This window comes from Jiella avicenniae (genome assembly GCF_021390325.1).
Classification (GTDB): domain Bacteria; phylum Pseudomonadota; class Alphaproteobacteria; order Rhizobiales; family Rhizobiaceae; genus Jiella; species Jiella avicenniae.
Genome location: NZ_JAJUWU010000006.1, coordinates 1 through 56,859, shown reverse-complemented (window position 1 = coordinate 56,859; position 56,859 = coordinate 1). Strand labels below are relative to the sequence as shown.

The 56,859-nt window shown below is 67.1% G+C and carries 48 protein-coding genes and 1 tRNA gene; 23 read left to right on the top strand and 26 right to left on the bottom strand.

What is annotated here, in order from left to right:
* The first annotated feature begins 114 nt into the window (after window positions 1-114).
* Entirely contained in the window at window positions 115-648 is a 534-nt protein-coding gene (locus LZD57_RS07140) for an outer membrane protein assembly factor BamE (protein ID WP_420844769.1), read from the top strand.
* A gap of 101 nt (window positions 649-749) precedes the next feature.
* On the opposite strand, the gene LZD57_RS07135 is transcribed toward LZD57_RS07140, so the two are convergent.
* The 3 genes from LZD57_RS07135 to LZD57_RS07125 all read right to left on the bottom strand — a co-directional run bounded on the left by LZD57_RS07135 (window position 750) and on the right by LZD57_RS07125 (window position 4,876).
* Window positions 750-1,871: an anhydro-N-acetylmuramic acid kinase gene (locus LZD57_RS07135; protein WP_233718872.1), complete on the bottom strand. Its 1,122-nt coding sequence runs from the start codon at window positions 1,869-1,871 to the stop codon at window positions 750-752.
* An 88-nt stretch (window positions 1,872-1,959) separates the two neighbouring features.
* A complete protein-coding gene (locus LZD57_RS07130; protein WP_233718870.1) occupies window positions 1,960-3,756 on the bottom strand; it encodes a TRAP transporter permease in 1,797 nt (598 codons plus the stop codon).
* Window positions 3,757-3,913: 157 nt separating this feature from the next.
* Window positions 3,914-4,876, bottom strand: coding sequence for a TAXI family TRAP transporter solute-binding subunit (locus LZD57_RS07125; protein ID WP_233718869.1), 963 nt, complete (start codon window positions 4,874-4,876; stop codon window positions 3,914-3,916).
* Window positions 4,877-5,186: 310 nt separating this feature from the next.
* Here LZD57_RS07125 and LZD57_RS07120 point away from each other — a divergent pair.
* A tRNA-Arg gene (locus tag LZD57_RS07120) sits at window positions 5,187-5,263 on the top strand.
* Window positions 5,264-5,781: 518 nt separating this feature from the next.
* Here LZD57_RS07120 and LZD57_RS07115 read toward each other — a convergent pair.
* The 5 genes from LZD57_RS07115 to LZD57_RS07095 form a co-directional block, all read right to left on the bottom strand.
* On the bottom strand, window positions 5,782-6,642 hold the full coding sequence (locus LZD57_RS07115; protein WP_233718867.1) for an aldo/keto reductase: 861 nt from the start codon (window positions 6,640-6,642) through the stop codon (window positions 5,782-5,784).
* Between the two features lie 586 nt (window positions 6,643-7,228).
* A complete protein-coding gene (locus tag LZD57_RS07110; protein WP_233718865.1) occupies window positions 7,229-7,798 on the bottom strand; it encodes a peroxidase-related enzyme in 570 nt (189 codons plus the stop codon).
* A 210-nt stretch (window positions 7,799-8,008) separates the two neighbouring features.
* Entirely contained in the window at window positions 8,009-9,103 is a 1,095-nt protein-coding gene (locus LZD57_RS07105; protein ID WP_233718863.1) for an ABC transporter substrate-binding protein, read from the bottom strand.
* Window positions 9,100-10,560 carry a sensor histidine kinase gene (locus LZD57_RS07100; RefSeq protein ID WP_233718861.1) on the bottom strand — a complete coding sequence of 487 codons (1,461 nt, stop codon included), beginning with the start codon at window positions 10,558-10,560 and terminating at the stop codon, window positions 9,100-9,102. Before LZD57_RS07100 ends, LZD57_RS07105 begins: the two co-directional genes overlap by 4 nt.
* Before the next feature lie 80 nt (window positions 10,561-10,640).
* Window positions 10,641-11,312, bottom strand: a complete 672-nt coding sequence (locus tag LZD57_RS07095) for a response regulator transcription factor (protein ID WP_233718860.1) — start codon at window positions 11,310-11,312, stop codon at window positions 10,641-10,643.
* A gap of 273 nt (window positions 11,313-11,585) precedes the next feature.
* Here LZD57_RS07095 and LZD57_RS07090 point away from each other — a divergent pair, with 273 nt between their 5' ends.
* The 6 genes from LZD57_RS07090 (at window position 11,586) to LZD57_RS07065 (ending at window position 16,988) form a co-directional block, all read left to right on the top strand.
* Entirely contained in the window at window positions 11,586-12,554 is a 969-nt protein-coding gene (locus LZD57_RS07090; RefSeq protein ID WP_233718859.1) for a Bug family tripartite tricarboxylate transporter substrate binding protein, read from the top strand.
* 141 nt (window positions 12,555-12,695) lie between these two features.
* On the top strand, window positions 12,696-13,136 hold the full coding sequence (locus LZD57_RS07085) for a tripartite tricarboxylate transporter TctB family protein (RefSeq protein WP_233718857.1): 441 nt from the start codon (window positions 12,696-12,698) through the stop codon (window positions 13,134-13,136).
* A gap of 8 nt (window positions 13,137-13,144) precedes the next feature.
* Window positions 13,145-14,668 carry a tripartite tricarboxylate transporter permease gene (locus LZD57_RS07080; RefSeq protein WP_233718856.1) on the top strand — a complete coding sequence of 508 codons (1,524 nt, stop codon included), beginning with the start codon at window positions 13,145-13,147 and terminating at the stop codon, window positions 14,666-14,668.
* The gene (locus LZD57_RS07075) at window positions 14,665-15,711 is read left to right on the top strand and encodes an AbrB family transcriptional regulator (RefSeq protein WP_233718855.1); all 1,047 of its coding nucleotides are present in this window, start codon (window positions 14,665-14,667) and stop codon (window positions 15,709-15,711) included. The genes LZD57_RS07080 and LZD57_RS07075 overlap by 4 nt, the downstream gene beginning before the upstream one ends.
* 30 nt (window positions 15,712-15,741) lie before the next feature.
* Window positions 15,742-15,903 carry a hypothetical protein gene (locus LZD57_RS07070; protein WP_338034690.1) on the top strand — a complete coding sequence of 54 codons (162 nt, stop codon included), beginning with the start codon at window positions 15,742-15,744 and terminating at the stop codon, window positions 15,901-15,903.
* Window positions 15,904-16,106: 203 nt separating this feature from the next.
* On the top strand, window positions 16,107-16,988 hold the full coding sequence (locus tag LZD57_RS07065) for an ADP-polyphosphate phosphotransferase (RefSeq protein ID WP_233718851.1): 882 nt from the start codon (window positions 16,107-16,109) through the stop codon (window positions 16,986-16,988).
* 78 nt (window positions 16,989-17,066) lie between these two features.
* Here the strand turns inward: LZD57_RS07065 and LZD57_RS07060 are convergent, their stop codons facing one another.
* The 10 genes from LZD57_RS07060 to LZD57_RS07015 all read right to left on the bottom strand — a co-directional run bounded on the left by LZD57_RS07060 (window position 17,067) and on the right by LZD57_RS07015 (window position 25,836).
* Entirely contained in the window at window positions 17,067-17,918 is an 852-nt protein-coding gene (locus LZD57_RS07060; protein ID WP_233718850.1) for a F0F1 ATP synthase subunit gamma, read from the bottom strand.
* The gene (locus LZD57_RS07055) at window positions 17,915-19,471 is read right to left on the bottom strand and encodes a F0F1 ATP synthase subunit alpha (RefSeq protein WP_233718848.1); all 1,557 of its coding nucleotides are present in this window, start codon (window positions 19,469-19,471) and stop codon (window positions 17,915-17,917) included. The genes LZD57_RS07060 and LZD57_RS07055 overlap by 4 nt, the downstream gene beginning before the upstream one ends.
* Before the next feature lies 1 nt (window position 19,472).
* On the bottom strand, window positions 19,473-20,213 hold the full coding sequence (locus LZD57_RS07050) for a F0F1 ATP synthase subunit delta (RefSeq protein ID WP_233718847.1): 741 nt from the start codon (window positions 20,211-20,213) through the stop codon (window positions 19,473-19,475).
* A gap of 10 nt (window positions 20,214-20,223) precedes the next feature.
* Window positions 20,224-20,466, bottom strand: coding sequence for a F0F1 ATP synthase subunit C (locus LZD57_RS07045; protein WP_233718845.1), 243 nt, complete (start codon window positions 20,464-20,466; stop codon window positions 20,224-20,226).
* 12 nt (window positions 20,467-20,478) lie between these two features.
* Window positions 20,479-21,171, bottom strand: coding sequence for a F0F1 ATP synthase subunit A (locus LZD57_RS07040; protein WP_233718844.1), 693 nt, complete (start codon window positions 21,169-21,171; stop codon window positions 20,479-20,481).
* Entirely contained in the window at window positions 21,168-21,467 is a 300-nt protein-coding gene (locus LZD57_RS07035; protein ID WP_233718842.1) for an ATP synthase subunit I, read from the bottom strand. Before LZD57_RS07035 ends, LZD57_RS07040 begins: the two co-directional genes overlap by 4 nt.
* Before the next feature lie 7 nt (window positions 21,468-21,474).
* Complete coding sequence (locus LZD57_RS07030; protein WP_233718841.1) at window positions 21,475-21,807, bottom strand: AtpZ/AtpI family protein; 333 nt, start codon at window positions 21,805-21,807, stop codon at window positions 21,475-21,477.
* Window positions 21,804-22,235 carry a F0F1 ATP synthase subunit epsilon gene (locus LZD57_RS07025; RefSeq protein ID WP_233718839.1) on the bottom strand — a complete coding sequence of 144 codons (432 nt, stop codon included), beginning with the start codon at window positions 22,233-22,235 and terminating at the stop codon, window positions 21,804-21,806. Before LZD57_RS07025 ends, LZD57_RS07030 begins: the two co-directional genes overlap by 4 nt.
* Window positions 22,232-23,665 (bottom strand): F0F1 ATP synthase subunit beta, encoded by a 1,434-nt coding sequence (gene atpD / locus LZD57_RS07020; RefSeq protein WP_275949677.1) that lies wholly within the window; start codon window positions 23,663-23,665, stop codon window positions 22,232-22,234. The genes LZD57_RS07025 and atpD overlap by 4 nt, the downstream gene beginning before the upstream one ends.
* An 839-nt stretch (window positions 23,666-24,504) precedes the next feature.
* Window positions 24,505-25,836: a hypothetical protein gene (locus LZD57_RS07015; RefSeq protein ID WP_233718836.1), complete on the bottom strand. Its 1,332-nt coding sequence runs from the start codon at window positions 25,834-25,836 to the stop codon at window positions 24,505-24,507.
* Window positions 25,837-25,893: 57 nt separating this feature from the next.
* Here LZD57_RS07015 and LZD57_RS07010 point away from each other — a divergent pair, with 57 nt between their 5' ends.
* From LZD57_RS07010 to LZD57_RS06995, 4 genes are all read left to right on the top strand, one after another.
* Window positions 25,894-32,622: a cupredoxin domain-containing protein gene (locus LZD57_RS07010; RefSeq protein WP_233718835.1), complete on the top strand. Its 6,729-nt coding sequence runs from the start codon at window positions 25,894-25,896 to the stop codon at window positions 32,620-32,622.
* 14 nt (window positions 32,623-32,636) lie between these two features.
* Window positions 32,637-34,517, top strand: a complete 1,881-nt coding sequence (locus LZD57_RS07005; protein WP_233718833.1) for a hypothetical protein — start codon at window positions 32,637-32,639, stop codon at window positions 34,515-34,517.
* Entirely contained in the window at window positions 34,514-35,134 is a 621-nt protein-coding gene (locus LZD57_RS07000) for an SCO family protein (protein ID WP_233718831.1), read from the top strand. The genes LZD57_RS07005 and LZD57_RS07000 overlap by 4 nt, the downstream gene beginning before the upstream one ends.
* Window positions 35,135-35,280: 146 nt before the next feature.
* Window positions 35,281-36,459 (top strand): c-type cytochrome, encoded by a 1,179-nt coding sequence (locus LZD57_RS06995; RefSeq protein WP_233718830.1) that lies wholly within the window; start codon window positions 35,281-35,283, stop codon window positions 36,457-36,459.
* 31 nt (window positions 36,460-36,490) lie between these two features.
* Here the strand turns inward: LZD57_RS06995 and LZD57_RS06990 are convergent, their stop codons facing one another.
* The 5 genes from LZD57_RS06990 to LZD57_RS06970 all read right to left on the bottom strand — a co-directional run bounded on the left by LZD57_RS06990 (window position 36,491) and on the right by LZD57_RS06970 (window position 42,590).
* On the bottom strand, window positions 36,491-37,432 hold the full coding sequence (locus LZD57_RS06990) for a DUF6963 family protein (RefSeq protein ID WP_233718828.1): 942 nt from the start codon (window positions 37,430-37,432) through the stop codon (window positions 36,491-36,493).
* Window positions 37,429-39,135 carry an ABC transporter ATP-binding protein gene (locus LZD57_RS06985; RefSeq protein ID WP_233718826.1) on the bottom strand — a complete coding sequence of 569 codons (1,707 nt, stop codon included), beginning with the start codon at window positions 39,133-39,135 and terminating at the stop codon, window positions 37,429-37,431. The genes LZD57_RS06990 and LZD57_RS06985 overlap by 4 nt, the downstream gene beginning before the upstream one ends.
* Window positions 39,135-40,025: an ABC transporter permease gene (locus LZD57_RS06980; RefSeq protein ID WP_233718824.1), complete on the bottom strand. Its 891-nt coding sequence runs from the start codon at window positions 40,023-40,025 to the stop codon at window positions 39,135-39,137. Before LZD57_RS06980 ends, LZD57_RS06985 begins: the two co-directional genes overlap by 1 nt.
* Window positions 40,026-40,028: 3 nt before the next feature.
* The gene (locus LZD57_RS06975; protein WP_233718823.1) at window positions 40,029-40,952 is read right to left on the bottom strand and encodes an ABC transporter permease; all 924 of its coding nucleotides are present in this window, start codon (window positions 40,950-40,952) and stop codon (window positions 40,029-40,031) included.
* A 78-nt stretch (window positions 40,953-41,030) separates the two neighbouring features.
* Entirely contained in the window at window positions 41,031-42,590 is a 1,560-nt protein-coding gene (locus tag LZD57_RS06970) for an ABC transporter substrate-binding protein (RefSeq protein ID WP_233718822.1), read from the bottom strand.
* Here LZD57_RS06970 and LZD57_RS06965 point away from each other — a divergent pair.
* Entirely contained in the window at window positions 42,583-42,867 is a 285-nt protein-coding gene (locus LZD57_RS06965; protein ID WP_233718821.1) for a hypothetical protein, read from the top strand. The genes LZD57_RS06970 and LZD57_RS06965 overlap by 8 nt on opposite strands.
* A 53-nt stretch (window positions 42,868-42,920) precedes the next feature.
* Here the strand turns inward: LZD57_RS06965 and LZD57_RS06960 are convergent, their stop codons facing one another.
* Window positions 42,921-43,766: a MurR/RpiR family transcriptional regulator gene (locus tag LZD57_RS06960; RefSeq protein WP_233718820.1), complete on the bottom strand. Its 846-nt coding sequence runs from the start codon at window positions 43,764-43,766 to the stop codon at window positions 42,921-42,923.
* 426 nt (window positions 43,767-44,192) lie between these two features.
* Between LZD57_RS06960 and LZD57_RS06955 the strand changes: the two genes are divergently transcribed.
* From LZD57_RS06955 to hpxZ, 5 genes are all read left to right on the top strand, one after another.
* The gene (locus LZD57_RS06955) at window positions 44,193-46,556 is read left to right on the top strand and encodes a xanthine dehydrogenase family protein molybdopterin-binding subunit (RefSeq protein WP_233718819.1); all 2,364 of its coding nucleotides are present in this window, start codon (window positions 44,193-44,195) and stop codon (window positions 46,554-46,556) included.
* The gene (locus LZD57_RS06950; RefSeq protein WP_233718818.1) at window positions 46,553-47,383 is read left to right on the top strand and encodes an FAD binding domain-containing protein; all 831 of its coding nucleotides are present in this window, start codon (window positions 46,553-46,555) and stop codon (window positions 47,381-47,383) included. Before LZD57_RS06955 ends, LZD57_RS06950 begins: the two co-directional genes overlap by 4 nt.
* Entirely contained in the window at window positions 47,380-48,543 is a 1,164-nt protein-coding gene (locus LZD57_RS06945; protein WP_233718817.1) for a 2Fe-2S iron-sulfur cluster-binding protein, read from the top strand. Before LZD57_RS06950 ends, LZD57_RS06945 begins: the two co-directional genes overlap by 4 nt.
* A gap of 62 nt (window positions 48,544-48,605) precedes the next feature.
* Complete coding sequence (locus tag LZD57_RS06940) at window positions 48,606-49,142, top strand: MarR family winged helix-turn-helix transcriptional regulator (protein ID WP_233718816.1); 537 nt, start codon at window positions 48,606-48,608, stop codon at window positions 49,140-49,142.
* A gap of 52 nt (window positions 49,143-49,194) precedes the next feature.
* Window positions 49,195-49,578, top strand: a complete 384-nt coding sequence (gene hpxZ / locus LZD57_RS06935; RefSeq protein ID WP_233718815.1) for an oxalurate catabolism protein HpxZ — start codon at window positions 49,195-49,197, stop codon at window positions 49,576-49,578.
* 63 nt (window positions 49,579-49,641) lie between these two features.
* On the opposite strand, the gene speB is transcribed toward hpxZ, so the two are convergent.
* A complete protein-coding gene (gene speB / locus LZD57_RS06930) occupies window positions 49,642-50,607 on the bottom strand; it encodes an agmatinase (protein ID WP_233718814.1) in 966 nt (321 codons plus the stop codon).
* A gap of 11 nt (window positions 50,608-50,618) precedes the next feature.
* Window positions 50,619-51,251 carry a DUF1989 domain-containing protein gene (locus LZD57_RS06925; RefSeq protein WP_233718813.1) on the bottom strand — a complete coding sequence of 211 codons (633 nt, stop codon included), beginning with the start codon at window positions 51,249-51,251 and terminating at the stop codon, window positions 50,619-50,621.
* A 516-nt stretch (window positions 51,252-51,767) separates the two neighbouring features.
* On the opposite strand from LZD57_RS06925, the gene LZD57_RS06920 reads away from it, so the two are divergent.
* From LZD57_RS06920 to LZD57_RS06900, 5 genes are all read left to right on the top strand, one after another.
* Entirely contained in the window at window positions 51,768-52,622 is an 855-nt protein-coding gene (locus LZD57_RS06920; RefSeq protein WP_233718812.1) for a transporter substrate-binding domain-containing protein, read from the top strand.
* Window positions 52,623-52,660: 38 nt separating this feature from the next.
* A complete protein-coding gene (locus LZD57_RS06915; RefSeq protein ID WP_233718811.1) occupies window positions 52,661-53,311 on the top strand; it encodes an amino acid ABC transporter permease in 651 nt (216 codons plus the stop codon).
* Window positions 53,308-53,961, top strand: a complete 654-nt coding sequence (locus LZD57_RS06910; protein WP_233718810.1) for an amino acid ABC transporter permease — start codon at window positions 53,308-53,310, stop codon at window positions 53,959-53,961. Before LZD57_RS06915 ends, LZD57_RS06910 begins: the two co-directional genes overlap by 4 nt.
* Window positions 53,962-53,983: 22 nt before the next feature.
* Window positions 53,984-54,760, top strand: coding sequence for an amino acid ABC transporter ATP-binding protein (locus LZD57_RS06905; protein ID WP_233718809.1), 777 nt, complete (start codon window positions 53,984-53,986; stop codon window positions 54,758-54,760).
* 389 nt (window positions 54,761-55,149) lie between these two features.
* Window positions 55,150-56,763 (top strand): ABC transporter substrate-binding protein, encoded by a 1,614-nt coding sequence (locus LZD57_RS06900; RefSeq protein WP_233718808.1) that lies wholly within the window; start codon window positions 55,150-55,152, stop codon window positions 56,761-56,763.
* The last annotated feature ends 96 nt before the right edge of the window (window positions 56,764-56,859 follow it).

Sequence of the window (56,859 nt, the reverse complement as noted above, 5' to 3'; positions counted from 1 at the left end):
ATCCGCAGTTGGTCGCCCGGGCCGAGGCGGTGCCACAGCTTCGGCGCGATTGCAACGGCGCGCGAGGTGGATTACCAACGCCTCGAAGGCGTGTGGCGCGGCTGCCGCCTCGATATGGCCGCGGAAGACGGGCATTCAAGGAAACGATCGTTCGGCTGGACCGGGAGAAGACAAAGCGTGCCCAAGAAGACTCGCCTGACGCTGGCTTTCGCCCTCGGGGCGGCGGTGCTTTCCGTTTCGACCCTGTCGGCCTGCACGACCCAGGAAGTCCTCAATCAGGGCTACATCGTCGATCCGAAGTCGCTCGAGCTCGTGCCGCCCGGCTCGTCCAAGGAACAGGTGCTGCTCGCCCTCGGCTCGCCCTCCACCAAGGCGACCTTCGACAACGAGGTGTTCTACTACATCTCGCAGAAGCGCGTGCGGCCCGTCGCCTTCCTGCAGCCCCGGCTCGTCGATCAGCGCATCCTCGCCGTCTATTTCGACAAGGACAGCCGCGTCGAGCGCATCGCCGACTACGGCCTGAAGGACGGCAGGGTCTTCGACTTCATCTCCCGCACCACGCCCACCGGCGGTAAGGACGCGAACTTCCTCGGCCAGGTCCTCAGCGACACCGTGTCGGACAACGGCGGGCCCACGAGCCTGTTCTGATCGGCAGGGGGTCGTCACCGGGTGGGGGCCTCCCCCTTTCCTGATCGTTAGCCGCCCTGCGGCCTCACCCCCCTCTGCCCTGCCGCGCCGATTCCGGCTCTTCAAGAACGATTGACGACACCGCCGGTCATCGGCCGCGGCACGCCCGTCGTCAGCGGAAAGCTGATCGGCAGATCGGCGAGCCGGCGCATCGCCAGATGGGCGAAACACTCGGCCTCGACGGCATCGCCCCTCAGGCCGACGGCGTCGGCATCGACCACGGCGGCGCCGGCGCGCGCTTCGATCGCCGCCATGATCGCGGGATTGTGCCGGCCGCCGCCACAGACGACCAGCCGCTCGGGCCGCGACGGCAGGAGGTCGAGCGCCCGGCCGACCGCCCCGGCGGTGAACGCCGTCAGGGTCGCGGCCCCGTCCTCTAGCGACAGCCCCTCGGCCATCGCCATCTTGAAGCTGAAGCGATCGAGCGACTTCGGATAGGGCCTCGCCAGCCAGGGATGGTCGAGCAGCCGCGCCAGCCGGACCTCGTCGACCGTGCCGGCGAAAGCCAGCCGCCCGTCCCGGTCCATCGCGCCGGCCCCATGGGCCTTGATCCAGTCGTTGATCGGCGCGTTGGCCGGCCCGGTGTCGAAGGCGATCAGCGTCTCGCCGTCGCAATAAGTGAGATTGGCGACGCCGCCGAGATTGAGGATCGCCGTCTCGGTCCCGGCCCCGATCCGCTCCAGCATCGCCCGGTGATAGATCGGCGAGAGCGGTGCCCCCTGCCCGCCGGCCGCAACGTCCGCCGAGCGGAAGTCGTGGACGACGGTGATCCCGAGCATCCGCGCCATCAGCGCCCCGTCGCCGAGCTGGCGCGTGCGGCCCGGAACGCCCGGCTCGGGCGGGCGGTGCAGGACCGTCTGGCCGTGGAAGCCGACGGCCGCGACGTCGCGGCGGGATAGCCCGTGGCGCTCGCAGAAGCCGGCGACCGCTTCGGCCTGCGCCTCGCTCAGGCGCCTTTCGGCGGCCGCGAAACTCGCCGGCTCGTCGCCCTCGAACTGCCAGTCGAGCGCGTCCTTCACCGCCGCCTCGATCAGCGGCGTGACGGCCGCCTCGTAGGCGACGAGCTCATAGGGCCCGAACTCTTCGATCGTCTCGCCGTCGGTGCGGATCGCGGCGACGTCGATGTGGCCGTCGAGCACCGTTCCGGTCATCAGGCCGATGGCCCATCGGCTGTCGGTCGTCATTGGCTTTCCTTCACAACGGGCCTTCGCGCGGGGCGAGCCCGGCGCGGTCGAACGCGAACTTTCCGTTCCCTTGATACCATCCCCGAGCTTAAAGCGGCGACGGCAGCAGGCAAACCGTCAGGCCGAGGCCGCCGAGAACGACACGCTTCGCCGGCCCGGCGGTCGAGACCAGGCCGTAGGACAGCAGCCACAGGCCGACGGCGATCTGAACGAAGGCCGCGCCGGCCGCGGCCGGGCGGTCGGCGAGGTGGATGATCGCCGGATTGAAGATCATCGCCAGCGGGATGACGTAGAGACCGACGCCGAGCCGCATCGCCGAGCCGGCGACCTTCAGCCAGTTCTCGCCGGCCATGCCGGCGGCGATGAACACCGCCCCGCAGACCGGCGGCGTGATCGTCGACAAAAGCGCGAACCAGAAGACGAAGAGATGGGCGAGCAGCGGCTCGATGCCGAGGCGTTGCAGCGCCGGCCCGGCGACCGTCACGCAGATGACGTAGGCGGCCGTCGTCGGCACCTCCATGCCGAGCAGGATGCAGGCGAGCGCGGTCAGGAGCAGCGCCGGCACGAGCGATTCGCCGGCGAGCGCCAGGATCGCCGAGGTGACTTTCACCCCGAGCCCGGTCATGCCGAGAACGCCGACGACGATCGAAGCGCAGATGATGATGGCGGCGATCACCGCGATCTGGCGCCCGGCCTCCAACGCCGCCGTGCCGGCGCGATCGACGAAGCGCCGAACCGAAAAGCTGAAGGCGGCATCGAAGAACAGGAGCAGCGCCGCCGCAAGGATGGCGAGGCAGGCGGCATATTGCGGCGTCAGCGCCGCGACGAACATCGCATAGAGAAGGACGCTGAAAGGGACGAGAAAGAACAGCGTGGTGATCAGGACGAGGCGCGGCTTCGGCCGGTCCGCCTCGGCGATGGAGGCGAGATCGTAGCGCCGGGCGAAGAGGTCGATGCCGATCCACACCGTCAGGAAGTAGAGGATCGCCGCCGGCAGCGCCGCGACGATGATGTCGCCGTAGGGCGTGCCGGTGAGTTCCACCATGACGAAGGCGCCGGCCCCCATCAGCGGCGGCATGATCTGCCCGCCCGACGAGGCGACCGCTTCCACCGCCCCCGCCAGCGCCTTCGGATAGCCGAGACGCTTCATCGCCGGGATGGTCACCGCGCCGGTCGAGGCGACGTTGGCCGAGGCCGAGCCCGAGATCGAGCCGAACATCGCAGAGGACAGCACCGAGACCTTGCCGGCCCCGCCTCTCAGTCGGCCGGCTGCCGCCGCGGCGAGGTTCATGAAACCCTGTCCGGCCTCGCCGGCATTCAGAACGGCGCCTAAAATGACGAAGATCGCGACGATGCCGACAGAGACCCCCGTCAGCGAGCCCCAGAGCCCGCCCTCGGTGATCGTCATCGTGCCGAGGAAGCTTTCGAGCGGAAAGCCGGGATGGCCGTATTCGCCGGGCACGTATTGGCCGAACAGCCCGTAGGCGAGGCAGAGGGCGGCGACGAGCGGCAGCGGCCAGCCGATCGCCCGGCGCGCCGCCTCCAGCGCGACGACGATCAGCGAAACCGCGACGGCGATCTGGAACGGCGTGTCGAGATAGCCGTACTGATCCGACAGGGCGTCGGCATCGAGCGCGACGTAGAGGCAGCCGAACTCGCCGACGAGGAGAAACACCCAGCCCGTCAGCGCCTGGAGCCGCGACCGGCAAGCGAAGACGAACAGCCAGGGCAGCGCCAGCGCCATGTGCAGCGGCCGCGCGAAGAGCGCCGGAACGAGGCCGGAAAAGACCAGCGCGAGATGAAAGCCGATGGAGACGAGCCCGAGGCCCTGCCAGAGGAGCGGCCGGCGCGCCGGCGCCGCGGCTGCTGTGGTCGAAAGGCTCATGGGATCGTCCGGGAAGGAAAGGGTCGGCAGCGGGCGGCTCGACCGCAGCGCGATGTCGGGGCCGGCTGCCGAACGGTGGGAAAGAGGAGGTCGTCCCCTCCCCTTCGGCCGGCCTCGGCGTCTTGCGGCGGAACGTTTCGCCCCGCCGCTCACGACGTCACTTCAGGGCGTCGGGGACCTTCACGCCGGCTTCCTCGTAATAGCGCAGGGCGCCGGGATGGAGCTTCACCTCGCCCTCGCCGAGAAGAGCGGGATCGACGGCCTTCCACCAGCGCGATTCGCCGGACAGCTCGGCCTTTTCCTCCCAGAAGGTCTTGGTGAGGAGATAGGCGGTGTCATCGCTCATCGCCGTCGTGGAAAAGGCGAAGACCGGCAGCGAGGTCGTCACCGTATCGGCGTCGACCCCGGCATAGGTGCCGGCGGGAATCACCTGGCGGCTGCGGCCGGTCTTTTCCACCTGACCGTCGTCGAGGGAAAGGAGCGCGATCGACCCGCCTGCCGCCGCCTCGATGACGTTCGGCGCCGGGAACGAGCCGGCTGTGACGAAGCCGTCGATCTGGCCGTTCTTCAGGGCGTCGGCGGCGTTGCCGAGTTCGGCGTCGGCGACGGTCACCGCGTCCTTCAGGCCGAAGAGATCGAGATATTTCTCGCCCTCCGTCGCCCCGAAGCTGCCCTTGCCGAGGAGGATGGTCTTTCCCTCGAGATCGGCGAGGGTCTTGGCATCGCCGCCGCCGGCGACGACGAAATGCATGGTCAGCGACGGGATCGGAAACAGCGCCCGGATCTCGGCAAAGCGCGGATTCGGCCGCTTTTCGAAGGGCCCGGTTCCGGCCGCGGCCGAGGAGACCAGCCCGGGCGGCGCGGTGAAGACGTAGTTGCCCGGCCGGGCCGCCGCTTCCATGACGTTCTGCACCGAGCCCTGGCTTTCCTCGACGGTGAGGATCGCGGCGCCGTCCGTCCCGGCCTTCACCGCATTGGCGAGCTCGACGCCCATCTGGTAGTAGGACGTGCCGCTCTTGGCCGACTTGTAGGCGATGCGTTCCTCGGCATCGGCGCCGGACGCCGCCCCGGCGACGATGGCGAAGACGCCCGCCAGCGCGGTGATCATGGCCTTGTTCATCAATTTCCTCCCTTTGGGCACGGTCCGGCGCTCGTTCGATCGGCCCGGCGTCGTTTTTCTCAGCGTCACCTGTCTCGGCGGCGAGGAGGACCATGTCAATCCTTCGCGTTCCGGGTCTGTGCACCGACCGCCCACGCCGCAGCGCCTCTGAGAGGACATCGGGCCGGCACCCGGACCCCGAGAGGTCCGCTTCGGGCGCCGACGAGAAAGATTGCAGATCGATGACGAAAGGGTGCTTGCAATCGGCGCCGCGAGCGGCTACCTAGCCCGCCAACGAGGAAAGCCGTTCGGCTCGTTTCTCGCTTCAAGGGCGCCCGTAGCTCAGCTGGATAGAGCACCAGACTACGAATCTGGGGGTCAGAGGTTCGAATCCTTTCGGGCGCGCCATTTCATGCTTTGTCCCAGCGAACCAATGTCTAACACTTTGGACGTGTTGGGTGTTTTCACGGTCCTACGATCCGCGCTCCGGTGATGGGGCGCTTGCCCGAAAACACCGGTTTCAGGACGACCTGCCGATCTTCGGGACGGGTCGAAATCCCGAGATCTAGAAGCGTCGCCGGGTATAATCGCGCGAGAGTGAAAGGCAGACGCTCCAGCGCTGCCATCTCCTCCTGAAACTCGGCAGACCGAGAAGCTCCCGCTCGCGGCTTTCGCACCAGATCCGTCGAAAGTCGGATCGTGTCCACGAAACCGGGGAGAACCGAAAGCAAGAGTTCGCCTCCTCGTGGCCATCGCGGGCCGGGCGGCGGTCTGCCGATCCGCGACGGGGTCGGGCGTCCGACGCAAACGACAGGCGGCGTGGTCGAGGCCGTCTTCTCTCGTCTCGAGTCACGTCGCTCGCACCGAACGGCGATGCGGGCTCGACCGTCCCAGCGGCGCGGGACGGTCGGCATTCGTGCCGGCGATCAGATCTTGCCGGCGAAGACCGGGAAGGCGCCCGCGTCGCCATAGTCGACGTGCTCGATCCCTTTCAGGGTCGCCATGTCGGCGTCGGAGATCTCGAAGTCCACGTCGGCATTGTCGCGCATGTGGTCCGGATTGGCCGTCTTCGGCAGCGGCAGCAGGCCGAGCTGAAGGCAGTAGCGGATGCACAATTGCGGAATGCTGACGCCGTACTTCTCCGCCAGCTCGGCGACGTCGCCATTGTTGAGGATCTTGCCGTGCGCGACCGGCGAATAGGCCTCGACCAGCAGGCCCTTGCTCTTGGCATAGTCGATCAGGTCGAACGGCGTGTTGCCGACATGAGCGAGGACCTGATCGAGCATCGGCTTCACCGAGGCGGCGTCGAGGAGATTGTCGAGATCGGCCTTCTGGAAGTTGGAGACGCCGATGGCACGCAGCTTGCCCGCTTCGTAAGCCTCTTCCAAGGCGCGCCAGGCCTGGCGATTGCCCTCGAAGAAGCGGTCCTCGTCGCCGAAATTCTGCCAGGGCTGCGGGCTGTGGATGATCATCAGGTCGATCTGATCGAGCCCGAGGGTCTGCAGCGAGCCGTCGATCGCCCGTTTCGCGCCGTCATAGGTCTTGATGCCGGCGTCGAGCTTGGTGGTGACGAAAAGCTCGTCGCGGGCAACGCCGCAGCTGCGGATCCCTTCACCGACGCCGCGTTCGTTCGCATAGGCCTGCGCGGTATCGATGTGCCGGTAGCCCAGCTTCACGGCGTCCTTGACGGCCTGACCCACCTTGTCGTCGTCGATCATCCAGGTGCCGAGGCCGAGCTTGGGGATCTCAACGCCGTTCGGCAGAACAAAGGTTTCTTGCAGGATCATGTCGTCGTTCCTTTCGTCCATGGCTCCGGAGAGCCGCTCGTCATATCGGATGGGGCGCGACTGCCGCGGGCAGTTGACGGGAACGACCCCGCCCCGACGCCGCCGCATCCAAATCTCGTCGGCGCCCTCTCCGGCTTTCTTCGCCTCGAATGTAGGTCGCCGACACCGCGGTGATTATCGGCGTCCGATCGCTTGCACTCATGAGTGCAGCACATGAATGATCGGACATGGCGTTCGCGCTCCGACCGACAGACCAGTGCAGGACTGCGGCCGTCGCTTCGGCCGATACCAACGGCTCCGAAACGACGGTTGACAGATCAATCCGGAAAAACGCCCGCGTTGCTCGGCAAAGCGGTTCGAGCAACAACGTCACCGCACCGGCAGTCATGGGGCTGGTCCCTCCGGGCGAGATAGCGAGCAACGGATCGATCCGTCTCGACGACCGGGAAATGCCGGGCGCGCCGGATTCCGTCCTTCGGAAGAGGCGCGGCTTTCATCCTTGCGCACGGCCTCCGCCTCTTCGGGGGAGAGGGACGAGACGACCGCGTCGGCCTCGCCGGAGGCTCCACGCAGCCCTCGCCATGGCCTACCGTCCCATCGCGTAGAATTCGGCGTTCGGGCGCATGCTGGTCACGTTGGCCAGCCGGTTCGACATGCCGAAGAACGCCGAAATCGCCGCGATGTCCCAGACGTCCTCTTCGCTGAAGCCGTGGCTCTTCAGCGTCTCCAAGTCCGCGTCCCCGACCTCGTGGGCGCGCTGTGAGACCTTCATGGCGAAGTCCAGCATCGCCTTCTGGCGGTCGCTGATGTCGGCCTTGCGGTAGTTGATCGCGACCTGATCGGCAATCAGCGGATCCCTGGCGCGGATGCGCAGGATCGCCCCGTGGGCGATCACGCAATACTGGCACTGGTTCACACTGGACGTCGCAACGACGATCATCTCGCGCTCGGCCTTGGTGATCGGCCCGGGCTTGTCCATCAGCGCGTCGTGATAGACGAAGAAGGCGCGGAACTCGTCCGGCCGGTGGGCGAGCGTCAGGAAGACGTTGGGCACGAAGCCGGACTTTTCCTGCACCGCGAGGATACGCTCGCGAATGTCTTCCGGCAGGTCCTCGATCTTCGGCACTTTAAAGCGGCTGATCGGCTGATCGGTCATGATGGAGTCACTCCCTCGTTCGGCCGCGGTGGCGGCGATGGTCTTGCAACGAGCTTCGAACGCCTCCGGTGCCTCTGCAACACGGGGGGCGTTCCCGAAGCGGCGGCTCGGCCAGCGGACGTCGATCAGGCTTTCCCCGCATCGGGCACGACCTGTAGCCGGGGCCTCTTCGCCCCGGCGCCACGTCGCGGATCAGGTGCCGGACTCGGCTCAGGTTTTCTTCGGCGCGGCCTCCCGATCGTCTTTCGGAGGCCCTTTGATCGACGCCTTCCAGTCGTGCAGGAACTTCGCCTTCTTCCTTTCGTCGAGCCAGGTCAGAAGGCTCGGCCGCAGGCGGATCGGCAGGAGCGAGGTGCTTCCCTCGAAGCGGGTCTCGAAGAAGGACTGGCCTTCGCGAAAGCTGGCGACCAGCGGGAACAGCGACGAGCTTTCGTCGATCAGCGCCTGGCCGGCATCGGAAAGGAGAAACCGGACGAAGTCGCCGGCCGCCGCCTTGTCGTCCGAATCCTTCGTCACCAGGACGGATCGGGTGAAGACGAGGGCGTAGTCGCTGAGGAGGAGGATGCCGAGCCGCGGATCCCTTCGCACCCGTTCGAGCGCGTAGGAGCCGATGACGTTGTAGGCGAGGACGAGGCGGCCGGAGGCGACGTCTTCCACCATGTCGTTGGTGCAGCAATAGGTCTTCGCCTTCGCCCGGCCGAAGGATTCGACGAGGCGGGGAGCCTGGAATCCGCGCTGGGCGTCCTGGGTCGCGAACATGTAGCCGACGCCCGATAGGGCGACGTCGTAGGTGCCGACGCGGCCGTCGAAGAAGGACGGCTCGTCGCGGATCATGCCGGCGAGTTCGGAGCGCGTGCTGGGAAGCGGCCGTTTCGAGAACGCCTCGCGATTGTAGACGAGCGCCACCGGCTCCTGGGTGAAGCCGAAGAGTTCCTCGCGCCAGCGCGACCATTCCGGCGTCTCGGGCACGTCGGCGACGGGGCTCGCCAGGCCGCGATTGACCAATTCGACCTGCAGATCCATCGCCGAGGAGACGACGACGTCGGGCTTCTGCCTCGCCGCCAGCACGGCCTCCCGGAGTTCGGAGGTGTTGTATTCCGTGTAACGGATCGCAATGCCGGGATGAGCGGCCTCGAAGCCGGCGAGGATCTCCGCCATGGCCGACCTGTCGGTGGCGCTCCAGACGTCGATGACGGTGCGCTGCGGCGCGTCCGGGCGGTGACCGAAGACGAGCACCGGGACGACCGCGACGGCGAAGAGAGCGGCGATGGCGCCGAAGACGACGATGCGGGATCGGGCGGTCATGGCATGCTGACCGGGCCGGGCGGCGGCGTTTCGGGCAATGTGATGGTGGCGCTCAACCCATTCGGCTGACGGTCCGACAGGTCGAAGCGGCCCTTGTGACTTTCGGCGACGGCCGCGACGATGGCAAGACCGACGCCGGAGCCGCCGCCCGGCCCGCTCGAATAGAACCGCTCGACGACCTTCGGCTTGTCGGCCGGGGCGATGCCGGGGCCGCAATCCTCGACCCCGATCGCATAGGCCGGCCGGCCCGCGAGCGTCGTCGCGGTCACGCGCAGGGTGATCTGGTTGTCGGGTGGTCCGTGGCGCACGGCGTTGTCGACGAGGTTGCGCAACGCCTCGCGGATCGCGATGGGATCGCCCGTGACGCGGGGCGCGATCGGCGGCGGCGGCATTTCGACCGCGAAGTCGATGCCGCCAGCCGCATCGTCCCGGACGATCTCCTCCATCAGCCGCCGGACCAGTTCGCCGAGATCCGTCGTCTGGAACATCTCCTTGTCGGCACGGTGGATCACCATCGCGTGGCTGAGAAGCTGGTTGGTCAGCCGGACGGTCCGCCGCGCCTGGTCGCGGGCCCGCGCGACGGCGCGTGAGCCGGCCTCGCCCGGCCTGTCGGCGGCTTCGAGATGGCCGTAGAGCGCCGCGAGCGAGGTCCGCATCTGATGGGCGACGTCGGCGATGAAGGATTCGGCCTGGCCGCGCGACACGTCGAGGCGGCGCATGAAGCCGTTGATGGCGGTGATCAGGCTTTCCACCTCGCGGGGTGGCGCCGTGCCCAGCGGCTCGAGATCGTTGGGCTGGCGTTCGCGGATGTCGCGCTCGATCCCGGCGAGCGGACGCATGGCAAAGCCGATGCCGGCCCTGGCCATCGCGACGCCGGCGATCGACAGGGCCGCGAGCGGCACGAGGCCCTTGAGGATCAGGTCCGCTTCCATGGCGTTGCGGGCGATGCGCGTCTGGCCGATCTGGACACCGATCCATTGCGGCCTGTCGGCACTCAGCAGCGTCCGTCCGTTGACGACGAAGCGCACCGTCTCGCCGCTGTAGAGACTGTCGAAGAAAATCGGCTCCTGCAGCGGCAGGGACCGTTCGAAGAAGCCTTCCGTCGGCAGGTCCGGCGTCCCGGTCAGCGTCGTGCCCCGGGCGTCGACGACGCGGTAGAACACCCGGTCCTCCTGGTCGAGCGCCAGGATCTCCAGGGCCGAGGGCGGCAGGTCGATGTCGATCCCCTCGGGCGTCACCGCGATGCGCTCCAGGATCGCGATCGCCGCCCCGCGCAGGAGGAGATCGTAGGTCTGGTTCGCGGAACTGCGGGCATAGGTCCACAGCCCCGCAGAAAGCAGCGCGATCAGGACCGCAAAGGCCGCCATCGATGCGGCCATCAGCCGGCGGCGCAGCGAATAGGGGCGGCGCTCGCTCCCAACCGCCGACGTCCCCGCCAAGACCCGCGCCCGGCTCATCTCGGCGGCCCCGGCACATGGCTCTTCATCGTTCGCTCGGTCGTTCCGGGTGGCAGCTTCGCATTCTGGTGACGCATGGATCAGGCGTCGCGGATGCTGGCGATGTAGCCGAGACCGCGGATCGTGCGGATCGCGATCGGTGACCCGTCGAGCTTCTTGCGCAGCCGCGTCATCGTCTGCTCGACGGCATTGAGGCTCGGCGCTTCGTCGAAACTGTAGATCCGGTCGGCGACCTCGTCCTTGGTCAGGACCCGTCCGAGATGGCTGAGGAACAGCTCCAGCACCTGCACCTCGCGATGGCGCAGTTCGAGATCGATGCCGCCGAGCGACGCGCGCCTGGCCCCGCGATCGAACTGGAAGGTCCCTTGCACGAAAACGTTGCTGGCTTCGCCCGAGCGCCGTCTCACCAGGGCCCGGCATCGCGCCGATATTTCGCGGAAGTCGAAGGGCTTCACCATGTAGTCGTCGGCGCCGATGTCGAGGCCGACGATCCGATCGTCGATTTCGGATCGCGCCGTCAGCACCAGCACGGGCGTCCGGTCGCCGCGCGCGCGCATCGCCCGCAACACGTCGTAGCCGTTCATCGACGGCAGGTTGATGTCGAGGATCACCACGTCGAAGCTGGCGTGGCGCAACAGCGATTCCGCCTCGGCCCCGTCGGTTTCGAGGTCGATCGCATGGCCCTCGCCGCGAAACCGTTCGAGAAGACCTTCGGACAGGTCGCGGCTGTCTTCGACGAGTAAAATCCGCATTGTGATCGAGGCTTAGCCCGCCCCGACCGGTTTGAGAAGCGCGCGGATGTGACGCGCTGCAGCATCTTTCGGCCGGCAGCCGGTGTCAGCCTCCTGTCAGTTTCGGGTCAAGCCGCGGTCAGGCTCGGCTTCTAAGTCCAGCATGGGAGAGAGGAACGTGCCGTGCCCGCGAAAGGGCTCGCACGGCTGTACGGACGGCACGGTGGAGGAAACCAGCGGCGGACATTCGGCAGGCCTCTCTCACCGGTCAAAATCCGATGGGAGGACCCAAACGTGACATTCGTCAGAACCGCATCCGCCTTGCTGCTTGCCAGCGTCGTCATCACCCCGGCTTTCGCCCAGGAGATCGACCGGCCGGAATGCGTCGCCCCGGCCAAGCCCGGCGGCGGCTTCGATCTCACCTGCCGCATCGCCCAGCAGGGCCTGGAAAAGCAGTTCGACGGCCCGATGCAGGTGACCTTCATGCCCGGCGGCATCGGCGCCGTGGCGATCAATCTGTTCAACACCACCCGCACCGACGATCCGAACGCCATCGTCGCCTTCTCGTCGGGCTCGCTGCTCAACATGGCGACCGGCAAATACGGCCAGTGGGGCGCCAACGACGTGCGCTTCCTCGCGACGGCCGGGACGGACTACGGCGCGGTGATCGTGCGTGCCGACAGCCCCTATCAGAGCCTCGAGGATCTGATGGCCGACCTGAAGAAGAACCCCGGCGGCGTGGTCATGGGCGCCGGCGGCTCGGTCGGCTCGCAGGACTGGATGAAGGCCGCCATCCTGATGAAGTCGGAGGAGCTCGATCCGCGCCAGATGCGCTACGTCGCCTTCGACGGCGGCGGTGACGCGATCGCCGGCCTGCTCGGCGGTTCGATCCAGGTCTATACCGGCGACGTCGGCGAAATGGTCTCGCATCTCGACACCGGCGAAATGCGCATCCTCGCCGTGATGAGCGACGAACGGCTGCCCGCCCCCTTCGCCGAGATCACGACCGCCAAGGAAGCCGGCTACGACGCCGTCTGGCCGATCGTGCGCGGCTACTACATGGGCAAGGACGTGCCGGACGAGGCCTACGACAAGTGGGTCGAGGCGTTCGAGGCCGCCTACGCGACGGACGAATGGGCCGCTCTCGTCAAGGACAAGGGTCTTCTGCCGCTCGACCTTTCCGGCAAGGAAATGGACGCCGACATGAAGCAGCGCGTCGAGCGCATGACCGGCATCGCCAAGGAAGCCGGCCTGATCGAATAGTCCTCCCGGACTGGCGCGGGGGCTGCGGCGGGTTCTCGGACGGAACCGCCGCGGCCCGTGCGTATACCCGATTGCACAAAGGCGAGTGGCCGCCGAACGACGCGGCGCAACGAACTCGCGCTCTCGATTTCGGAGCATTTCATGGCCGACCGGATCTTTGCCGGCGTGCTTCTGCTGGTGGCGATCGGCTACACGGTCATCGCCTTCACCGTGATCCACGCCCCGTTCCAATACGACCCGCTGGGGCCCGAAAGCTGGCCGCGCATCCTCGGGGTCGTCGCGATTCCCTGCATCCTGTTCGTTCTCGCCAAGCCGGACGTCGCGCGCCTCGGCCTGCCGGGCAAGACCTGGCGGCGGCTGGCGGCGCTGATCGTCATGCTCTTCGCCTATGCCTATCTGTTCCAGCCGCTCGGCTTCATCCTCGCGACCTTCGCCTTCTGCATGGCGCTGTCGCTGATGCTCGGAGCCAGACTGGTGCCGGCTCTCGCCTTCAGCGCGGGCATCGGCATCGTCGGCTACTTCCTCTGCACCAAGCTGCTCGACCTCAACCTGCCGGCCGGCGTCCTGACGATTTTTAGGTGAACCGAACCATGGACGCTGTCCTTTCCGGTCTTGCATCCGGCTTCGAAGTCGCGCTCGACCCCTTCAATCTCTTCCTCGTGCTGGCCGGCTGCTTCGCCGGCACGCTGATCGGCGCCCTGCCCGGCATCGGCCCGATCAACGGCGTCGCCATCCTTTTGCCGATCGCCTACGGCCTCGGCTTCAAGCCGGAATCGGCCATCATCCTTCTCGCCGGCATCTATTACGGCGCCGAATATGGCGGTCGCATCTCGTCGATCCTCCTCAACGTCCCCGGCGACGCAGGCGCGGTGATGACGACGCTGGACGGCAACCCGATGGCGCGCAACGGCGAGGCGGGCAAGGCGCTCTCCTTGTCGGCGGTCGCCTCCTTCATCGGCGGCTCCTTCTCCGTCATCCTGATGAGCTTCTTCGGCCCGGCGCTCGCCTCCTACGCGATCCACTTCTCGCCGTCGGACTACGTGGCGCTGATGGTCTTCGCCTTCGCCTCGCTCGCCTCGCTGGTCGGCTCGAATCCGGTGAAGACGCTGCTCGCGGCGATCATCGGCCTGATGCTCGCCTCGATCGGCATCGACGCCAATACCGGCGTCGCGCGCTATACTTTCGGCATTCCCGACATCCTCGCCGGCATCGACTTCCTCGTCGTCGTCATCGGCCTGTTCGGCATGGCCGAGTTGATCCACCTCGTCGAGCAGCAGGCCGCCGGAACGCTGAAGACGCTGAAGATCGACAAGAGCTTCGTGACGCTGAAGGATCTCGCCTTCGTCAAATGGACGATCCTGCGCGGCTCGGTGATCGGCTTCTTCATCGGCATCCTGCCGGGCACCGGCGCCTCCGTCGCCTCGGCGGTCGCCTACGGCACGGAGAAGCGGGCGGCGCGCGATTCCTCGAAGTTCGGCGAGGGCGACATGCGCGGCCTCGCGGCGCCGGAAGCGGCCAACAACGCCTCGGCCGGCGGTGCCATGGTGCCGATGCTGACGCTCGGCATTCCCGGCTCCGGCACCACGGCGATCCTCCTCGGCGCGTTGCTCCTCTTCAACGTCACGCCCGGCCCGCTGATGTTCCAGCAACGGCCGGAGATCGCCTGGGGCCTCATCGCCTCGATGTATATCGGCAACGTGGCGCTGCTCATCATCAACCTGCCGCTGGTCGGGCTGTTCGCCCGGATGCTGACCATCCCGCAGCAGTTCCTGACGCCGCTGATCGCCGTTCTCGCCTTCATCGGCGTCTATTCGGTCGTCTCGAACCCGCACGATCTCTACATGATCACCGCGCTCGGCGTCTTCGGCTGGTTCCTGCGCAAACTGCAGTTCAGCCTCGCTCCGGTCATCCTCGGCTTCGTGCTCGGCGGCCTGTTCGAGGACAATCTGCGCCGCGCCCTGTCGATCTCCGGCGGCGACTGGACGATCCTCGTGACCTCGATGAACAGCATCATCCTCTACGTCCTGGCGCTGCTCGTCGTCGCGGTGCCGATCGTCGTCGGACGGATGCGGCGGAACCGGGCGGAAGACCAGTCTCCGGAAGCGCCTGCATGATGTCCGCCTATCGGCCGGTTCTCCTCGCCATCGGCGCCGCACTTTGCGGCGCCGCGCTGTTTCAGGCCCTCGGCGTTCCGGCCGGACCGCTCGTCGGCTCCACCGTCGCCGTGACGGCCCTCGCGGCCACCGGCCTCTCCCCGAGGGTTCCTCCGACGCTGCGCAATCTCGGCTTCACCGCGATCGGCGTGACGCTCGGGGCCGGCGTCACCACGCATTTCCTGACCGACGTCCTGCGCTTTCCGGCGAGCCTCGTCGCTCTGACCCTCACCATGGTCGCGGTGATGCTGATCTCGTCCAACGTCCTCAAGCGCTTCTTCGGCGTCGCGGGCGGCACGGCGGTTCTCGCCACCTCCCCGGGCGCGCTCTCCTACAGCCTGTCGCTCGCCGCCGACCGGCCGGCGGCGAAGATCGACATTCCCTTCGTCATGGTCCTGCAGAGCCTGCGGCTGCTGATCATCACGATCGCCCTGCCGCCTCTCGTGGCGCTCGTCGAGCGGGGCGCCGGTGGCGGCGGCGCAGTCATCGTCCTGCATACGCTCGGCATTCCCGCCAGCCTCGTCCTGATCGCCATCGCGGCGCTGGGCGGATACCTGTTCGAGCGGCTGCGCATTCCCGCCGCCTTCCTGCTCGCCGGGGTCGCCATCAGCGGAATTGGCCACGGCGTCGGCTGGCTGGAAGGACGCCCCTCGCCGATCCTGACCTTCATCGGCTTCTCGCTGGCCGGCGCCGTCATCGGCGCGCGCTTCGCCTCGGTCACCCGAACGCAGCTGCGCGACCTCCTCCTCGCCGGTCTCGTCGTCACGACGATTGCGGTGGTCTTTTCCGGTCTCGCCAGCTTCGTCGTGGCGGAGTTTCTCGCTCTGCCCTTCGGCCAGGTCTGGGTCTCTTTCGCGCCCGGCGGCGTCGAGGGCATGAGCGCCATGGCGCTGTCGCTCGGCTACGACCCGGCCTATGTCGCGACCCATCACATCTTCCGGCTGCTGCTCCTCATCGCCATCCTGCCGATGTTCATGCGCGCGCCCCGCTCGGACGAGCTTTAGCGTCTTTCGGCATCCTGTTCCGGCGGCCCGATTTCGGGTTTCGGTGCGAACTTCATCGACGGAGCCGCAAACATGAAGGCCGACTGGATCGAGGCGATCAGCGGCAAGCCCGCCGCTCCCGGCTCCCTGGTGGTCGGCAGGGACCTCGCAGCGACGCGGGGAATGGTAGTCTTCCGCAACCGGCTGATCTAACTGAAGCCGGCCCGTGATCGAGAACCGCATCTTCGACGAGATCGCGGTCGGCGATGCGGCACGCGGGATCACCAGCAGGGTGATCCCGGTCGACAGCGGCGAGCACGTTCTCGCCCGAATGCCGCCGGCGGGCGGGCCGCAGGCCGGCAGCCCCGGCCCGCATCGGGCGGTCTGCGGGAAAGCCGAAGGAGGAAGACTGGGACATGAACATCAAGGCGAACAAATTTCGCGTCGCCGAGGGGACGCTGGTCGATCTCGATCGATGGCCGACCGACGTCGATCCGGTCTACAAATCCAAGCACGACTACAAGGCGATCCTCGACGAGCATGTGTCGCGGCTGTCTGCCCTGCAGCAGATGCTCTACTCGTCGGGTCGCCATGCGGTACTCCTGATCTTTCAGGCGATGGACGCAGCCGGAAAGGACGGTGCCATCAAGCACGTCATGTCCGGCGTCAATCCGCAGGGCTGCCAGGTCTTCAGCTTCAAGCATCCGAGCGCACGGGAACTCGAACACGACTTTCTCTGGCGCACGACGCGCAACCTTCCCGAACGGGGGAAGATCGGCATCTTCAACCGCTCCTACTACGAGGAAGTGCTGATCGTACGCGTCCATCCGGAGATCCTGTTGAGCGAGGGCTTCTCGAATGCCGAACTCGCCAACGACGCGGTCTGGTCCGAGCGCTACCGCTCGATCAACAATCTGGAGCGGCATCTGAGCGCCAACGGCACGCGGATCGTGAAGTTCTTCCTGCATCTGTCCAAGGAGGAACAGCGCAAGCGATTCCTGGCGCGGATCGACGAACCCCAGAAGAACTGGAAGTTCAGCCTCGCCGACATCGAGGAACGCCGGTTCTGGGACAGCTACATGAACGCCTATTCGGCATGTCTCAGTGCCACCAGCAAGACCGCCGCGCCCTGGTATGTCGTGCCCGCCGACGACAAGAAGAACGCGCGTCTGATCATCTCCAAGATCATTCTGGAGACCCTCGACGGCCTCGGCCTCAGCTATCCGGCGACATCGGACGAACGGAGGCAGGAGCTTCTGGCGATCCGCAAGCAACTCGCCGCGCCGGACGAGCCCTGAAGGCGCGATACCATTCATCCTGCGGCCGCGTGGAAGCGACGGCTCCGAGCGCCCGCCGCTCTCGTGCTCGCCTCGGCCTCATCTCGGTGATCCGCCGGCCGCAGCCGCCGAGCCGGCGGCGAGCTCGACGATCTCGGCCGTGATCGCCTCCTGGCGGACGCGGCGGAAGACGGCTTCGAGTTCGCCCAGCCGGCGGTCGATGTCGCGGCGCGCGCCGGCCATGGCATTCATGCGTGCCTGGTTTTCGGCCGCGAAGGCGTGGAGCGCCGCCCGTGTCAGTCGCGCCGTCAGGAACTCCGCCGTGATCTCGGCGACGAGGGCGTCGGGCCGAAGGTTGAGAAGCGGCGGCACCGGCTCCTGCGCGGCAGGAATCGCATTCGGGTCGAGCGGCAGCAGCTGTCGCCGGCGGATGGTCAACTCGCCCGAAAGCGACGCCTCGGCATAGATCGTCTCGACGCGGTCGACCGCCCCCAGGGCGATCCGCTCATAAAGCGCGTCGACGAGGTCGCTCGCGAGCTTCGGAATGCCGGTGGACTGGGCGGGCAGCGGCCGCTGCCAGGAAGGGGCGATGCCCCGCTCGGCCGCGAGAACGGCGCCGCGCGTGCCGACGAGAAAGACCGGGCTGGTCTCGTCGGCGATGTCTGCCAGCACCTTTTCCGAAAACGCCCCGGCAAAACCCTGTTCGCCGGCAAAGACGACGAGAGCCGTCGCGCCCTCGCCCGCGGCCGGATCGGGAGACGAGGGCGGCAACAGCGCCAGAGCCCGGCCGAGTGCTTGCTCGATGGTGGCCGAATAGGCGTCGACGGCCTTCAACTCCGCCCGGGCCTTCTGCATGCGCGCGCCGGCAATGCCGCGCATGGCGTTCACCACGCTGCCGAGCTGGTGGATGCCCTCGATCCGGGCGGAGACGTCGGAGAGGCGTTCGCTCATCGTCCCTGGCCGGCGCCCTCCGGCGCATTTGCGGAAAACTCCCGAACGAGCCGTCCGAGCCAATTCCTCAGCGCAGTCTCTCCCGCCTCGTCCAGAGTTCCCTCCCCTTCCACCTGACGGACGACCTCCTGAGCTTCGGCCCCCATCCGTTCACGGACCGCCTCGGCAAAGGCGGAGATCGCCTCGATCGGCACGTCGTCGGCGAGGCCCGACTGCACCGCCGAGACCAGCGCCACCTCCTCGGCCAACCGGTAGGGACGAGATGGCCGCTGACCGAGGATCGCGCGGATGCGGGATCCGCGCGCGAGACGCCCGCGCACGCGGGCGTCGGAGAGACCGCCGAAGCGGGTGAACATTTCGAGTTCGAGGAACTGCGCGTAGTCGAGGCGCATGGTGGAGGCCGCCTCGCGCAAGGCCTTGGCCTGCGTCTTGCCGCCGACGCGGCTGACGGAGGTGCCGACGTCCACCGCCGGCTTCTGCCCCTGGTTGAAGAGCTTCGCGTCGAGCACGATCTGTCCGTCGGTGATCGAAATCAGATTGGTCGGGATATAGGCCGACAGGTTGCCGGCGTCGGTCTCGGCGATGGGAAGCGCCGTCAGGGAGCCCCCGCCCCGCTCCTTCGACAGCATGGCGGCGCGCTCCAGAAGCCGTGCATGGACGTAGAAGACGTCGCCCGGATAGGCCTCGCGTCCCGGCGACTGGCGGGTCAGCAACGCGATCTCGCGGTGGGTCGCCGCGTGCTTGGTCAAATCATCGATCACGATCAGCGCATGTCCGCCTCGGTCGCGGAAATATTCGGCCATGGTCATGGCGGCGAAGGGCGCGATCCATTGCAGGCCCGGCGCATCCGAGGGGCCGGCGACGACGACGATCGTGCGCTCCGGTGCGCCATGGGCCGCGATCGCCTCGATCGCCCGGCGCACGTTGCTGCTCTTCTGGCCGATGGCGACATAGACCGAGACGATGTCGCTCTGCTTCTGGCTGATGATCGCATCGAGCGCGACCGTGGTCTTGCCGGTGGCACGATCGCCGATGATGAGTTCGCGCTGGCCGCGCCCCAGCGCGAACAGCGCGTCGAGGACCAGCGTTCCGGTCTGCACCGGCCGAGTGACCGCGTCGCGGGCGACGATCTCCGGCGCCGGCGGCTCGATCGGCTCGAGCCTGGCACCGGCGATCTCGCCCTTGCCGTCGAGGGGGCGTCCGAGCGGATCGACGATCCGGCCGAGAAGCCCCTCGCCCACGGGGACACGCAGCACGTCGCCGGTGCCCGAAACCCGATCGCCGGCCTCGATGCCCTCGCCCGTATCGAGCAGCACGCAGCCGACGTGGTCCTCCTCCAGCACCTGGGCGAAACCGAAGCGCCCGCCACCGAAATCGAGGAGTTCGTCGAGCCGGGCCTCGGCGAGGCCGGAGACCAGGGCGATCCCGTCGCCCACCTCCTCCACCCGGCCGATCTGCCGGGCCTTCGGCCCGACCGCGGCGGCGTCGACCCGTTGCCGGATGCGATCCAGCCACGGGGTGGCGCGAAGATCGCCTTGCGTTTCGCTTGCCATATCAGTGAACTCCTCGATCGAGTTCCGCGCGGACGGCTTCGAGATCGGCCCGCCAGCTATTGGCGACCGACAGATGCTCGCCCTTCAGTTCGAAGCCGGCGATCAGCGACGCGTCGGTCTCGAAGGTAAGGTCCGGTGCCCGACCGAGCGCCTCTGCGAGACGGTCGCGGCAGAGAGCCCGGTCGTCCTCGCTCAACGGGGCGGCGCTGACCGCGGTGAAACGGACGCCATCGGCGGTCAGCGTCCGGCGTTCGGCCTCCGGCAGGCGGCGGATCTCCCTCACGAGATCGTCGAGAAAAACCCGGGTGAGCGCCTCGCCCTCCAGGCGGCGGAGAAGCCGCTCGGCGATCGAGACGGCGAGATGGCCGGCATCGGCTTCGAGAGCCGTGCGCTCGGCTTGCCGCTTGGCCAGGATGTCAGCCTTCGCCACCTCCAGATGCCGGGCGGCCTCCGCTTTCGCTGCCTCGATCATCCCCGCCCGCACCGCCTCGGCCTCGCTTCGGGCCTTTTCGACGAGCGCCGAATGCTCCGCGGCGAAGCCGGCCCTCGTTTCCTCGATGGCCCGAAGTTCTCGTCTGGCGTCGGTTCGGGCCGCCTCGGCCTCGTCGAGGATGCCAGCCGCCGCGGCCTTGCGTGCCGTGATCATGTCGGACAGCGGCTGGAAGAAGAAGTGGCCGAGCAGCCAGATCAGGATCAGGACGTTGACGGTCTGAAACCCGAGCGTCCACCAATCGATGGTCATGTTTCCGACGTCAGACGAAGGGGTTGGCGAAAAGAAGAAGCAGCGCGACGACGAGGCAGTAGATCGCGGTCGTCTCGATCATGGCGAGACCGACGAAGAGCGTCCTCGAAATGGTCGAGGCCGTTTCCGGCTGGCGGGCGATCGCATCGAGCGCCGCGGCGACGGCGCGGCCTTCGGCGAGCGCCGGGCCGATCGCTCCGAAGGCGACGGCGAGCGCCGCCCCGATGATGCTGGCAAAGGCGAGCCAGTTCATGGTGTTTTCCTTTCAGGACTTTTCGGAAGACGAGGCGGCGTGGGGCCGCCCCTCGGAAACCGTGCCGGCGATGAAGACGGCCGCGAGAACCGCGAAGATGTAGGCCTGGACCGCACCGGTCAGCAGATCGAGCGCCATCAGCGGGATCGGAACGAACAGGCCGGCGAGCGACAGGACGATGCCGACGATGAAGACACCGCTCATCACGTTGCCGAAGAGGCGGACGAGGAGCGAGAGCGAGCGGGTGATCGTCTCGACGAGGTTGAGCGGGATCATCAGAAAGGTCGGCGCGGCGAAGCTCCTCAGATAGCCGAGGACGCCATTCGCCCTGATGCCGAAGACGATCACCGCGCAGAAGACGAGAAACGCCAGTGCCGCGTCGGTTTCGAGATGGGCCGTCGGCGGCTCGACACCCGGCACCAGCGACGACCAGTTGGCGAAGAGGATGAAGACGAAGAGCGTGCCGACGAACGCGCGATAGGGGTCGGGCTCGGCCTCCATGATGTCGCGCATCTGCCCGTCGATCGTCTCGACGACCATTTCCAGCGCGGCCTGCAGGGTCGATGGTTTCATGGAGAGCCTGCGCGTGGCGAGGATCGAGCCGAGAACGAGCAGCGCCATCAGCGCCCATGTGACGACCACCGGCGCGGAGATCGCAACGGGTCCGAGCATGAAGAGCGGCTCGGTCGTCAGCGGCGCGTTCATGGGTCGGCCCTCTCCACCCGGCGCATCACCAGCCAGCGTCCGATCATGACGCCGAGCGCGAGCGCGAGAAGCGGTCCTGCCCCGAGAAGACTTGCCGCGACGAAGCCGGCGACGAGCACGGCGAAACGAGCCAGAACCTCCGCCGCCGCGCGGCTCGGCCGGACTTTGCCCGCAAGCGCCTGCGCCTGCCGCCAGAGCGCGCCGAAATGCGCGAGGCCGAGCGCCACGCCGGCGAGAAGACAGAGCGGGAGTCCCGCCACGACCGTCCATTCGGGAAGAGCGACGTCGAAGGCCATGTCCGTTTCATCCCTCGCTTCGGTTCATCCATTTCCAGGCAGACCATGCGCCCAGGCCGGTCCCGGCCATCAGCAGCGCGCCGGTGAACGTCAGACGAGAGCCCAGCGCCTGATCCATCCAGCGTCCGACGAACAGCCCGATCAGCATCGGCGTCACGACCATCCAGCCGAGGACGCCGATCTGTGCGAGGCGATGAGCGATCGGCGGCTCGCCCTCTCGCCGCCAGCGCCGGTGGCGCTCGGCGCGCAGCTCGACGGAGTCGGCCAGGCCGTCCTTCGGCCTCGGCGCGAGGGGCTTTTCGCCCCCTTCTTCGCCGATCTCCTCGGGCGTCTCGCTCATCCGCGCGCTCCGTCGCGGAACCCATCCCCCAGATGCCGCATGATCTGGCGTATGGCGGCGAGCTCCAGCCGCTTTGCTTCGACCCGCTCGCGGCGTTCGTCCTCCAGATCGGCCTCGAAGCGGGCGAGCACCGTTTCATGAAGGCTCGAAAGGTCGTCGCCGAGAATGGCCTCGCGGGTCGCCACCGTCACGCGCCCGCCTTTTCCGCCGTCGCCCCGCTCGGCCGTCAGGACGCCGCGACGCACGGCGCAGTGATGCCGCCCGCCGTCCCGGCTCGTCCAACTGACGACCGAAAGACCAAGTGCGGTCAGGAAATCCGCGTGGCCCGGCAGGATGCCGAAGGAACCGGAAGCGTCTTCCGCACGAATGGCCGCGACGTCCTCCTCGTCGAGGATCACCGCGAGCGGTGCGACGATCATCAGCTTCATGCCGGCGCGTCCTTCGTGCCGCCGGGGGTTTTCGAGGCAGCGTCCTTCCTGGCGGCATCGTCCAGCGTGCCGACCATGTAGAGGGAATCCTCCGCCCAATCGTCGGCCTCGCCATCGAGAATGGCCTTGACGCCCGCCAGCGTGTCGGACCGCGCGACGGTTCGTCCCGCCATGCCGGTGAAAGCCTCCGTCACCACGAAGGGCTGGCTGAAGAAGCGCTGCAGGCGGCGCGCGCGACGCACGGTCGTCCGGTCTTCGGGCCCCAGTTCCTCGACGCCGAGAAGCGCGATGATGTCCTGCAGCTCCTTGAACCGCGCGAGCGCCTGGCGCGCGCGCTCGGCAAGGGCGTAATGCTCGTCGCCGACGATCTCGGGATCGAGCAGCGCCGAGGAAGAGGCGAGCGGATCGACCGCCGGATAGAAGCCTTCCGCCGCCAGGGCGCGCGACAAGACGATGACGCTGTCCATGTGGCTCGAAATCGCCGTGACGGCGGGATCGGTGAAGTCGTCGGCCGGCACGTACACCGCCTGGATCGCCGTGACCGCGGCGCCCGAAGCCGAGGCGATCCGCTCCTCCAGGGCCGCCACCTCGCTCGCGAGCGTCGGCTGATAGCCGACGCGGGAGGGCAGCCGCCCGAGAAGGCTCGATATTTCCGACCCCGCCTGAAGGAAGCGGAAGACGTTGTCCATGAGCAGGAGCACGTTCTGGTGCTTCTCGTCGCGGAAATGCTCGGCGATCGCGAGTGCCGTCATCGGCACGCGCCAGCGCGCCCCCGGCGGCTCGTTCATCTGACCGTAAGTGAGAACGGTCCTGGCCAACACGCCGGAGCGGTCCATCTCGGTGAGCAGTTCCTGGCCCTCGCGGGAGCGCTCGCCGATGCCGGCGAAGACCGAGATGCCGCGATACTTTTCGACCATGGCGTGGATCAGCTCCATCACCAGAACCGTCTTGCCGACGCCCGCACCGCCGAACATCGCGGCCTTGCCGCCCTGCGAGAGCGGGGCGAAGAAGTCGATCACCTTGATGCCGGTCTCGAACAGGCCGCCGCCCGCGCTCTCCCCGGCCTGGATCAGCGGCGGCGGCCGATTGTGGATGGCGCGCCTCGGCGTATCGGCGGCAAGCGCCGGGCCCGTGTCGCGGATCGCCCCGCGCACGTCGAGAAGCCGCCCGAGCACGGCCTCGCCCACCGGCACCGTGATCGGCGCACCGGTTGCGCGAACGGCGACATGGCGCCTCAGCCCCGCCGTCGCCTGCAGCGCGACCGCCCGGACGGTGCGCGGGTCGAGATGGCTGTGAACCTCGAGAACCATCGGCTCGGCACCCGGCTTTTCCGCCGCGACGACGAGAGCGCTTTCGATCGGCGGCAGCCTCTCGTCAAAGCGAACGTCGACCACCGCGCCCCTGACGGCGACGACTTCGCCCGTTTCCATCTCTTCCGGCATCGTGACGCGACCCGGCCCTTCAAAAAACGCGGCCGTCCCTGTGATCGAATGTTGCGCCGCATCCTAAGAGGGGAAAACCGACCGACCTTGATCCGGATCAATCGCTCCGGACCGGCGGCGGATCCGCCGAAAACGCAGGGGCGGACGATCAGCCACCGCGTTGCTCGAAAGCGCGGAGGCGGGCGAAAAGAACGACGACACAGATCGGCCCGATCCGTCTCGCGATGATCCCGGAGAGCGTCACCGGCATGACGAGAGGGTGCTCGATCGTCCCGCGCTCGCGGGTCGGGGCGGCGGCAGGTCACGCCGAGGATCAATTCGCCGACAGGACGAAGACTTTACGTGCCTCAACGGCAGGCATCGGTCGCCGCAAGTCGTCGTCGGCCAACCTCCCTTTCCGACCCAACCGGCACGGCTCGAACCGGGTATGGCCGGCAGCTTCCGATCAGGCGACAGGACGAAAGCTGTCCTCTCAAGTCTCTGAATTTTCAGAGAGTTCGACAGACTCGAAAGCATCGAGGGCCGCACGACCGTTTTCTTGTGGACGGAAGGGCACGCCAGCCACGCGTCGGAAAGACGACGCCGGAGGATCTCCGCCCGATCGAATGAACGCGATTTTCCGCGTCATATCGCAGCAAACGATGCCCCAATTCTCGGCAGCTTCGCTTGACAAGACAACCTGCCATAGAGAAACTCATATTCCCTTGCGGGAGAAAACGCCGATGGTTGCAGCATCCTCGACCAGGCATGCGGGAGCGCTGTTCGTCCTCGCCCTCTGCCTTGCTCCGATCACACCGGCTTCGGCGGAAGAAGCCCCGCAAGCGACATCATCGCAGTTTTCCTGTGAGAGCCTGTCGGGCGCCGGGTCCGGACGGCGCATCGTTTGTGCCGATGTCGCGGCGCTCGACCATATGCTGGTCTACAATCGCTTCGGCTCCTTCAATCCGTTCGGCATGATCTTCGCGCTCAGCCGCGACGTCGTCAAAATCGACGATCGTGGCAGCGAACCCCAGCCAGATGCGCAACTGTGCGACATGCGCGTCAATGACGAGACGGCAGAAAGTGGGCGGCTCCTGCCCAATTTGAACCCGGATGGGCTGGAGGCCGGAAAAGTTCGTCTGCGCGACTGCAAGCGGCCCCGGCCGCTCGTCTTGCGAGCCAATGCCGGAGACGTGCTCGTTCTGCGCGTGCGCAATCTTCTGCGCGACATGCAACCGGGTTTGTCGAAGACCTTCTGCCAAAACGGCGAATGGACGCGCGACGGGCTGCGGAGCGCGGTCCGGCCTGCAGTGTCCGAAGGCGATGAAGAGCTCCTGCGCCACGGCGAGGCCCTCTGCCGGGAAAACTCGGCCGAGACCGGGATGAAGGATGCCGACAAAACGGATCTGAATTGGCCCAGAACCCGAGGAGTGGCGTTCTCGATCGACGGGCTGGTTGCCGTGGCCGGTCGCTTCCCCGGAGCCGGCCCGTCGATCGAGGCCTTGCGCGCCTGTCGCGGCCTTCAGGCCATCGCGCCGGGCAAGGCGGTCGACTGCCAGTTCGAGGTGGACCGTGAAGGCACCTACTTCATGGCCTCCGATGCCGCGCCCGCCGGCGGCGAGGGGAATGGCGGCTCGATCACCCACGGCCTGTTCGGCGCCGTCGTCGCCGAGCAGCGCCACACCCGCTGGTATCGTAGCCAGGTGCCGGCCGGCGTCTTCGATGCGGCCTGGGCTCCGGCCGGTCCGGAGCCGATCCGCCACGCCCGCAACGGTGCGATCGACTACGAGGCGGTCGACCGCAACGGCGATCCGCTGCTGAACCTCGCCAAGCCGACCCGGCCGCTCGTTGGTGCGAATTCGTCCGAGCAGCTCGTCTCTCAATCCGACTTCGATCGCGCGAGATGGATCGAAATCGTCCACTCCGATCTCAACGCCGTCGTCTTTCGCCCGGCCGGAACCTACTCGCCGGATCGGGGGTTCGCGGCAGGCCCGCAAGGCCTGAGCGTTCACACCGCAACGATGAGCGAGGAGGGGCGCGCGGCTTGCGCCGCCGGCGGAAATCCAAGACATCAGGCGGAGTTCTGCGAGGTCAAGTTCCGCGAGTTCTCGGTCTTCTTCCACGACGAACTCAAGACCTTCTATACCCGCAATTTCGAGGAACTCGGCCAGTTCGGCCAACTCGCCGGCGTCCGCGACGGTTTCGCGATCAACTACGGCTCGTCGGGGCTCGGCGCGATGATCCTCGCCAACCGCAAGAATATCGGGCCGGCGGCCGACTGCGCCGAATGTCTCTACGAGGAGTTCTTTCTGACCTCCTGGGCGAACGGCGATCCGGCGCTGCTCGAACAGTTCTCGGACGATCCGTCGAACGTCCATCACTCCTATCTCAACGATCCCGTCAGCTTCCGCAATTTCCACGCCGGGCCGAAGGAGACGCACGTCTTCCACCTGCATGCCCACCAGTGGTTCGCCGGCAACGACCAGGGCCGCGGCACCTATCTCGACAGCCAGACGGTCGCCCCACGCCAGGGCTTCACCTACGACATCTATCACGGCGGCCTGATGGCCTATGCGCCGGGCCAGCAGCCTTCGGGCAAGGGGTGGTGGGAGACGATGGGCTCCGGCAACCGCAACCGGACCATCGGCGACTCGATCTTCCACTGCCATCTCTACCCGCATTTCGCCCAAGGCATGTGGGAGCTGTGGCGGGTCCACGACGTCCTGGAAGACGGCACCCGCAAGCTGCCGGACGGTCAGGCGGAAAAAGGGCTTTCGTTGGCGGAGCGCGCGCTCGACGGCCTCAAGCGCCGTCCGGGCAGCGTCGATCCATGGACCGGCGCATGGGTCGCTCCCGACGCCGGCGGCAAGGCGGGCGACACCGTCGGGACTCCGATCCCGGCCATCGTGCCCCTGCCGAACCAGCCACTGCCGCTGCTGCCGACATACGAAGGCGAGGAGACGGTCTCGGCGGTGGTGGATAAGGCGAAGAATCCGCCTGCGGAGATCGTTCCGGCTGCGGCATCCCCTGGCACCACGGCGGAGACGAAAGCTGCGGCCATGCCCGGCTATCCATTCACCCTGGCCGGGCGTCCCGGCCACCGCCCGCCCCAGGCGCCGATGGACATTGCCCGCAAACGCAACGGGGCGGACGAAGTTACCGGGGCCTATGCCGATGCCGGCCTGCCGCGCCATGTGGTGCAGGACGGGGCGACACGGAAACTGGGGATCGGTGAGCTTCCGCCCCAACTCTCGCAAGAGAATGCAGAACCAGCGAAGCTTCCACTGCCGACGACGGAAGACGGCTCAACGCCAAGAAACGCCGAAGAACGCAAGCGCGAACGCGTCTGGTCGCAACTTGTCGCCAAGATGCTCGCTCTCGGCGACTTCTCAGCCCATCTTGAAAAGGCGAAACTGGAACTCCTGCCCTATGATGGAACGCCGCTCGAACGCGCGGCGATGGGGTTTCATTTCAACGGCGAGGCATGGCCCTCGCGCGACACGGACGGCAAGCACAAGGCCGGCACGGCGCTCGAGCTGAGGAAGGCCGACGGTTCGCCGTCCGGCCGCCCGCTGGTCGGATCCTACGAATCCCTTCGCTCGCCCTCCCTCGGCTCGCTCACCCAGTCGACGGACCTCTTTGCCGTCAACGGCGCGCCGCCGAAGCCGGGGGCCCCCTTCGCCGATCCCTGCGGCGGCACCGCCGGCAGCGGCAAGCGCCCCCAGGCAGATCCCCTGGTCGCCGGCGCTCCCTACCGGGCCGGATTGACCGAATTTCCCTTCGATGTCGGCCTCGCGGGTTTCCGGCGCTTCGAGGTCTCGGCCGTCCAGCTCGACCTCGTGACCAACCGGGCCGGCTGGCACGACCCGCAGGCGCGCATCGCCGTGCTGACCGAAGCGTCCGACCGGTTCAAGGACGACGAAGAGGCAGGCTTTCCCGGCGCCTCGATCTCGCCGCTCGTCTCGGCGCGCGAGGAGCCGTTCTTCTTCCGTGCGCTGTCGGGTGAATGCGTGGAGTTCCGCCACACCAACGAACTGCCGAAGGAACTCGAACTCGACGACTTCCAGGTCAAGACGCCGACCGACACGATCGGCCAGCATATTCATCTGGTGAAGTTCGACGTCACCTCTTCGGACGGCTCCGGCAACGGCTTCAATTACGAGGACGGCACCTTCGCCCCCGACGAGGTGGCGAGCCGCATCTGCGCGGCGGAATCGGTATCAGGCGGCGACATCGTCACGACCCGCAACCCTGGCGCACTTGATCTGCTTCGACCATCCGATCTTTGCAAAAGCGACGAGGGGCCGAGCGAACCCGCCAATAAGAACTGGTGGCGCATGAAGCGCTCCACCAACGAGGATCGCTTCCAGACCACCGTCCAGCGCTGGTTCGCCGATCCGATCCTTTCCGACGACGGGGAAGGCGGCGTGGTCGACCGCACCATGCGCACAGTCTTCAGCCACGACCATTTCGGCCCCTCGTCGATCCAGCAGCACGGCTACTACACCGCTCTGGTGATCGAACCCCGCGGGTCGCAATGGACGAAGCCGGACGGGACGAGCGAAAGCCCGCAGCGGGTCGCTGGCGATCTCGGCCTCGTCAACGGCTCGGAGATCGACATCGGCACGCGGAAGCGCGTGGTGAACGCGGCCGACCAGAAGGTGCATCCCGACTTCCGCGAATTCATGCTCGCGATCGCCGACTTCGCGCTGCTCTATGACCCGCGGGACAGTGAAACAAAGAAGGATCTCTTCCCCCAGAAGCGGCCGGGTTACGCTTCGGAGTGGGAGGAGTTCAGCGGCGCAGGCATGGCGACGCTGACCTGCGAACTGATGTTCAAAGACCAGCCAAAACTCCTCGACGACGTTTGCGGCTCGGCGATGAAACAGTCCGGCGGGGAATGGTTCGCCGACGAAAACGTCCCGCCGTCCTGGCACGCGGGCGGTCGAATCAAGGACACGCATCAGGGCTCCTATCGTCCCGGTCTGCTGACCGCCGAGGATCAGTCCAGACTGTCCGAGCATCTGCTGGCCTATAGGCGCGGCGCCGCCGGCGAGAAGCCGGATTCGGATGCGGACGAATTCGCGTCTCCCGTGGCGCCGCCCGAACGGCCGGAGTCGATCTCCGTCGATCATCACGACCCCTATCTCGTCAACTATCGCGGCGAGCCGATTCCGCTGAGGGTCGGCACCAAACTAGCGAACAATGGAGGTCTGACGGACTGCCGTCTTCAGCCGCTCGCCCAGCCAGACATGGCGCTGGCGCCTGTACCGACTGACGCTGTCCCGATAGGGGACGGCCTTTACGAACGAACGCTTGCCGACGGCACCGTCGTTCGCTTCGACCCGAGGAAGGCATCAATCGGAGCACCTCGGCTCGAAGGAAATTTGACCGTCGGTGGAGCCGATTTCGGCAACAAGGCAGGCGTCGAGGATATCGCCGCATTCCGAGATTGTTCGGTGGAGTACCAGCGAACCGACGAGCAAGGCGACATGGCGAACGTCTTCTCGTCGCTCCAGCATTTCGATCCCGCGACGCCGATCCTCGAGACCTATTCCGGCGAGCGCAACGTCATTCGCCTGATCCAGGGTGCGCAGGAGGTGCAGCACACCTTCAATCTCGAAGGCGTCGTCTGGCGGCGCAACATCGACCAGGCCTTCCCCTCGATGATGCGGCTGTGGGACTCGATCTGGCGGGGCGACTGGCCGCAGGGCGTGAAGGCCTATGCGACCATGCACCAGACCTGCCAGGAATTCGGGGCCGCCCGCGAGGGGCGTCCGCGCGAATATGCGCAATGGTCGTCGCGCGGCTGGCAGTCCTTCCCCGACAATTCGCCCGAGCAGAATTTCTGGCGCGCCTACACGCACCGGATCGCCGAATGCGACAATCAGGAAGGCGTCGTCACGGCCCAGGAAGTCGGGATCTCGGAGCATTTCGAGTTCGGCGGATCCTCGCGAGGAGGAGTGAATTCGGGTCTCCAACCCGATCTCTCCAATCCATCGCGCGATGGCGACGGCATGAGCGAAGGACAGGCGACGAGCCCCGGCGGACGTCTGGCGAGCGGCGATTATCTTTATGATTTTGGATCGCAAGATGCGCTGTGGAACGGTGCCTGGGGTCTGCTGAGGGTGTACGGAGCCCCTGAACGCGACGAGTACGATCCGAATGGCAATTCCAGGTTTCCTGATCCGGACACGACCGCTTGTCTTCTAGCCAAGGATAACCTGTCTTCCGTCGACCCGGTCGGCTATGCCAAAGCATGTGACCGTGGAATGGGCAACCGCCGCAAGATCAGCGACCGCCTCGCAGCACTACCCAAGAAGCCTGACGACACACTCGAGAACGGTGTTTTCGGACTACAACCCTCGGCAAATTCAGCCAACTCCGTCAGCTGTCCAGCCGACGCGCGCCACGTCTACGCGCTGGCCGTGGCGCAAAACGATGCTGATCGCGCCTACTCCCGCGATTTGCGGGATCCGGACGGGCTCCAGTTTACCTTGATCAAGCCTGCCGACGTTTTCAGAAACTACGACGACCCGAACAAGAAGCCGATCGACCAAGCCAAGCTCGGCGACTTCATGATGAAGTTCGGGGAAGGTGGCCGCAGGCAGCTGGGAGCGCCCATTCGGATTTCCGCACGAAAGCCAGCCCACACCCCCTTTGTGTTGCGCGTTCGCGCCGGCGATTGCGTCCATCTGGCGGTCGTTAACGCGCTTGAGGACGCCCGGCAGGAGGGCGCCCCTCTAGCAGAGGAACAGCAAAATACATCGTCCACACATTCCCAGTCGCCAGACTATGGGTTTCCTGTCCTTGCGGATGAAATGGGCGACGCACGCATGCCGCCGATCGTTCCACTGAATGTCGATCCGCGGTGGAACGAGGACGACAGACAGAGCTGCCCAGTCGGCGATGCATCCTGCCAGAATCGGTCCGTTACCTGGATTGCCGACCTGACGAATGCCGAGATCGACGAGCACAAACGTCTACTGAGCCCTTCGGCGAGTTTGGCGCTTCGGCTGCCCATTCTGACACTGACGCCGATTGATCGCCTCGCCGCACCCCATGGCAGCAACAGGATGCCACCTCTCCGACCACAGTCGGAGACCGCACTCACAGGTGAGGGTGGCCCGGAGGCCGAATTCATCACGTTCTACGCGGGTCGCGGGGCCGTCCCGGAACTGAGTGAGAGGGAGAAGCGAGAGATTGCCGAGCAGTATCTGGCGGGCATTGGAGGCGGCTCTGGCGGCCGGCAACTTCGGAAGACCTTAGCTCCACAACCCATAGTCGTAGTTGCCGGAACCGGGTTTGAGGAACTTCCGCCGGCATTGTCCGACCCGCAAGAGGCGATCGCTTTCGTCGAAGAGGAGGTTCGTTCTCTTCCGGTTACCGGCGAACCCGTTCCAGTCGGTCGAAACCGGGCCTTGGCAATCGAGGGCGCGCTCAACACTCTCGCCGATGCGAGCCGCGCGACCGACTCGCAGCTTCCGGAACCACTTCGTCAACCCGATAAGAAATTCATAGCTGATATGTTTGCGGAAGGCGTGATCAGCAGAGAGAAATTGCTGATGGCGACACGCGCGGCCGATCGAGTGACTGCGTTCGTCCTCGAAAATCGCGAACAGCCGCAGGTGGCGCGATCCATGCCGCCATCCATTCGGGACTTCACTGGAGGGACCGGTTTTGGGGCTCCGGGAGCAGCGCCCCCGTCTGCCCCCGAATCGAGGGGCGCTCCCGGCGACGCCGATTCTCCGCCAACCATCGTCATAAATCTCGCGCGAAGGGGCTGCGCACTGTCCGATCCGCGCGACTCCGATGGTTCGACCGACAACGTCGATTCCGTCGCAACCTGCGTTCCCTATGCGTTCGGGGCCTTGCCGATCAAGTCCTTTGGCGACGTGATCGGCCATGGGTCCCATGGGCTTCTGGGAGCGCTGGTGATCGAGCCGGCCAATTGGCATCCGCAGTCTGGGGATCACGCATTTTCCGCGATCGGAACCAACGCGATCCGCGGCGCGGTCAGAGCCCGCATGCTCGAATTGGGGGCAGCTCTCGATAGCGAGCCCACAGCAGGCGCGGAAGCTGACACTTGGGCACAAGCCAAAGCCCGGGCCGAAGCCGAAATCGGTGCAGCGCCGGTCCTGCTCGGTCCGGGCGATCCGCCGGCCGGCGATCCTCCGACCGGCATCTATTCTGGCGCCTCCTTTTCCGCCGTTTTCGAAGGCGGAACGCATCGGGTGCGCGAGCACGTCGTCTTCTGGCGCGACGGCATGAACCTTTGGGACCGTGCCTCGAAGGATCAGTGGCGTACCAAGGGCTCGGAGTCCGAAACGAACGGGCTTCCGGCGCAAGGCGGTCCCGTCGCCGACTGCCCGGTCTGCGACGACAGCTACGATTTCGGCGAACAAGGCGTGAACTACCAGTCGGCGCCGTTCCACATCAGGCTGCGCGGCGACACAACGGGCAAACGCGACGACGACGGCGCCCCGGCGCGGAACCCGGAGACGATCGAATCGCACTACGATCTCAATGCGCTTGAATTCGATCCGGAGTTCTACCGGACGAAGCAGGGGACCAGGGAGGAAGGCAGTGGCGGCGCCTCCGCCATGCCGATCCTCAGAGCCGAGGTCGGCGAGGAGGTGGTGATCCGGGTTCTGCATCCCTCGGGCCGCGCACGGCAGCGGGCGTTCGTCACGACCGCGCTCGACTACGACGATCTGTTTCCGGGGTTCGGTTTTCCCCATGCGGCGCTCCTCGCGCCGGGCAAGGGGATAACCGCCTCCATAGCGCGGCCGGTGCGCGAAGGCTGCTATCTCTGGCAGGACGGGCCCGCCCCGCTTCGCGCCGGCGGCACCTGGGGGCTGCTCGACGTCGTGGAGAAGGGGAGGATCGACGATCCTGACGCCACCAAATGCCGGCGCAGCGACGCCGCTTCTCTGACGACGGGCACGGAACCCGCGGCAGAATGAGGCGCGAGATCGGAATGCCCATCTTGCGCCTCGCCGCCGCCATCGTCCTGGCGGCGACGCCCGGCGTGGTGCACGGGGAAGATGGCGGTTCCCGGCCCGGGGCGTCAGCTTTGCCCGCCCGTGCCGACGACCTGAAGGCCGGGCTCGACGTCAAACTTCACCTCATGAAGCCTGACGGGACGGCGGTCGAACGGCCCGCTTCGGGCGAGGCTTTCCGTATCGGGTTGGATCTGACCGATGCGGCAACCCGACGGCCCGCCGGCGAGCTGCATCCGGCGGCCTGGCTGCGGCCGATCGAGAGGTCGAACCTCGCCTGCAACCGCGCCGCCGAAACCTTCAACCGCACCGGCCGCTTGCCGATCGGCGCCATCGACCTCAACGGCGCCCTCGTCGCCGTCCTCCATGACGACGCCCATGTGTCCATGGTCGATCCGCGGCTCGATCTCGCCACCAGCAACATCGTCTCGATCGCCGATCTCGGCGCGGTGCCGACGCGTTTCCTCGCCGATCAGGCGGCGATGCAGGTAATCGCCGACGATGGCCGGCGAATGCGCACCGTCCTCACCGACGGCAGAACGGATCCATCGGGGATCGGCGGCGAGGCCGCGCGGCATCTGGTGGCGACCGATCTCGCCACATGGGCGGGAGCCGGCGGCACGATCAGGCGCATTTCACCGGCAGGCGACGCGATGCCGATCGAAACGGGCTCGACGATCGCCCGCATGCGGGCCGCGGCGCTGCCCCCCGACCCCGAGGACGGTCGACCTCAGCCCGGCGAGCCGGACATCCTGGCGATCGGCGAGGACGGGACGGTCTCTTCGATCGCCGTCGACGGGACGACGCGCCGCTTTCCAGGTGGAGCAAGGGTGGACGACGCGGTCTTCGCACCCAAGGCTTCAGGCGTCCTTGCGCTGCGGGACCGGGAGGCCGTCGAATTGCGTCGCGCCGACGGCGGCGTCAGCAGGCCGCTGGCGCTCCCCGCGCCCGCCACGCGGCTTGCGATCGGCTCGCTGGAGCGCGTTGCCGTCGCCTGGATGCCCGGCACCGGCGCCATGAGCTTCGTCGAGATCGCCAGCATGATGCTTGCCGGGGCGGTTTCCTTCGAGCGGCCGATCCGCGAACTCGAAGTCGCCGGCACGACGGCCTACGCCCTTCTCGACGATCTTTCCGCGGTGATGGTGATCGATCTTGCAGCCGTCGCACCGGGCGAGGCGCCCAGCGTCGAGAACGTGCGTCTGGGTCCGGGCGCCGAACTGCCGCCGGACAGCGGCCCCTATCTCCTGCCGCTCTCCCATGGTGGCGGGGTTCTCGCCCTGCAGCGTCCGACCCAGACCGTGTTCGTGGTTCAGGCCGGACAGGGGGAAGGCATGCCGCCGATGACGGCCTTTCGCATCAAGGGCGGCATGCCCCGAGCCATGGCGCTGTTCGACCGCAGCCTGCGCGAGGTCACGCTCGGCCGCTATGAAACCACGGTCTCGGCGCCGGCGGGCGGCGCGTGGGAGCTGGTGGTCACGACGGGTCTCGCGGCGCTCTCGGCTTGTTTCCGCATCGACGTCGAGGGCCCGACCACCGCATCGAACCAGCGAACCCTGACGATCCTTGCCGAGCCGGTCCGGCTCGGCAAGGATCGGACGGCCGATCTCGTCATTCGGCTCGATTTCGACGAAACCGGCGGGAGACTGCGCGACGAACTCCCTTTCACGGTGATGGCGCTGGACCGGCCATGGCAGATGCCGGTCGTCGCGGTGCGCGAGGCACGGAGCAACCGCTACACGGCGCGGCTGACGCTGCCGGGGCCCGGTCAGTATCCCGTCATGCCCGGCTTTGCGCTGCAAGCCGGCGACCGCATCGTGCCCGGTCTCGTCCGCGTCGAGAACAAGGGAGAAGACCCATGACTGCGCGGCTCGAAGCTCTCGTCGTCGTCGCGGCGGCCCTTGCTGCCGCGATCCCGGCAGCCCGTGCCCATGATGCCCACCGACGCGACACGGGCACCGAGGTGCAAAGCCAGCGGCTGTCGCAGGTGCCGATCCCGTCACTGGAGGCGCGATTGGTGGACACGTCCGGCAAGGCGACCGGACTGAGCGAGCTTCTGGGGGAGCGGTCGTTCATCCTCTCCTTCTCCTACCTCGACTGCCCGGAGCAATGCCCGGTCTCCGATCTCGTGATGCACAAGCTCGCCCTCGACCTCGGGGGAAGTCCCGCCATGCCGAGCCTCGTCACCCTGACGCTGGATCCCGAGAACGACAGCCACGATCGTCTCGCGGCGCATCATGCCGATTTCGGATCGCCTGCGAACTGGCACTGGGCGACGGGGAGACCGGCGGAGGTGCACGGATTGCTGCGCCGGCTCGGCGTCGAGACCGGCGCACCGCTGGCCGAGCATGACGTCATGTTCTTCGTCGGCAGCCTCGGCTCCGGGAAGATGACCCCGATCACGGGTCTCGCCATGCCGGAGACGCTCGTTGAAATCGCCCGGCAGTACGAACCGACCGGCGATGCCGACACGCCATGAGGCGACGATTTCAGCATCCCGTCGGCAGGACGGTGGCCTGCACATTGCGGCTCTGCGTCGTCTCGCTGCTGATGCTCTCCTGCCTCAGAACGATTGCGCGCGCCGAAGACGAGGCAGCCCTCGGCCGTTCGATCTATCGCGGTGAGGTGGCCTCGGCCGGCGAAGCATCCATCCTGGGCATGGCGGCGCCCCTCGAGCGCCTGGCCTGCGCCGGCTGTCACGGCGCAGATGCGGAAGGCGGGCGCGAGGGCAGCCGCCCGGCCCCTGCCCTGCGGCTCGATCGGCTCGCCGGGCGAGACGCTGCCTATGCCGCTCCGACGGCGCTGGCCGAGACGCTGCGGTCCGGGATCGCGCCGGACGGGCGAACCCTGTCGCCAACCATGCCGCGATTTCATTTCGGACCTCGGGCCGTCACGGCGCTCCACCAGTGGCTCGCAGTGGTGGCGACCGACGAGAGGCGGGGATTCGGTCCGAATGCCATTCACGTGAAAATTCGTGGCGGCGACGAACTCGTCGAGGCATTGCGGGCCGAACTCGACCGCGTCCTCCCGAACGGCCTCTGGGGCCTACCCTTCAGGCTTACGCTTGCAGAAGAGGTGGCGCCGCCGACAAAGACGGCTGCCGTGGGGGGGAAGCGGGAAAGGACAGCCGACGCACCTTGCTTCGTTGCGATCGGCGGGCCGGTTTCCGGCTGTCCGATCACGCTCTTTCCCGCCGGCGGCCTCGTGGGCGACGAGCCGCCTGACATTCGCGGTCTTTGGGCGAGCCTGGCAGACCAGGCGCGTGCGTTGATCCGATCGACCTCTGGCGGCGCCGTACTGACCGACGGGACGGAGACGGCAAAGCGACTCGCTCGCATCGTCGCCGCGGAGATTCCGCGCCCGGCCCGGAAGGGCGAAACGGGCTGGCGGATGGTTTCGCCCATGGAGATGCGGCCGATCAAAGCCGTGAGCGTGCTTCTTCTCTGCAGTCCCGAGGAGATACCCCGGCTGTTGTCACAGATCGACGGCCGGCCGGCTCTGCTCGCGCCGCGCCGCACCCTGGAGCCTTGGGTGCGGCCCTTGCTCGATCGGGGCTACGCAATCACCCTTGCCGATCCGATGCCGCCCTCGGCCTCGCCCGAGGCATCGCCCAACAGGATCGTGACGGTCGCGGTCGCCGTTCTCGTGTCCGCCCTGCGCGCCTGCGGCGGCGACTGCACCCGCACACGCCTCATCTCGGCATTCGACGCGCTGACGCTGCACCCGGCCGGATGGTATGCTCTGGATTATTCGCGGCAGGGCAAAACCGGCACCGATCAGGTCACGATCGAAGACTTGCCGTGACGCCACGAGGTCGCACTCGCACGGCGACGGGCTACGGACCGGGCCTGCGCGCTGACCATCGGATCGGGGCCCGGGGGCGGCCGTTCACGGAGACGATCCTTCGGCCCTCTGTTACGAGGAACGGTTCGTCGAGGCAGCAGCCGATCTTTTGTCCGGATCGCCAGACGGGGGCGCGGTAACCGCTTCCGCACGACCAGGGACCTCGGGGCTCGCCGTCGCCGATCAGCAGGACGGTCTCGATCGCGCCCATGTCGGAAAGGACGATCCCGGCCTCCTCGCCGAAGACGACGGGCGTGCCCGCTCGAAGATCGAGCGCGCCGGCGATCGGCGCTGGCGGGATCATCGCCCCGAGGATGAGTTCGGCAAGAAGCGGCGCGAGGCTTTCGCTCGGCCATATCCCGTTGTGCAGGATGGCGACGCGCGCGGTCTCGTCGTCGGATTCGCGGGTGATGCCGCCCCGATCGCCGAAGCGCGCGAGGAAAGCGGTGTCGGCGGCAAAGACGCTGCCGTCGGCCGAAAGCGCGATCAGCCCGGCATCGGCGCCGGGATTGGCTTTCACTACCGCTTCCGCGGCGTCGCGCGGCGAGGCGCCTGCGATCATCGCCGCGAGAACCGCCTCGCCGAGCGACCGTCCGTCCGGCCCCCCGTTGTTCGGAAAGCGATGGCCGGTGACGAGCCCCGTGCCGGTGGCGGCGGGCGTGAACTGCGACAGTGGCTCCGGCCGGTTCGGTCCGCTGGACATCAGGACGACGGACGGCGCTTCCAGCACGGCCTGCGCAACCCGATCACGTTCCAGAAGCGCCGTTGCGCCGCCATCCTGAATTTCGGCCCGGTGGATCTGACCGTCGGAAGCGAGCGCCGCGACGCTGACGAAGCCGCCGATCGCGCCGGAGGCAAAGCCTTCGACCGCGCGAAGGGAGGACAGGATGGCCCGGCCCGCGGCCGGACCGTGTGCGGCTATGCCGATGGTCACGCAAGAATCCAATGCTCGTCGCCGACGGCGCGCCATTCCCCCGCCGTCTCCAGGGCCGGCACTTCGATCTCAGCCGCCGCGTGACGGCGCTCGCCGCGCCGTGCCGGATCCGGGACGGGGGCGGCGGCGATCAGCGAGCGGGTGTAGGGATGTCTCGGCCGCTCCAGGACGTCGGCCGCAGCGCCGAGTTCGACGATGCGCCCCTTGCGCATGACCGCGACGCGATGGGCGATGCGCCGGACCACCGCGAGATCGTGGGTGATGAAGAGATAGGCCAGAGCCTCCGCCTCCTGCAGTTCGATCATCAGGTCGAGAATCTTCGCCTGGACCGAAACGTCGAGGGCCGAGGTCGGCTCGTCGGCGACGATGATCCGGGGATTGACGGCGAGTGCACGGGCGATCGCCACCCGCTGGCGCTGCCCGCCGGAGAGTTCGTGCGGCATGCGACCGGCCATCGCGGCGGCGAGGCCGGCCCGTTCGAGCAGGGCCCCCACCCGCTCGCGGATCTTCCGGCGGTCGGCACCGCCCGCGACGATCATCGGCTCGGCGATGGTCCGGCCGATGGAAAAGCGCGGATCGAGGGACGCGTAGGGATCCTGGAAGATCATCTGGATCGCCCGGCGCACCCGGCGCAGACCTCGGCCGGAAAGACGCGTGATGTCTTCGCCGGCGACGACGACGCGGCCCTCGTCCACCGTTTCGAGGCGCATCGCCAAACGTCCGAGGGTGGATTTGCCCGAGCCGCTCTCCCCGACGAGTGCCAGGGTCTCGCCCGCCCGCACGGTGAGACTCACGCCGTCCACCGCCTTCAGCGGCGCCTTGGCAAAGAAGAAGCCGCCGCCGCCGAAACTGCGGCTGACCGTTTCCAGCCGCAGCACCGACGAGCCGAACGCCCCGGCACCGACCCGGCGCGGCGGATCGTCGAGGGTCGGCACCGCCGCGAGGAGCCTGCGGGTGTAGTCCGCCTGCGGAGCGGCGAAAATCGCAGTGCAATCGCCCTCCTCCACCACTTTGCCGCCGCGCATCACCACGACGCGGTCGGCCATCTCGGCGACGACGCCCATGTCGTGGGTGATCAGGAGGAGGCTGGTATCGAGGTCGCGCACCATGTCGCGCAAGAGGTCGAGGATCTGCGCCTGGATGGTGACGTCGAGTGCCGTCGTCGGCTCGTCGGCGATGAGCAATGCGGGTTTCAGCGCCATCATCATCGCGATCATCACGCGCTGGCGCATGCCGCCGGAGAACTCGTGCGGATATTGGCGAAGCCGCCGGGCCGCATCGTCGATGCCGGTTCGCTCGAGCATGGCGATCGCGCGCTTGCGGCTTTCGGCTTGCGACAGCTTCTCGTGGACGATCAGCGCCTCGACGAGCTGCTCGCCGATGGTCAGGACCGGATTGAGCGAGGTCATCGGTTCCTGGAAGATCATGCCGATGCGCGCGCCCCGGACCGAGCGCAATTGCGCGTCGCCGCACTTCAGGAGATCTTCGCCCTCGAACAGGATCCGCCCCGATCGCACCTTGCCGCGCTCCGGCAGAAGGCCGACGATCGACAGCGCGGTCATGCTCTTTCCCGAACCGCTCTCACCGACGAGGGCGACGATCTCGCCCTTGCCGATGGCGAGATCGACCCCGTCGACCACCGGCGGCAACGTCTCCTCGGCACCAAAGCCGATCGTCAGGCCAGAAATATCGACGAGCGCCATCAGGAACGGTCCTTCGAGCGGGGATCCAGCGCCTCGCGCAGGGCATCGCCGAGGATGTTGAAGGCCAGGACGGTGAGCGCGATGGCGAGCCCCGGATAGAGCATCAGCCAGGGCGCGCGGTTGAAGAAGTCGCGGCCAGCCGAAAGCATCGCGCCCCATTCGGGCGTCGGCGGCTGGGCGCCGAGGCCGAGAAAGCTGAGGGCCGCCGCGGCAAGGATCGCATTGGAAAGCCCGAGCGTCGCAATGACGATCATCGTCGGCACGACATTCGGCAGAAGATGCAGGAACAGAAGCCGGGCATGGCCCGCGCCGGCGGCGATCGAGGCCTCGAAATAGGGCTTGCCCTCCTCGCCGAGGGCACTCGCGTAACAGGTGCGGGCGTAGAACGGCACGCCGGCGATCCCGACGGCGATCATCGCGTTTTCGAGGCTCGGCCCCAGCACCGCCACGAAGGCGAGCGCGATCAGCGTCTCGGTGAAGGAGAAGACGACGTCGGTCGAGCGCATCAGAAGCTTTTCGACGAAGCCGCCGGCATAGGCTGCGACGAGGCCGATCAGGGTCCCGACGGTCAGCGAGATCCCGACCGCGATGAGGCCGATCTGCAGTGTCAGCCGCGCGCCGTGGACGATGCGCGAGAACATGTCGCGACCGAATTCGTCGGTTCCGAGAAGATGCTCGAAGGACGGGCTGGTGAGCGGGCGCCCGGCGGCCATCTTGATCGGCGAATAGGGCGCGATCTGATCGGCAAGGAGCGCTATGGCGACGAGGGCGACGACGATGGCAAGACCGATCGCGCCGGCAGGCTGGCGCACCAGCCGCACGACGAACGGCGTCCGCCCCTTCCTCTCCTCGCGGCCGGGTGCATCGGCCGTATCGGTCACGTCGGTCATGGCTCAGCTTCTCCGGATGCGCGGATCGAGAAGCGCATAGACGGCGTCGAGGGCCAGCATCACGACGACGACGGTCGTGGCGAAGACGAGGATGAAGCCCTGGATCACCGGGTAGTCGCGCTGGAAGATCGCCTCGAGGGCGAGGCGGCCGATGCCGTTCCAGGCGAAGATGTTCTCGACCACGATCGCCCCGCCCATCATGAAGGCGAACTGCAGCCCCATGACCGTCACCACCGGGACGAGGCCGGCGCGCAGGACATGGCGACGCAGCACCCGGCTCTTGGGCAGGCCCTTGGCATGGGCCGTGCGGATGAAGTCCTGGCTCATCACGTCGATCATCGCCGAGCGCGTCATGCGCGCGACGATGGCGGCGTTGGAGAGGCCGAGCGTCAACGCCGGCAGGACGATGTTGAGCGGACCGCTGCCGGCCACCGGCAGAATGCCGAGATCGACGGCGAGCCAAAAGAGCAGCAGAAGGCCGAGCCAGAAATGCGGGATAGAGATCCCGGCGATCGCCGTCACCATCAGCACGCCGTCGAGCAGCGTACCGCGCTTGTAGGCCGCGAGGAAGCCGAGCGGCATGCCGATCAGGGTCGCGATCGCCATGGCGAGGGCGGCGAGCGCCAGCGTGTTCGGCAGGCGCTGGAGGAGCAGCTGGGCGACGGACTGCTGCCCGCGGATGGTGACGCCGAGATCACCCTGCAGAAGCCGACCGACGAAGTGGAGATACTGGACCGGGATCGGCTGGTCGAGGCCGAGGCTGGAGCGCATCGCCTCGATCTGCTCGGGGGTCGTCCCCTGGCTCTGGGCGTACATGATCTCGACCGGATCTCCGGGCACGAGATGGATCAGGAGCGTGACGGCAATGGTGGTGACGAAGATCGTCAGGAGCCCCATCGCCGCTCTCTGGCCGAGAAACCGCAGCATCGTTCGAGCCTCTTGCTGAGCGGCGAGACCGGGGCGAAGCGCCGCCCCGGCCTTTCGGTCGGTGACCGATACGCAGGATCAGTCCTTGTCGGCGATCTTCACGTCGCTGAAGATCGGATAGACGAAGGGAGCGACCTTGAAGCCCTCGACCTCGGGCCGGACCGCGAAGACCCATTCCCAGCCGGGCGTGTAGAGCGGCACGTGGATTGCCTTTTCCAGGAGATGGGCCATGACGTCCTCGACCGCCTTCCTGCGCTCGTCCTGATCGGTGAGGACGCGGGTCTTTTCCAGCATCGCGTCGAGTTCCGGCGAGGTGTAGCCGCGATAGGCGCCGGGCGAATGCCACAGGGCGTAGAGGATGTCCGGGTCGTACCAGGACCAGGTCATCATATCCATGGAGCCCTTGCCCTCGGGGTTCTCGTTCTCCTGGCGCACGCGGGCATTCATCGTGCCGATGTCCATCATCTGGATGTCGGCCTTGATCCCGACCGCGGCGAGCTGCGCCTGGAAGACCTCGGCGAGCTTGTCGCGCTTGCCGCCGGTCCAGACCAGGAGATTGACTTCGAGCGGCTTGTCCGGTGCGTAGCCCATCTCGCCCAGAAGCTCGGTGGCCTTTTCGGGATCGTATTGCGGCCGGTGTTTCGCACAGAACTCCTGGTCGTTGCCGAAGACGCCGCGCGAGATCGGGCACTGTTCGGGCATCGACAGATCGCCGTAGATCAGGCTGATCGCGGCTTCCGGATCGGTGGCGTAGGCGACCGCCTGGCGCGCCCGCACGTCGTCGAAGGGCGGCCGGTGCACGGCGAATTCGAAGAACACGTTCTGGCCGGTGTTCTCGGCCGTGACGACGTCGAGGTCGCCAGACTCCTTCAGCATCGCCACGTCGTCGAGCGGCGGCTCGGCGACGTCGATCGCCCCGGTCTTGAGGCCGGCCAGCCGCGCCTGCGGCTCGGGCACCGTCGTGATCAGCAGGCGATCCTCGTAGGGCGCGCCGGGATTGTCGGCGAGCTTGCCGAAGTTCTTGTAGTCCGGGTTCTTTTCGAGAACGATCTGGTCGCCCTTGGTCCAGCTGGCGAATTTCCAGGGGCCGGAGCCGATGGCGACGCTGGTGCCAAAGCCGTCCTTGCCCTCGTTGGAATTGCAGATGATCGAGGAGAAGCTGTCGGCTAGGAAGGGGATCAGCGCGACGAAAGGCTTTTCGAGAGTGAACTTCACCGTCGTCGGATCGACGACCTCGACCTTTTCGATCGGACCCCAGCTCGCCTTGGTGACGCTCGGGTTCGTCTCGTCGAAGGCCCGATCGACGGTGTATTTCACGTCGTTCGCATCGAGCGGCGTTCCGTCGTGGCAGACGGCCCCTTCATGCAGCTTGAAGGTATATTCGGTGCCGTCCGGGCTGGCTTCCCAGGATTCGGCGAGGTTGGGCACCGGCTTGCCGTCCTTGTCCGTCGCGAGCAGCGTGTCGTAGATCAGGCTCCAGACCTGGAGCGACAGCGTGCTGGTCGCACGGTGCGGATCGAGCGTGTCGATGTCGCCGTAGCGGGCCCAGACGATGTCTCCGGCCGAAGCCGTGGCGGGAATGGCGGTGCCTGCCACGAGAGCGAGCAGAGCGGAACCGAGGCGCGTTCGCATGGGCATGGGACGTGATCTCCTCAAGGAAGGCAGATACCGGGTGAAAGGGCACGAAGGATGGACGACAGAGCGCGGCGCGCCTGCCCCGGACGAAGTGGACGAACTTGACGAAGTGAAACGCGAGGACGAATGGCCCGGCCATCACGCCGTGCCCGGCGATCAGTGCCATGCGGTCATCCGCCATGGGAGGGATAGTATCGATCGCGCTTGGCGGGTCAATAAAGTTTCAGAAAAGGCGTTATTATTTTCATTTTTGATGGCATTTTCGCAGGAACGGCCATGAAAGGAGTCATATCCTGACGGCATCTCCTCCGGAGACGGCAGCAGGGCAAGGCTTCAAAGATCTTCCGTCAGGACCTCCCCCCATTCCTCGTGGATCCGATCGATGAACTGCAGTCGGTCGATCGCGTCCTGGCCGATGCGCAACGCCAGCGACGAGCAGAGGAAGCTCAGCAGCGAGACCGGGGCGACCACGCTGTCGAAGACGCTGGCCCCTTGCGTCCTGCACCGCAGAGTGATGGTGGCGGCGTCGTTGGCGGCGGGCGTCGCCTGATCGGTGATCAGGATCACCCCCGCCCCGGCGGCCCTGGCCGAGCGCATGATCGAGCGCAGCCCGCGCGACTTGCGGCCGACGCCGAGCGCGACGACGACGTCGGTATCCCGGATCGACGCGAACTCCTCGGGCACGGAAAAGCCGCCGATCGGGATCATCCGGATGTCCGGCTTGACCCGGATCAGCAGCGAGCGCGCGAAATGGGCGAGCGGATAGTTGTCCCCGAAACCGACGATCCAGAGCTTTTCGCCCCGGGCCAGCAAGGTGGTGGCGGCGCTGAGATCGTCCGAGCGCATCTGCTCCACGGAGCGCACGAGGTTCTGCATCTCCGTGGCGAGGTGCTGGCTGATATTCGTCGCGACGAAGCGCCTGTCGTCCAGCTTCGGACGACGGTGAGGCGCGTCGATCGCCTGGCGGGCCTCTTTCTGGGCCGTCTTCGAACTCGGATATCCGAGCCGCCTGAAGAACCTCGCCGTCGTCGCCTTCGAAACATTGGCCTTGGCGGAGAGCTCGGAGGCGGTGAGCAGCACCAGCGTATCGGGATCCTGCAGAAGGAGCTCCGCCAGACGGCGCTCGCTGCGGGTGAGATCGTCGATCACGTCGAGAATGCGTTGGGACAGAGTTTTCATGGACCATCGCATAAGTTTCAAAACTGAAACTGACAAGACGTGTCGCGAGGAAACTCTGCGCCGCCGGCGCCGCAACGGGCCGGCCGATCCCGCTCGGAGCAGGGCTCGCCCCGGTCGCTTCACTGCCGGACGATCTGTCCGGCACCTCTTCCATCTCACCATGGGCGTCGCGGGCACTCCCGAGGGCATGGACCGAAAGGCAGAGGCAGCGACTCGTATTGCTTGTCAGTATACCAATCATCAGTATAATGAAAAACTGGCATGACGGCCGATGGTCCGAACCGCGAGGGGCCGTCGGTTCCGTCGATGTCGATGCTGTGCCCGGCGACGGCGGCGGTCTACATGCACTCCCGCCGGGCCCGCCGAGCCAGGGGCAAGCGACGTCGCCGACGCGGTTTCCACCACGATTGTCCGAGGTCGATGCGGATGGATGACAGCTTGAACGACGCGCGGGCGAAATCGGCGCAGGGAGTCGGGGCCTCCGCCCTGCGGCTCGAGGACGAGCGCTACCTGTCCGGCCGGGGACGCTTCGTCGCCGACATCAAGCTCCCCGGAATGCTGGACGTCGCCTTCGTCCGCAGCCCCCTCGCCCATGCCCGCATCGGCGCGATCACCAAGCCGGAGGACGGCCGGGAAGACGTCTTCGTCGCCGCCGACCTCGCCGGCGTGAAGGGCATTCGGGCCGATTCCGGCCTCCCCGGCTTTCGCTCCTCGGTGCAGCCGATCCTCGCCGAAACCAAGGTCCGCCATGTCGGCGAAGCCATCGCCGCCTGCCTCGCGACCTCCCGTGCGAAGGCCGAGGATCTCGCCGACGCGGTGATCGTCGATCTGGAAGAACTTCCCGCCATCCATGAGATGACCACGGCGCGCGACGCCGAGATGCCCCTCGTCCACGAGCACTGGGACGAGAACGTCTTTCTGGAAACCGCCGTCGACTATGGCTTCGACGCCGCCATCGCCGGCGCAGCGGCGATTGTGAAGCGGACCTACCGCACCTCGCGCCAGTGCATGGCGCCGATGGAAGGGCGGGGCGTCGTCGCCACTTGGGACAATCAGGCCGAGCAACTCGTCGTCTACACCGCGACGCAGATGCCGCATATCGTGCGCACCGGGCTTTGCGAATGCCTCGGCCTCGCCCATGAGAAGGTGCGGGTGATCCCGCCGGATGTCGGCGGCGGCTTCGGATACAAGGGCATCCTGTCCAGCGAGGAGGTGTTCGTCGCCTTCGCGGCGATGACGCTGCGCCGGCCGGTGCGCTGGATCGAGGATCGCCGCGAGCATCTGACCGGCAACGCCAACTGCCGCGAGCACCACTACGAGATCACCGGCTATGCGGCCGCCGACGGCACGTTGCTCGCCGTCGACTGCGAGGCGATCGTCGATTCCGGCGCCTATTCGATCTATCCGTTCTCCGCCTGCCTCGAGGCGGCGCAGGTCGCCAGCATCCTGCCCGGCCCCTACCGCATGGCCGGCTATCGCTGCCGCACCTGGTCTGTGGCGACCAACAAGCCGGCCATCCTGCCCTATCGGGGCGTGGCGCGCACCGGCGTCTGCTTCGCCATGGAGCTGATGATGGACGCGCTCGCCCGTGAACTCGGCATCGAGCCGCATGCGATCCGGGCGAAGAACCTCGTGCCGCCCGAGGCCATGCCCTTCACCAACATCACGGGCAAATATTTCGACAGCGGCGATTATCCCGAGGCCCTCAGGCGCGCCGTCGAAGCGATCGACGTTCCTGCCGTCAGAGCGCGGCAGAAGGCCGGCGAGCGCGTCGGCGTCGGCTTTTCGATCTTCTGCGAACAGGGCGCCCACGGCACGTCCGTCTATGCCGGCTGGGGCATCCCGATGGTGCCGGGCGCCGAACAGGCGAGCGCCCGACTCACCCCCGATGGTGGGCTGGAACTCCGCGTCGGCGTCCAGAGCCATGGTCAGAGCCTCGAGACGACGCTCGCCCAGATCGCCCACGAGCAGCTCGGCGTGCCGATCGCCCGGGTGCGCCTCGTTCACGGCGACACGGCGCTGACGCCCTATTCCACCGGAACCTGGGGTTCGCGCTGCGCGGTCATGGCCGGCGGTGCGGTGGCCGCCGCGACCGCCAGGCTCGGCGAACGCATCAAGACGATCGCCGGCCATCTCCTGCAGGTGCCGGCCGGCGAGATCGTCTTTGCCGGCGGCATGGCCCGCACCGTCAACGGCCAGGGCGAAGTCTCCCTCGCCGAGATCGGCCGCCTCTGGTATCTCGGCCCGCAGCATCTGCCCGCAGGCGCCGAGCTCGCCGGCCTCGAAGTCACCGAGGCCTACAAGCCGGCCCGCGACACCGGCACCTTCTCCTATGCCTGCCACGCGGTCGTCGTCTCGCTCGATGCGGAGACCGGCTCGGTGCGGCTGCTCGACTACGTGATCGTCGAGGATGCCGGCGTGATGATCAATCCGATGGTCGTCGACGGCCAGGTTTTCGGCGGGGCGGCACAGGGGATCGGGACGGCGCTCTACGAGGAGATGGCCTTCGACGCCTCCGGCCAGCCCATGGCCGCGACGTTCGCCGACTACCACCTGCCGGGGGCCGCCGAGATCCCGGCGATCCGCATCCAACACATGGAATCGCCGTCGCCGCTGACCCGCTTCGGCCAGAAGGGCATCGGCGAATCCGGCGCCATCGGCCCGCCCGCCGCCATCGCCAATGCCGTGAACGACGCGCTCGCCGATCTCGGCGTCAGCATCGGCGAAGTGCCGATCAAGCCGGAACGGGTGTTGCGCGCCATTGCCGAGCGGAAGGGACAGGGAACATGAAGCCGGCGCCCTTCGACTATTCTGCGGCCACCTCCTCCGCGGATGCACGGCAGCAGCTCGTCGCGGGTGGCGGGGCGGCGAAGATCCTCGCCGGCGGCCAGTCGCTCGGGCCGATGCTCAACCTCCGGCTCGCCCGGCCGGGCCAGCTCGTCGACCTGTCGCGCGCCGGCGATCTGCGAAGCGTCACCGACGAGGGCGACACGCTGCTTTACGGTGCGGCTTTGCGCCACGCCGAATTCGAGGACGGCGACGTCGCCGACGCGACGCCGGGCTGGTTGCCGGCCATCGCGCGCGGCATCGCCTATCGCGCCGTGCGCAATCGCGGCACGATCGGCGGAAGCCTCGCTCATGCCGATCCGGCCGCCGACTGGGTGGTGACGCTGACCGCGCTCGGCGCCGAGGTGGTGATCGCCGGCCCGGATGGTGCGAAAACGCTGCCGATGACCGACTTCATCCGGGGGCCGCTGTCGACGGCGCTCGAACCCGCCGACGTCCTCACCGGCATCCGCTTGCGCAAACGACTCCCCGGCGCCCGCTGGGGCTATTGGAAATTCGCCCAGAAGGCCGGCGAGTTCGCCAAGGCCAGCGCCGCCGTGCTGATCGACGCCGAGCGTGGCGAGACCCGCATCGTCGTCGGCGCGATCGAGCGGGCGCCGATCGTCCTCGACGATCCGCAGGCGGCTCTCGCCGATCCCGAGACCGTCCTGCCGCTGCTAAAGCGCCTCACCGCGCCGAACCCGCCGGCGACCCTGGCGCTGCACGCAGCCGCGGTCCGCCGCGCCTGCCTCGCGGCGACGGCACCGAAAGACGAGGACATGCCGTCGTGACCGCCATTTCCCTGACCGTCAATGGCCGACGCCATGCCGCCGAGGTCGAGCCGCGCACCCATCTCGCCGATTTCCTGCGCGAGGATCTTCTCCTGACGGGAACCCATCTCGGCTGCGAACACGGGGTGTGCGGCGCCTGCACGCTGATGGTCGACGGCCGGCCGGTGCGCTCCTGCCTGACCTTCGCGGCAACATGCGACGGCGCCGAGGTGCAGACGGTGGAAGGCTTCGGCGAGGATCCGCTGATGACGCGGCTGCGCGGCGCCTTCAGCCGCCACCACGCACTCCAGTGCGGCTTCTGCACGCCGGGGATGCTGACCACCGCCTACGACATCGTGTGCCGGCTGCCGGAGGCCGACGAGGCGCGCATCCGCGAGGAACTCGCCGGCAATCTCTGCCGCTGCACCGGCTATGCCGGCATCGTCGCGGCCATCGCGGACGTCCTCGCCGACCCGACGCCCGCCTCGCTGCAGCCGCGGGAACGGCCGGCACTTCGCTCCAAGGACGACGGGGAGCCATCGACCGCACCTGTCAAAGCGCCTGCCAGGACAGCGGAAACCTCCTTCGCCACGTCGCTGCCGATCCCCGAGCGGATCGACGGTGGGGTGTCCCTGGAGAGGCGGCTGGCTCTGGACATCGCGCCGGACCGGCTCTGGGCGCTGCTTCAGGATTTCGAGAGCGTGGTCGGCTGCCTGCCGGGCGCCGCACTGGAAACGCCGTCGGGCTCGCCCGACGCGCCGGTGACGGGAAGCTTCACCGTCGCGATCGGGCCCATGCGGGCCAACTTCCGGGGCCGCGCCCTCGTCGCCTACGACGACGCGCGCCGGTCCGGCCGTGTCCGCGGCGCCGGCGGCGACCCCGTCAGCCGTTCGCAGGGCGAAGGCGAGATGCGCTTTGCCGTCGAGGCCGGCCAGCAGCAGAAGAAGAGTGTCCTCGTCGTCGCCCTCGTCTACCGGCTGAAAGGGCCGCTGTCGCAATTCGGCCGCCCGGCCATCGTCGCCGACGTCGTCGACAGGCTGCTCGCCCGCTTCGCCGACAACCTGGCGGCCCTCGCCGAAGGCCGGGGCCTGGTTCACGCCGCGCCGATGTCCGGCTTCGGGCTCCTTTACCAAACGATGTCGAAGAGCATGCGGACCCTGTTGGCGAAGCTGCGCGGTTGATCCACGTTGCGGCCAACGGATTTTTTCCTGACGATCTCCGTTCAGATCTGCTTGATGACATCATGACACAGGTTTCTTCAGACGATTCCCCCGAAACGGCCATCGACGATCCGGCCTTTACGGGCGAAAGCGCCGAAAGCCCGGCACTGGCCGCCCTGCGCGAGCGCCCGGGCTTTCTCATCCGGCGGCTGCACCAGATCCATGTCGCGCTGTTTGCCGAGGAATGCGCCGGCGAGAACATCACGCCGGTCCAGTTCTCCATCCTCTCGGCGCTGGAAGAAACCGGAAGCTGCGAGCAGACCACCCTCGGCCAGGCGGTCGGCCTCGACCGCACCAACACGGCCGACGTCCTGGTCCGGCTGCAGAAGCGCGGGCTGATCCGCCGGCGCGTCGCGGCCAAGGACCGCCGTCGCAAGCTCGTCAGCCTGACGACCGTCGGCCAGGCGACGCTCGAGCGGATCAAGGCGGCCGCCGCCCGCGCCCATGACCGGACCGTGCAGTCGTTGCCGGCGGAGGAACGCCGGCGCTTCGTCGACAGTCTCGTCACACTGGTCGAAGCCAACAACGACGTCGGCCGCGCCCCCCTGCGGCTCACCTGACGGCGACGCGAGGGGGCCTCGGCACCGCCACGGCGAAAACGGAGTGCAGATCATGACGTTCGAAGTGAACCGGCCGGAGATCGTCGCCGAAGTCGAGGCCGCCTTTGCAAGATACGAGGCGGCACTGACCTCGAACGACGTCGCCGTCCTCGACGAACTGTTCTGGCAGAGCGGCCTGACGGTGCGCTACGGCGCGTCGGAAAATCTCTATGGTTATGCCGCGATCCAGGCATTCCGGGCCGCACGCCCGGCCAAGGGCCTCGAGCGCGAACTCTCGCAGACCGTCATCACCACCTTCGGCGCGGACTTCGCCACCGCCTCGACCCTGTTTCATCGCACCGCGACCAGCCGCATCGGCCGGCAAATGCAGACCTGGGCGCGCATGCCGCAAGGCTGGCGGATCGTCGCGGCGCATGTTTCGCTGACCGCGGATTGAGGCGACGGCCGCGACATCAATCGCGCCCGTCGCTTTTTGGTGAACGGCTTGCGCCCGGCTCGGTCAGAGGCCACCGCGCGATTTGCGGGCATGGAAGATCCGGCCGATCGCATTGAGCAGAACCTGCGCCGCGAGGATCGCGGTGACCTCCGCCGGATCATAGGGCGGCGCCACCTCGACGAGATCGATGCCGACGATCTCGCCCCGCGCCGCCAGCCCGGCGATCAACTCCAGCACCTCGTAATAGAGAAAGCCGCCATGGCTCGGCGTTCCGGTTCCCGGTGCGATCGAGGGATCGAACCCGTCGATGTCGAGGGTGAGATAATAGCGCTTGCCGGCGGGAATGCGCTCGAGCACGGCGGCGACGCCGAGCCGGCGGAGGTCGCGCACCGACAGGATGTCCGATCCCATGGCACGGGCCGCCTCGTAGCCTTCCCTGGCGGTGGAGGAGACGTTGCGGATGCCGATCTGCGTCAGCCCGGTGACATGGGATTGCTCCGCCGCCCGACGCATCGGATTGCCGTGGCCGTATCGGACGCCGTGGCGCTCGTCGACGAAGTCGAGATGGGCATCGATCTGGACCAGATGCACCGGCTCCTGATCGGAAAAGGCGGCGATGCAGGGGATGTTGATCGAGTGATCGCCCCCCAGCACGACGGGCAACGCCCCGGCGGCGAGGATCTTGCGCACCCCCGCCTCGATATTGGCGTGGCTCGTCGCGGTGTCGGTGTGCACCATGTCGGCATCGCCGAGATCGACGATCCGCACGTCGTCGAGATAGGTGACGTCGTCCTCGTGATCGTATGCGCCGGCATGGCCGAAGGAAAACAGCGTCGAGGCCTCGCGGATGCCGCGCGGCCCGAAGCGGGCGCCGGAGCGCCACTGCGTCCCCATGTCGAAGGGAGCGCCAAGGACGGCGACATCGGCCTCGATGGCGTCCCAGTCGCCGACATAGGGGCTTTTCGCGAAGGTGGAGATGCCGACGAAGGGAAGGTTGAGCCGGCCCGAGGCGTATCCGTGTTCAGCCATGACGGGATCTTTCAGAGCGAAGCGGCGCGGATGACCTCGACCTCGATCGGCGTCGGCTTACCGCCAGCCGCCGGATTGTGTTCCTGCGGACAGTTGGACAGAACCGCGAGCACCGGCCGCTCCGCCTTCAGCACCACGTGGTCGCCGGCTTTCGAGATGCCGTCGGCGATGACGACATGGCCGTCCTCTTTGAAGGGGACCCGCATGAAGAAGTTGATGTTCGAGACGATCTCCGAGGGACCGAGCCCCCATTTCGACAGCTCGGCGATGAAGTTGGCGCGGCAGCTCGCCGTGGTGTCGACGTCGTAGCGAAGCTTGTTGCTCTCGTTGCTGCAGCAGCCCGCCAGCGTGTCGTGATAGCCGCAGCTGTCCTCCTCGACCGTGAACAGGACGCGGGCGTGATCGGAATAGATCCGGCAGCCCCTGGTCACGTAGAGCGACTTGTTGAGCTTGATCGTGTTCGGAAGATTCATCCTGTCGAGCGGCATGTCGGCGCCGTAGCAGAGGAAATCCACCGCCTGCTGGCCCTCGATATCGGTGATGCGCAGCCGGTCGCCGGCTTCCAGCCGGCCGGACCAGCGCCCGCCGGGGGGAACGATCTCGGTCGATGCGGCGGCGGAGGCCGGTCGGGTGGGGGATGTCATGGCAAAGCTCCAGAATGGCTGATCGGATGGGTGCGACCGCGACGGCCGCGTCGTGCGGGACGCAAGCAAGCGGCGGGCCATACGCGGCAGCGAGGCAATTGTGCAGCACACTGAAAGTAACACCCTGCCGTCGGCATTTGGCGCGTATCGATCGCCGACCGTCATGGCGCCGACCCAAGAGCGCAGATACCATCAGCATACTGACGATTTGCGCCTGAAAGCTAGGCAGAGATCTCGCCTGTTGCCCAGTTAATGGGCGAAGCCGCCGCGACCGTGTCGGCCGGCGACAGCGGGCGCTTCCGGTCGCGATTGGAGGGATTCCAACGGAACAGCCGCGTCCGGCACCGTCCGGGCGGCTTGGCACGACACTTGCTCAGCATGCTTACGATTGGCCGTCCGTCACGCCCTCGACGCCAGCCCGGCTGGCGAAAGACGGCGCCTTTCGGCACGGCGTCGATCGTCACCCCAGCAGCCCCGCCGGCTGCGCCTTTTCAGCCTGATGAACAGGAGCCCCCAATGCGCCTCGACCGTGATCTTCTTCCGCGCTTCGCCTTGCGGCGTCTCGCGCTTGCAGCCGTCCTCCTGGCGCCTCTGGCCGGTGCCGGCGTCAGTGATGCGAAAGCCGCGGATCTGGAGGCGATCAAGTCGAGCGGCACGATGCATGTCGCCACCGAGGACGATTTCCATCCATTCGAATTCATCGAGGACGGCAAGCCGAGCGGTTACGACAACGCACTTCTCGATCTCGTCCGCGAGAAGGCGCCGTTCGAGATCGAGCAGGACATCATCCCCTGGGCGGGCATCCTGCCGGGCGTGACGACGGGCAAGTACGACATGGCCGTCACCGCCGTCCTCGTCAACGACGAGCGCAAGCAGACCCTCGCCTTCACCAGCCCGGTCGCCGAATCCACCAGCTTCTACGTGATGAAGAAGGGACAGGACGGCATCGCCTCGGCGAGCGATCTCAGCGGCAAGACCGTCGGCGTTCAGGCCGGCAGCGCCATGCTCAAGCACCTGCAGACCTTCGACGCGAAGCTGAAGGCGGACGGCGGCGCGGGCATTGCCAGGATCGTCGAATATCAGAGCTATCCGGAAGCCTATCAGGATCTCGCCATCGGCCGCACCGACGCCGTCGTCAACACGCTGATCAACGTCCAGGCGCTGGTCAACGAGAAGCCCGACGTCTTCGAACTCGGCGAAGCGGTTTCGGAACCGGTCTACATCGCCTGGGCGACGGCCAAGGGCAACGACGCGCTGGTCGAATACGTCAGTTCGGTCCTGCTCGAGGCCCGCAAGGACGGCACGATGTACGAGCTGCAGAAGAAGTGGTTCGGCGCGTCGTTCGAGGACATGCCGGAAGCCATCAAGTGATCCGAGCGGTGTGAGTTGAAAGGACGCCGGATCGCCGCATGACCTGGTACGACGTCTACGCCATATTTCAGGGCGCCGTGTTCACGGTGTCGATCTCGCTCGCGAGCATCGTCATCGGCCTGCCGCTCGGCCTCGGCTTCGCCCTCATTCGCTGGTCCAGCGTCCCCGTTCTCGACCGTTTCGTCGTCGTCTATGTCAGCGTCATCCGGGCCTCGCCCGCGGTGACGCTGGCGCTCCTGATCTTCTTTGCCCTGCCGGTGGTGGGGATCTCGCTCGGCGCCGTCACCGCCGCCGTCGTCACGCTCACTTTGTCGACGGCGGCGTTCAACACCGAGATCTGGCGCGGCGCCCTGATGAGCTTTCCGCGCGAGCAGCTCGAATCGGCCCGTGCCTTCGGCATGACGAGGGGCCTGCGCTTCCGCCGTATCGTCTTTCCCCAGCTCGTCCATTCGGCCCTGCCGGCGCTCGTCAACGAAATGACGCTGCAGGTGAAGTCGAGCCCGGCGATCGCCGTCCTCGGCCTCGTCGACATCACCCGCGCCGCCTCCCGCGTCGGCGCACGGACCTACGATCCGCTGCCGCCCTTCGTCGTCGCCCTCGTCCTCTACAGCCTGATCGTCGCGGTCTTCGTCATGACGCAGCGGCTGATCGAGCGCCGTCGCGCCGCCGAAATGGAGGCGCTGCGATGAACGGTTTCACCATCGTCTGGGACAATCGCGACGTCCTCCTGTCGGGCTTTGCCAACACCATCGCCCTGTCGGCCATCGCCGCCGTCGTCTCGCTCGTCCTCGGCGCGCTTCTCGCCATGGCGCTGATGGCGCGCAGCAAGGCGGCCCGCATCGGCGCGACCGTCTATGTCGACGCGATGCGCTGCGTGCCGTTCCTGCTGCTCGCCTATCTGATCTATTACGGCCTGCCGAGCTTCGGCATCAGGATGAGCAACTGGACCTCCGGCCTCATCGCGCTGATCGTCTACAACGTCGCCTACATGGCCGAATTGCTGCGCGCCGCCTGGGCGAATCTTCCCAAGGAATCGATCGAGGCGGGCCACGCCTTCGGCTTCCACGGGCTGAAGCTCGTGCGGCGGATCATCCTGCCGCCGGTGTTCTTCGCCGCCGTGCCGATGATCGGCAACCAGACGATCCAGATCATCAAGGACAGCGCCTTCCTGACGATCATCGCGGTGGCGGAACTGACCCAGGCGGCGATGGCCATCCAGACCACCTATTTCGTGCCCTTCGCCTCCTTCGTCGCGGCGATCGCCCTCTACTGGATCACCTGCATGGCGATCGAGACCGGCGTCGCCTTCGTCGGACGCGTCGCGAAGGCCCGGCAATGACGGAGCTGCAATGACCCCGCCCATGGATGACGCCGAAGCGCCGGTGGTGCTCGCCGCGCACGGCGTCTCGAAGTCTTTCGGCGCCAATACGGTTCTCACCGACATGGAGCTGACCGTCCGAAAGGGCGAGACCGTCTGCCTCCTCGGCCCCTCCGGGTCGGGAAAATCGACCTTCCTGCGCTGCCTCAACTGGCTCGAGGAGCCGGACGCCGGCTTCATCGTCCTGAAGGGCCAGAGGATCGGCATCCGCCCGTCCGGCAACATCGTCATGAACGACAGGGAACTCGCCGCGATCCGAACGCGCATCGGCATGGTGTTCCAGCATTTCGCCCTCTGGCCGCACCTGACCGTGCTCGAAAACGTCATGGAAGCGCCGATCCACGTGCAGCGCCGGGACAAGGCGGAGGTCCGGCGCGAGGCGGAGGCGCTGCTCCAGCGGGTCGGCATCGCCGACAAGGCGGGGCAGTATCCGGCGCGACTCTCCGGCGGCCAGAAGCAGCGGGTCGGCATCGCCCGGGCACTGGCCATGAAACCCGATCTGCTGCTGTTCGATGAGCCGACCAGTGCGCTCGACCCGGAACTCGTCGGCGAAGTGCTGGCTGTGATGAAGGATCTCGCCCGCGAGGGCATGACCATGGTCGTGGTGACCCACGAGATGGCCTTTGCGCGGGACGTGGCCAGCCGGGTGGTGTTTCTCGACCAGGGCCGGATCGTCGAAAGCGGGGCGCCCGAAGAGTTCTTCACCCGGCCGAAGACCGATCGTGCCCGGCAGTTCCTGCTGCGCTACTCGGCGCAATAGCGCCGGATCCGGCGAAGATCGAAGACGGCGCACGACCCGACCGGCGCGACCGAAGCCCATTTCCAACGGCTCTCGCCTGGAACGCCGGCCGTAGCTGGGCGCGCGCGACCCAAACGCCGGCCATCCGCGCCGGGTGAGCGAGGCCTTGCGGCGACCGACGTCGACGCCGCGCCGCGTGCCCCCTTCGATGCCCGAAGTTTCGCGCCATCGCACAGGAAACAGGCAGTGACCTTCGGGCGAAAATTCTCATCCCACTGAAAATCCTGCACTTTCGTCTTGGCACGATGATTGCATGCAATTTCACGACATAACCGACTCCGGCCCCCAAAGACCATCTCGTTCGCTCCAAGGCCTTTTCCATTTCCATCCCAAGCCAGCAAGGACAGATCATGGATCGCAGAACATTCTTCAAGGCCACCGCCGGCGGCCTCGCCGCGGCCAACCTTCCCTTTCTGCGCAACCTCGCCCATGCGCAGGGCCGCCAGCAGGCCGTCGTCGTCACCGGCGGATCGATCAACAGTCTCGACATCCATCGCACTGGCACCAACCGGCCGAGCTATCAGGTGGCGGTCAACGTCTACGACCGGCTGGTGAGCTTCGGGGTCAATCAGCGCGAGGACGGCTCCTATACCTTCGACTATTCGCAGGTCGTGCCGGAACTCGCCGAAAGCTGGGAGAGCGCCGAGGACGGCAAGTCGATCACCTTCAAGCTCAGGTCCGACGCGAAGTTCTGGGACGGCGCGAAGGTGACGGCCGAGGACGTGCGCTGGTCGTTCGAACGGGCGCTCGCCCTCGGCGGGTTTCCCAAATCGCAGATGGGCGCCGGCGGGTTCACCGATCCGGCTCAGTTCGTCGCCGTCGACGAGGCTACCTTCCGGGTCGACCTGAAGGAGCCGTCGAAACTGTCGCTGCCCGATCTCGGCGTGCCCGTCGCCATCGTCATCAATTCCAAGCTCGCCCTCGAAAACGCCACCGACGCCGACCCCTGGGCGAGCGACTATCTCCACCGCACACCCGCCGGTGGCGGCGCCTTCAAGGTGGAACGCTGGGATCCCGGCCAGCAGATCGTCTATGCGCGCAACGAAGCGTGGACCTGCGGCCCGGTCCCGGCGATGGAGCGGGTCATCGTCCGCGAGGTTCCGAGCCTGTCGACCCGGCGTGCCCTCGTCGAGCGCGGCGACGTGACCCTGTCCTTCGACATCCCCAACAAGGATGCCAAGGATCTCAAGGATTCCAAGACCGTGAAGGTCGTCGGCTCGCCGATCGCCAACTGCATCCACACGCTCTGCCCCAATCTGACCTTCGAGCCGTTCAAGGACAAAAGGGTGCGCCAGGCACTGGCCTGGGCGCTGCCCTATCAGCAGCTCTTCGATCAGGCCGCCTACGGGCTCGGCGTCCCGCTGTGGGGCGGCGAGAGCACGGCGCCGCAGGACATCAGCTGGCCGCAGCCCTTCCCCTACACGACCGACCTCGACAAGGCGCGCTCGCTGCTGGCCGAGACCGACTATGCCAAGGGTTTCGACGTTCCCCTGTCCTTCAGCCTCGACTTCGCCGACTGGGGCGAGCCGGCGGCGGCGCTGATCCAGGATTCGCTGCGCCAGATCGGCATCAACGTGACGCTGGAGAAGATTCCCGGGGCGAACTGGCGCACCATCGCGCTGGTCGAGAAGCGCCTGCCGCTCTTGCTCGAGAATTTCGGCGGCTGGCTCGATACCCCGGATTACTACTTCTACTTCTCCTATCTGAAGGGCAACCTCTTCAACGCCTCGAACTACGACAATCCGGAAATGCAGAAGCTCGTCGACGCGACGCTGCCGATGCCCGTCGACGCGCCGGACTATGCGCCGAACGTCAGGCGGATGATCGAGATCGCCATCGACGATCTGCCGCGCATCCCGCTGTGGCAGCCGACCCTGAACTCGGCGATGGCCGAAAATCTCGACGGCTACGAGTTCTGGTTCCACCGCCAGATCGACGCCCGGCCGCTGAAGTTCGAGGCCTGAGACGCCAGAGGGCGGGGGGGGGGGGGGGGCCGGGCCCGCCCCCCCCCCCCCCCCCCCCCCCCCCCCCCACACCCCCCCCCCCCCCCACAGGGGTGG

Excerpts from the sequence above, each read along its gene's own strand:
- LZD57_RS07140 (WP_420844769.1), top strand. The coding sequence starts at position 115 with ATGGCCGCGGAAGACGGGCATTCAAGGAAACGATCGTTCGGCTGGACC.
- LZD57_RS07135 (WP_233718872.1), bottom strand. The coding sequence starts at position 1,871 with ATGACGACCGACAGCCGATGGGCCATCGGCCTGATGACCGGAACGGTG.
- LZD57_RS07130 (WP_233718870.1), bottom strand. The coding sequence starts at position 3,756 with ATGAGCCTTTCGACCACAGCAGCCGCGGCGCCGGCGCGCCGGCCGCTC.
- LZD57_RS07125 (WP_233718869.1), bottom strand. The coding sequence starts at position 4,876 with ATGAACAAGGCCATGATCACCGCGCTGGCGGGCGTCTTCGCCATCGTC.
- LZD57_RS07115 (WP_233718867.1), bottom strand. The coding sequence starts at position 6,642 with ATGATCCTGCAAGAAACCTTTGTTCTGCCGAACGGCGTTGAGATCCCC.
- LZD57_RS07110 (WP_233718865.1), bottom strand. The coding sequence starts at position 7,798 with ATGACCGATCAGCCGATCAGCCGCTTTAAAGTGCCGAAGATCGAGGAC.
- LZD57_RS07105 (WP_233718863.1), bottom strand. The coding sequence starts at position 9,103 with ATGACCGCCCGATCCCGCATCGTCGTCTTCGGCGCCATCGCCGCTCTC.
- LZD57_RS07100 (WP_233718861.1), bottom strand. The coding sequence starts at position 10,560 with ATGAGCCGGGCGCGGGTCTTGGCGGGGACGTCGGCGGTTGGGAGCGAG.
- LZD57_RS07095 (WP_233718860.1), bottom strand. The coding sequence starts at position 11,312 with ATGCGGATTTTACTCGTCGAAGACAGCCGCGACCTGTCCGAAGGTCTT.
- LZD57_RS07085 (WP_233718857.1), top strand. The coding sequence starts at position 12,696 with ATGGCCGACCGGATCTTTGCCGGCGTGCTTCTGCTGGTGGCGATCGGC.
- LZD57_RS07080 (WP_233718856.1), top strand. The coding sequence starts at position 13,145 with ATGGACGCTGTCCTTTCCGGTCTTGCATCCGGCTTCGAAGTCGCGCTC.
- LZD57_RS07075 (WP_233718855.1), top strand. The coding sequence starts at position 14,665 with ATGATGTCCGCCTATCGGCCGGTTCTCCTCGCCATCGGCGCCGCACTT.
- LZD57_RS07065 (WP_233718851.1), top strand. The coding sequence starts at position 16,107 with ATGAACATCAAGGCGAACAAATTTCGCGTCGCCGAGGGGACGCTGGTC.
- LZD57_RS07060 (WP_233718850.1), bottom strand. The coding sequence starts at position 17,918 with ATGAGCGAACGCCTCTCCGACGTCTCCGCCCGGATCGAGGGCATCCAC.
- LZD57_RS07055 (WP_233718848.1), bottom strand. The coding sequence starts at position 19,471 with ATGGCAAGCGAAACGCAAGGCGATCTTCGCGCCACCCCGTGGCTGGAT.
- LZD57_RS07050 (WP_233718847.1), bottom strand. The coding sequence starts at position 20,213 with ATGACCATCGATTGGTGGACGCTCGGGTTTCAGACCGTCAACGTCCTG.
- LZD57_RS07045 (WP_233718845.1), bottom strand. The coding sequence starts at position 20,466 with ATGAACTGGCTCGCCTTTGCCAGCATCATCGGGGCGGCGCTCGCCGTC.
- LZD57_RS07040 (WP_233718844.1), bottom strand. The coding sequence starts at position 21,171 with ATGAACGCGCCGCTGACGACCGAGCCGCTCTTCATGCTCGGACCCGTT.
- LZD57_RS07035 (WP_233718842.1), bottom strand. The coding sequence starts at position 21,467 with ATGGCCTTCGACGTCGCTCTTCCCGAATGGACGGTCGTGGCGGGACTC.
- LZD57_RS07030 (WP_233718841.1), bottom strand. The coding sequence starts at position 21,807 with ATGAGCGAGACGCCCGAGGAGATCGGCGAAGAAGGGGGCGAAAAGCCC.
- LZD57_RS07025 (WP_233718839.1), bottom strand. The coding sequence starts at position 22,235 with ATGAAGCTGATGATCGTCGCACCGCTCGCGGTGATCCTCGACGAGGAG.
- atpD (WP_275949677.1), bottom strand. The coding sequence starts at position 23,665 with ATGGAAACGGGCGAAGTCGTCGCCGTCAGGGGCGCGGTGGTCGACGTT.
- LZD57_RS07010 (WP_233718835.1), top strand. The coding sequence starts at position 25,894 with ATGATCCTCGCCAACCGCAAGAATATCGGGCCGGCGGCCGACTGCGCC.
- LZD57_RS07005 (WP_233718833.1), top strand. The coding sequence starts at position 32,637 with ATGCCCATCTTGCGCCTCGCCGCCGCCATCGTCCTGGCGGCGACGCCC.
- LZD57_RS07000 (WP_233718831.1), top strand. The coding sequence starts at position 34,514 with ATGACTGCGCGGCTCGAAGCTCTCGTCGTCGTCGCGGCGGCCCTTGCT.
- LZD57_RS06985 (WP_233718826.1), bottom strand. The coding sequence starts at position 39,135 with ATGGCGCTCGTCGATATTTCTGGCCTGACGATCGGCTTTGGTGCCGAG.
- LZD57_RS06980 (WP_233718824.1), bottom strand. The coding sequence starts at position 40,025 with ATGACCGACGTGACCGATACGGCCGATGCACCCGGCCGCGAGGAGAGG.
- LZD57_RS06975 (WP_233718823.1), bottom strand. The coding sequence starts at position 40,952 with ATGCTGCGGTTTCTCGGCCAGAGAGCGGCGATGGGGCTCCTGACGATC.
- LZD57_RS06965 (WP_233718821.1), top strand. The coding sequence starts at position 42,583 with ATGGGCATGGGACGTGATCTCCTCAAGGAAGGCAGATACCGGGTGAAA.
- LZD57_RS06970 (WP_233718822.1), bottom strand. The coding sequence starts at position 42,590 with ATGCCCATGCGAACGCGCCTCGGTTCCGCTCTGCTCGCTCTCGTGGCA.
- LZD57_RS06960 (WP_233718820.1), bottom strand. The coding sequence starts at position 43,766 with ATGAAAACTCTGTCCCAACGCATTCTCGACGTGATCGACGATCTCACC.
- LZD57_RS06955 (WP_233718819.1), top strand. The coding sequence starts at position 44,193 with ATGGATGACAGCTTGAACGACGCGCGGGCGAAATCGGCGCAGGGAGTC.
- LZD57_RS06950 (WP_233718818.1), top strand. The coding sequence starts at position 46,553 with ATGAAGCCGGCGCCCTTCGACTATTCTGCGGCCACCTCCTCCGCGGAT.
- LZD57_RS06940 (WP_233718816.1), top strand. The coding sequence starts at position 48,606 with ATGACACAGGTTTCTTCAGACGATTCCCCCGAAACGGCCATCGACGAT.
- hpxZ (WP_233718815.1), top strand. The coding sequence starts at position 49,195 with ATGACGTTCGAAGTGAACCGGCCGGAGATCGTCGCCGAAGTCGAGGCC.
- speB (WP_233718814.1), bottom strand. The coding sequence starts at position 50,607 with ATGGCTGAACACGGATACGCCTCGGGCCGGCTCAACCTTCCCTTCGTC.
- LZD57_RS06925 (WP_233718813.1), bottom strand. The coding sequence starts at position 51,251 with ATGACATCCCCCACCCGACCGGCCTCCGCCGCCGCATCGACCGAGATC.
- LZD57_RS06920 (WP_233718812.1), top strand. The coding sequence starts at position 51,768 with ATGCGCCTCGACCGTGATCTTCTTCCGCGCTTCGCCTTGCGGCGTCTC.
- LZD57_RS06915 (WP_233718811.1), top strand. The coding sequence starts at position 52,661 with ATGACCTGGTACGACGTCTACGCCATATTTCAGGGCGCCGTGTTCACG.
- LZD57_RS06910 (WP_233718810.1), top strand. The coding sequence starts at position 53,308 with ATGAACGGTTTCACCATCGTCTGGGACAATCGCGACGTCCTCCTGTCG.
- LZD57_RS06905 (WP_233718809.1), top strand. The coding sequence starts at position 53,984 with ATGGATGACGCCGAAGCGCCGGTGGTGCTCGCCGCGCACGGCGTCTCG.
- LZD57_RS06900 (WP_233718808.1), top strand. The coding sequence starts at position 55,150 with ATGGATCGCAGAACATTCTTCAAGGCCACCGCCGGCGGCCTCGCCGCG.